General features: G+C 54.0%; 58 protein-coding genes and 4 pseudogenes (1 of these 62 running past the window's edge). 7 read left to right on the plus strand and 55 right to left on the minus strand.

Annotation, left to right across the window (positions count from 1 at the left end; genetic code table 11):
• Positions 1–217 (minus strand): annotated as a pseudogene (locus J1779_RS02335) (hypothetical protein); the annotation flags it as partial.
• Between the two features lie 781 nt (positions 218–998).
• Between J1779_RS02335 and J1779_RS02340 the strand changes: the two are divergent.
• The 5 genes and pseudogenes from J1779_RS02340 (at position 999) to J1779_RS02360 (ending at position 4,568) form a co-directional block, all read left to right on the plus strand.
• Positions 999–1,577, plus strand: coding sequence for a hypothetical protein (locus J1779_RS02340; protein WP_217202757.1), 579 nt, complete (start codon positions 999–1,001; stop codon positions 1,575–1,577).
• Positions 1,550–1,819: a hypothetical protein gene (locus J1779_RS02345; protein WP_217202758.1), complete on the plus strand. Its 270-nt coding sequence runs from the start codon at positions 1,550–1,552 to the stop codon at positions 1,817–1,819. The genes J1779_RS02340 and J1779_RS02345 overlap by 28 nt, the downstream gene beginning before the upstream one ends.
• Positions 1,816–2,235, plus strand: coding sequence for a hypothetical protein (locus tag J1779_RS02350; protein WP_217202759.1), 420 nt, complete (start codon positions 1,816–1,818; stop codon positions 2,233–2,235). Before J1779_RS02345 ends, J1779_RS02350 begins: the two co-directional genes overlap by 4 nt.
• Positions 2,236–2,327: 92 nt before the next feature.
• Positions 2,328–3,029: pseudogene (locus J1779_RS02355) on the plus strand (tyrosine-type recombinase/integrase); the annotation flags it as partial.
• Positions 3,030–3,245: 216 nt separating this feature from the next.
• A complete protein-coding gene (locus tag J1779_RS02360; protein ID WP_217202760.1) occupies positions 3,246–4,568 on the plus strand; it encodes a hypothetical protein in 1,323 nt (440 codons plus the stop codon).
• Positions 4,569–4,641: 73 nt separating this feature from the next.
• On the opposite strand, the pseudogene J1779_RS02365 reads toward J1779_RS02360, so the two are convergent.
• The 44 genes and pseudogenes from J1779_RS02365 to J1779_RS02580 all read right to left on the minus strand — a co-directional run.
• Positions 4,642–5,709: pseudogene (locus J1779_RS02365) on the minus strand (Tn3 family transposase); the annotation flags it as partial.
• Between the two features lie 509 nt (positions 5,710–6,218).
• A complete protein-coding gene (locus J1779_RS02370) occupies positions 6,219–7,958 on the minus strand; it encodes a DEAD/DEAH box helicase (protein ID WP_217202761.1) in 1,740 nt (579 codons plus the stop codon).
• Entirely contained in the window at positions 7,959–8,339 is a 381-nt protein-coding gene (locus J1779_RS02375) for a hypothetical protein (protein ID WP_217202762.1), read from the minus strand.
• Positions 8,323–9,561 carry a hypothetical protein gene (locus tag J1779_RS02380; protein ID WP_217202763.1) on the minus strand — a complete coding sequence of 413 codons (1,239 nt, stop codon included), beginning with the start codon at positions 9,559–9,561 and terminating at the stop codon, positions 8,323–8,325. The genes J1779_RS02375 and J1779_RS02380 overlap by 17 nt, the downstream gene beginning before the upstream one ends.
• A 13-nt stretch (positions 9,562–9,574) precedes the next feature.
• Complete coding sequence (locus J1779_RS02385) at positions 9,575–11,527, minus strand: UbiA prenyltransferase family protein (RefSeq protein ID WP_217202764.1); 1,953 nt, start codon at positions 11,525–11,527, stop codon at positions 9,575–9,577.
• Complete coding sequence (locus tag J1779_RS02390) at positions 11,524–12,351, minus strand: hypothetical protein (protein WP_217202765.1); 828 nt, start codon at positions 12,349–12,351, stop codon at positions 11,524–11,526. Before J1779_RS02390 ends, J1779_RS02385 begins: the two co-directional genes overlap by 4 nt.
• 248 nt (positions 12,352–12,599) lie before the next feature.
• Positions 12,600–13,568, minus strand: coding sequence for an IS3 family transposase (locus J1779_RS02395; protein WP_217202766.1), 969 nt, complete (start codon positions 13,566–13,568; stop codon positions 12,600–12,602).
• Between the two features lie 117 nt (positions 13,569–13,685).
• A complete protein-coding gene (locus tag J1779_RS02400; protein WP_217202767.1) occupies positions 13,686–14,015 on the minus strand; it encodes a hypothetical protein in 330 nt (109 codons plus the stop codon).
• Between the two features lie 922 nt (positions 14,016–14,937).
• Positions 14,938–16,002, minus strand: a complete 1,065-nt coding sequence (locus J1779_RS02405; protein ID WP_217202768.1) for a Replication protein — start codon at positions 16,000–16,002, stop codon at positions 14,938–14,940.
• A gap of 264 nt (positions 16,003–16,266) precedes the next feature.
• Positions 16,267–16,545: a replication regulatory protein RepA gene (gene repA, locus J1779_RS02410; protein ID WP_121019118.1), complete on the minus strand. Its 279-nt coding sequence runs from the start codon at positions 16,543–16,545 to the stop codon at positions 16,267–16,269.
• Positions 16,546–16,685: 140 nt separating this feature from the next.
• A complete protein-coding gene (locus tag J1779_RS02415; RefSeq protein ID WP_217202769.1) occupies positions 16,686–17,222 on the minus strand; it encodes a phospholipase D family nuclease in 537 nt (178 codons plus the stop codon).
• Positions 17,222–17,491 carry a hypothetical protein gene (locus J1779_RS02420; RefSeq protein WP_217202770.1) on the minus strand — a complete coding sequence of 90 codons (270 nt, stop codon included), beginning with the start codon at positions 17,489–17,491 and terminating at the stop codon, positions 17,222–17,224. Before J1779_RS02420 ends, J1779_RS02415 begins: the two co-directional genes overlap by 1 nt.
• Before the next feature lie 60 nt (positions 17,492–17,551).
• Positions 17,552–18,346, minus strand: a complete 795-nt coding sequence (locus J1779_RS02425) for a DsbA family protein (protein WP_217202771.1) — start codon at positions 18,344–18,346, stop codon at positions 17,552–17,554.
• 82 nt (positions 18,347–18,428) lie between these two features.
• Entirely contained in the window at positions 18,429–24,107 is a 5,679-nt protein-coding gene (traI, locus tag J1779_RS02430; RefSeq protein WP_217202772.1) for a conjugative transfer relaxase/helicase TraI, read from the minus strand.
• Positions 24,104–26,776, minus strand: a complete 2,673-nt coding sequence (gene traD, locus J1779_RS02435) for a type IV conjugative transfer system coupling protein TraD (RefSeq protein WP_217202773.1) — start codon at positions 26,774–26,776, stop codon at positions 24,104–24,106. Before traD ends, traI begins: the two co-directional genes overlap by 4 nt.
• A 103-nt stretch (positions 26,777–26,879) precedes the next feature.
• Entirely contained in the window at positions 26,880–27,227 is a 348-nt protein-coding gene (locus J1779_RS02440; protein ID WP_217202774.1) for a hypothetical protein, read from the minus strand.
• 224 nt (positions 27,228–27,451) lie between these two features.
• Positions 27,452–28,185: pseudogene (gene traT, locus J1779_RS02445) on the minus strand (complement resistance protein TraT).
• 127 nt (positions 28,186–28,312) lie between these two features.
• Positions 28,313–28,888 (minus strand): hypothetical protein, encoded by a 576-nt coding sequence (locus J1779_RS02450; RefSeq protein ID WP_217202775.1) that lies wholly within the window; start codon positions 28,886–28,888, stop codon positions 28,313–28,315.
• A gap of 21 nt (positions 28,889–28,909) precedes the next feature.
• Positions 28,910–32,182, minus strand: coding sequence for a conjugal transfer mating-pair stabilization protein TraG (traG, locus tag J1779_RS02455; protein WP_217202776.1), 3,273 nt, complete (start codon positions 32,180–32,182; stop codon positions 28,910–28,912).
• Positions 32,175–33,542 (minus strand): conjugal transfer pilus assembly protein TraH, encoded by a 1,368-nt coding sequence (traH, locus tag J1779_RS02460; protein WP_217202777.1) that lies wholly within the window; start codon positions 33,540–33,542, stop codon positions 32,175–32,177. Before traH ends, traG begins: the two co-directional genes overlap by 8 nt.
• A gap of 162 nt (positions 33,543–33,704) precedes the next feature.
• Positions 33,705–34,346 (minus strand): F-type conjugal transfer protein TrbB, encoded by a 642-nt coding sequence (gene trbB / locus J1779_RS02465; RefSeq protein ID WP_217202778.1) that lies wholly within the window; start codon positions 34,344–34,346, stop codon positions 33,705–33,707.
• The gene (locus tag J1779_RS02470) at positions 34,343–34,555 is read right to left on the minus strand and encodes a hypothetical protein (protein WP_134706914.1); all 213 of its coding nucleotides are present in this window, start codon (positions 34,553–34,555) and stop codon (positions 34,343–34,345) included. The genes trbB and J1779_RS02470 overlap by 4 nt, the downstream gene beginning before the upstream one ends.
• Positions 34,548–35,024 carry a hypothetical protein gene (locus J1779_RS02475; protein WP_217202779.1) on the minus strand — a complete coding sequence of 159 codons (477 nt, stop codon included), beginning with the start codon at positions 35,022–35,024 and terminating at the stop codon, positions 34,548–34,550. The genes J1779_RS02470 and J1779_RS02475 overlap by 8 nt, the downstream gene beginning before the upstream one ends.
• Positions 35,025–35,061: 37 nt before the next feature.
• Positions 35,062–35,322 (minus strand): hypothetical protein, encoded by a 261-nt coding sequence (locus J1779_RS02480; protein WP_217202780.1) that lies wholly within the window; start codon positions 35,320–35,322, stop codon positions 35,062–35,064.
• A gap of 13 nt (positions 35,323–35,335) precedes the next feature.
• Complete coding sequence (gene traF / locus J1779_RS02485) at positions 35,336–36,133, minus strand: type-F conjugative transfer system pilin assembly protein TraF (protein WP_217202827.1); 798 nt, start codon at positions 36,131–36,133, stop codon at positions 35,336–35,338.
• Complete coding sequence (gene traN / locus J1779_RS02490) at positions 36,133–37,971, minus strand: type-F conjugative transfer system mating-pair stabilization protein TraN (RefSeq protein WP_217202781.1); 1,839 nt, start codon at positions 37,969–37,971, stop codon at positions 36,133–36,135. Before traN ends, traF begins: the two co-directional genes overlap by 1 nt.
• Entirely contained in the window at positions 37,971–38,597 is a 627-nt protein-coding gene (trbC, locus tag J1779_RS02495; RefSeq protein ID WP_217202782.1) for a type-F conjugative transfer system pilin assembly protein TrbC, read from the minus strand. Before trbC ends, traN begins: the two co-directional genes overlap by 1 nt.
• 9 nt (positions 38,598–38,606) lie before the next feature.
• The gene (traU, locus tag J1779_RS02500) at positions 38,607–39,599 is read right to left on the minus strand and encodes a conjugal transfer pilus assembly protein TraU (protein WP_183850556.1); all 993 of its coding nucleotides are present in this window, start codon (positions 39,597–39,599) and stop codon (positions 38,607–38,609) included.
• Positions 39,569–40,132 carry a hypothetical protein gene (locus J1779_RS02505; protein WP_217202783.1) on the minus strand — a complete coding sequence of 188 codons (564 nt, stop codon included), beginning with the start codon at positions 40,130–40,132 and terminating at the stop codon, positions 39,569–39,571. Before J1779_RS02505 ends, traU begins: the two co-directional genes overlap by 31 nt.
• Positions 40,133–40,134: 2 nt before the next feature.
• Positions 40,135–40,530 (minus strand): hypothetical protein, encoded by a 396-nt coding sequence (locus J1779_RS02510; protein ID WP_321186563.1) that lies wholly within the window; start codon positions 40,528–40,530, stop codon positions 40,135–40,137.
• A 17-nt stretch (positions 40,531–40,547) separates the two neighbouring features.
• Positions 40,548–40,823: a hypothetical protein gene (locus J1779_RS02515; RefSeq protein ID WP_014695883.1), complete on the minus strand. Its 276-nt coding sequence runs from the start codon at positions 40,821–40,823 to the stop codon at positions 40,548–40,550.
• On the minus strand, positions 40,820–41,440 hold the full coding sequence (gene traW, locus J1779_RS02520) for a type-F conjugative transfer system protein TraW (RefSeq protein ID WP_217202784.1): 621 nt from the start codon (positions 41,438–41,440) through the stop codon (positions 40,820–40,822). The genes J1779_RS02515 and traW overlap by 4 nt, the downstream gene beginning before the upstream one ends.
• Positions 41,437–41,868 (minus strand): type-F conjugative transfer system protein TrbI, encoded by a 432-nt coding sequence (gene trbI / locus J1779_RS02525; protein ID WP_217202785.1) that lies wholly within the window; start codon positions 41,866–41,868, stop codon positions 41,437–41,439. Before trbI ends, traW begins: the two co-directional genes overlap by 4 nt.
• Positions 41,861–44,530, minus strand: coding sequence for a type IV secretion system protein TraC (gene traC / locus J1779_RS02530; protein WP_217202786.1), 2,670 nt, complete (start codon positions 44,528–44,530; stop codon positions 41,861–41,863). Before traC ends, trbI begins: the two co-directional genes overlap by 8 nt.
• A complete protein-coding gene (locus J1779_RS02535) occupies positions 44,527–44,838 on the minus strand; it encodes a hypothetical protein (protein ID WP_217202787.1) in 312 nt (103 codons plus the stop codon). The genes traC and J1779_RS02535 overlap by 4 nt, the downstream gene beginning before the upstream one ends.
• Before the next feature lie 5 nt (positions 44,839–44,843).
• On the minus strand, positions 44,844–45,413 hold the full coding sequence (gene traV, locus J1779_RS02540; RefSeq protein ID WP_217202788.1) for a type IV conjugative transfer system lipoprotein TraV: 570 nt from the start codon (positions 45,411–45,413) through the stop codon (positions 44,844–44,846).
• Between the two features lie 107 nt (positions 45,414–45,520).
• A complete protein-coding gene (locus J1779_RS02545) occupies positions 45,521–45,892 on the minus strand; it encodes a hypothetical protein (protein ID WP_217202789.1) in 372 nt (123 codons plus the stop codon).
• The gene (locus J1779_RS02550; protein ID WP_217202790.1) at positions 45,889–46,320 is read right to left on the minus strand and encodes a hypothetical protein; all 432 of its coding nucleotides are present in this window, start codon (positions 46,318–46,320) and stop codon (positions 45,889–45,891) included. Before J1779_RS02550 ends, J1779_RS02545 begins: the two co-directional genes overlap by 4 nt.
• 229 nt (positions 46,321–46,549) lie before the next feature.
• Entirely contained in the window at positions 46,550–47,074 is a 525-nt protein-coding gene (gene rfaH, locus J1779_RS02555) for a transcription/translation regulatory transformer protein RfaH (protein ID WP_217202791.1), read from the minus strand.
• A gap of 14 nt (positions 47,075–47,088) precedes the next feature.
• A complete protein-coding gene (traB, locus tag J1779_RS02560) occupies positions 47,089–48,432 on the minus strand; it encodes an F-type conjugal transfer pilus assembly protein TraB (RefSeq protein ID WP_217202792.1) in 1,344 nt (447 codons plus the stop codon).
• Complete coding sequence (gene traK / locus J1779_RS02565; RefSeq protein WP_217202793.1) at positions 48,429–49,160, minus strand: F-type conjugal transfer protein TraK; 732 nt, start codon at positions 49,158–49,160, stop codon at positions 48,429–48,431. The genes traB and traK overlap by 4 nt, the downstream gene beginning before the upstream one ends.
• A gap of 4 nt (positions 49,161–49,164) precedes the next feature.
• Complete coding sequence (locus J1779_RS02570) at positions 49,165–49,764, minus strand: type IV conjugative transfer system protein TraE (RefSeq protein WP_217202794.1); 600 nt, start codon at positions 49,762–49,764, stop codon at positions 49,165–49,167.
• A 51-nt stretch (positions 49,765–49,815) separates the two neighbouring features.
• Positions 49,816–50,118 carry a type IV conjugative transfer system protein TraL gene (gene traL, locus J1779_RS02575; protein ID WP_037035618.1) on the minus strand — a complete coding sequence of 101 codons (303 nt, stop codon included), beginning with the start codon at positions 50,116–50,118 and terminating at the stop codon, positions 49,816–49,818.
• 8 nt (positions 50,119–50,126) lie between these two features.
• Positions 50,127–50,552: a type IV conjugative transfer system pilin TraA gene (locus J1779_RS02580; RefSeq protein WP_217202795.1), complete on the minus strand. Its 426-nt coding sequence runs from the start codon at positions 50,550–50,552 to the stop codon at positions 50,127–50,129.
• Positions 50,553–50,751: 199 nt separating this feature from the next.
• On the opposite strand from J1779_RS02580, the gene J1779_RS02585 reads away from it, so the two are divergent.
• Complete coding sequence (locus tag J1779_RS02585) at positions 50,752–51,366, plus strand: Arc family DNA-binding protein (RefSeq protein WP_217202796.1); 615 nt, start codon at positions 50,752–50,754, stop codon at positions 51,364–51,366.
• A gap of 43 nt (positions 51,367–51,409) precedes the next feature.
• Here the strand turns inward: J1779_RS02585 and J1779_RS02590 are convergent, their stop codons facing one another.
• Entirely contained in the window at positions 51,410–51,799 is a 390-nt protein-coding gene (locus J1779_RS02590; RefSeq protein WP_217202797.1) for a relaxosome protein TraM, read from the minus strand.
• Between the two features lie 806 nt (positions 51,800–52,605).
• Between J1779_RS02590 and J1779_RS02595 the strand changes: the two genes are divergently transcribed.
• Complete coding sequence (locus J1779_RS02595; RefSeq protein ID WP_217202798.1) at positions 52,606–53,148, plus strand: lytic transglycosylase domain-containing protein; 543 nt, start codon at positions 52,606–52,608, stop codon at positions 53,146–53,148.
• Positions 53,149–53,399: 251 nt separating this feature from the next.
• On the opposite strand, the gene J1779_RS25815 is transcribed toward J1779_RS02595, so the two are convergent.
• From J1779_RS25815 to J1779_RS02640, 9 genes are all read right to left on the minus strand, one after another.
• A complete protein-coding gene (locus J1779_RS25815; RefSeq protein ID WP_217202799.1) occupies positions 53,400–53,567 on the minus strand; it encodes a DUF5983 family protein in 168 nt (55 codons plus the stop codon).
• Positions 53,568–53,624: 57 nt separating this feature from the next.
• Positions 53,625–54,449 carry a DUF932 domain-containing protein gene (locus tag J1779_RS02605; RefSeq protein ID WP_217202800.1) on the minus strand — a complete coding sequence of 275 codons (825 nt, stop codon included), beginning with the start codon at positions 54,447–54,449 and terminating at the stop codon, positions 53,625–53,627.
• Positions 54,450–54,542: 93 nt separating this feature from the next.
• Positions 54,543–54,914 (minus strand): hypothetical protein, encoded by a 372-nt coding sequence (locus J1779_RS02610; RefSeq protein ID WP_217202801.1) that lies wholly within the window; start codon positions 54,912–54,914, stop codon positions 54,543–54,545.
• Positions 54,915–55,592: 678 nt separating this feature from the next.
• Complete coding sequence (locus J1779_RS02615) at positions 55,593–55,958, minus strand: hypothetical protein (protein WP_217202802.1); 366 nt, start codon at positions 55,956–55,958, stop codon at positions 55,593–55,595.
• A complete protein-coding gene (locus J1779_RS02620) occupies positions 55,955–56,329 on the minus strand; it encodes a hypothetical protein (RefSeq protein ID WP_217202803.1) in 375 nt (124 codons plus the stop codon). Before J1779_RS02620 ends, J1779_RS02615 begins: the two co-directional genes overlap by 4 nt.
• 51 nt (positions 56,330–56,380) lie before the next feature.
• The gene (locus J1779_RS02625) at positions 56,381–56,626 is read right to left on the minus strand and encodes a hypothetical protein (RefSeq protein ID WP_217202804.1); all 246 of its coding nucleotides are present in this window, start codon (positions 56,624–56,626) and stop codon (positions 56,381–56,383) included.
• 87 nt (positions 56,627–56,713) lie between these two features.
• Complete coding sequence (locus J1779_RS02630) at positions 56,714–57,070, minus strand: hypothetical protein (protein ID WP_217202805.1); 357 nt, start codon at positions 57,068–57,070, stop codon at positions 56,714–56,716.
• Between the two features lie 47 nt (positions 57,071–57,117).
• Positions 57,118–57,492, minus strand: a complete 375-nt coding sequence (locus tag J1779_RS02635; RefSeq protein WP_217202806.1) for a hypothetical protein — start codon at positions 57,490–57,492, stop codon at positions 57,118–57,120.
• Positions 57,493–57,602: 110 nt separating this feature from the next.
• On the minus strand, positions 57,603–57,671 hold the final stretch of the coding sequence (locus J1779_RS02640) for a hypothetical protein (protein WP_217202807.1). The gene runs 231 nt beyond the window's last position; 69 of the gene's 300 nt are visible here — the last part of the coding sequence; the start codon falls outside the window, past its right edge — the gene reads right to left on this strand; its stop codon occupies positions 57,603–57,605.

Below are 57,671 nucleotides of genomic sequence, written 5' to 3' on the forward strand. Positions count from 1 at the left end.
TGGCCATATCAGTAAAGCGGTCGGGCAAATTCGGCAAGTCGGTCACCGTCTTACCCGCACGGCGAAGCGCGATAAAATCTTCGCAGGTATTTACCTCTTTCAAAGAATTATCACTTAATTTCAGCGATATAGGTTGACTATCTTCTTGTAAAGGTTCACTAAAAACACTACCGGAAACGCATGCAAGCAACACACCCACGATAATTTTATTAATCATAATCCCTCTTTAAACACGAAATGTAAGGTGCAAAGACACAATATACTTTACATCGAATTCTGATACCCGCTACCACCCGCTTACGTCCGGTGAGCTCACCCTTGACGCATTTTTTGAACATCGGCCACCTGCATGTGGCGACCAGCTCATCAGATGTCCGGTTTGTCGACGATCTGCTTGCGGGAAAACGCCTAAGACGTAACATTGCCGTGACCATACCGCACTGGCTGACTCTGCCCTTTGTGCTGGCCAGAACCGATCTGATTTCGGTGGTATCTGAGAAAATGGCAAGCCCCCACATTTTTCGGGCCTGGTGATCAAAGCGCTGCCCTTTGACGCGCCCCTTTTTAGCTGGAATCTTTACTGGCATAAGCGCGATTCCAGTAACGTAGCGCACCTCTGGTTACGTGAGCAGATCTTTCGCGTCTGCCACATGCTCTGAGCGTCACAGCCCGACAGAATCGAGCCAGACTGAAACAGATCGGGCTAATTGGCCGGGTTGGGGTCAGTTTGGAGATCGGGAATTATTGTACGTTTAGCGCAATATTTAACCACTCAGCCGTAATGGCTTGATTTTGCGCCCGTGGCTATCACTTTTAAATTATCGCGTATTCAGTATCGCATTTAGATTATCCTATTAGACAAAATCCACGGTAAACGGCGTATAGCAGTGGACTACACCCTACTGTCATAGGTACGTCTGTTCAAAAAACAGGCTTACCGTACAATAATATCCGATCTCCAAACTGACCCCAACCTGACCGATGACGTTTTCGAACGTATGGAGCAGTCCGCCGCCGTCAACGAACGCTCCCTCGAGGGCGAAGCGCGCTTTGCCCTGCGGCGGCACTACTTCCCCGACGCGGCACTCCCGGAAACGAGCATGCGCGATCGTTGGCGGCAGGAAACCGGTGCGCGACTGGCGTGGCTGTTTGACCGTCTGCGCGACGACGAGGTCCTGGGCTACCGTGAACCGGTGGACACGGCGCGCATCGCACGCCTGAGCGGGGAGGCGTCGCCGGCCACGCTGCTGGAGTGCCTGGACGGCCGCGACGATCTCAGCTTCGCGCTCGCGGACCGCCTCGCGGCCGCGTTTGATGCCGACGCGGGCTGGATGCTCTCCGGCCGGGGCACACCTTTTCCGGTGGAGAATATCGGGAATGCCTATCACGCGTTCTTTCAGCCGGAGGAGACGACGGGACGGTTTGAGGTGGAGCTGATGCGCATTGCCACCGGCCGCAGCGCTGGCACGCTGTTCTGCCTGCGACGCGAAGTTGAAACCGGGCCCAGCACAAAGGCGCCGTCACCGGAGCCTTTGTGCTGGGCCCGGGCATGGGCGGCGGCGGCCACGGAAATTTGAAAAATTTCCTGCTGTTTCTCAAAACCCGCTGCGGGGATATGCCGCTGCCCGCGTTTGACTGGACGCCGGCGGAGGACGAGGAGGATTTTTGGGGCACCTTCGGGCAGCATCACCCGCAGTATTTTAGGCAGATGACCCGCCGAGATCCGGCGCGCTGGCTGACTCAGCTGCTGCAGGGGGAGGATCCCGCGGGCTGGTTTAAGGGCTGGACATCAGACTTAGAGGAGATAGCAACCGCATGACAATATCCAATGTATTCTTCAAATCTTTCGGAAAAGCAGTGAAGTTCTTATACGGACGTCAACACGAGAAACTCTGGTACCAGGAATCGCCGGTGTTTAAAGACAGCATGATCCTGCGCCGCATTTACATAGCTGGTGGAAATGAGGTCGCATGCTGTGAAATCGCTGATGAAAGAACCCGAGATTGGCGGGTGTTTCCAGCGCCGATTATACGCGCAAACGCCTACTACCCTCACAACGCTCTTAAGGATGCCATCGTTATCGATGATGCCTTCATGCTTTTGGTGAAGAGGTCAGATCCGCGCGAGTTGTGGAAACCGGTTTACGAAGCGCACAAGGAAAGAAATGTGATACATGAAACGCTTTTAGGCTCATCAATGGTTCCTGAAAGCCCTAAAAAACGTCGGACACTTTAAGAGATCACCAATGACAACCCATTTTTCGCCGCCAGCACTGGCGGGCACCTTCAGGACGGTAATCGCCGCGCAGGCGGCGGCGTTTGACTACCCTGCGGCGCATGGCGAAGGATCACGGAGACATGCCGCTGTACCTGCTGGGCGTTGAGGTCACTGCGCTGCTGCACTATTTGCCAGACCTGTACCAACAGACGCTGGTAGCCACTCTGTGGAACACCGGCGCGAGGATCAACGAGGCGGTGGCACTCACCCGGGAAGACTTTCATCTGGACGACCACTATCCCTACGTCTCTCTGTCCACCCTGAAGCAGCGTCAGGAAAAAGCGGAACGCGGGTCGGGCGCTCCGGCTAAAAACGCCGTCACCCGCAGGCAGGTCACTCTGTCCGATGACCAGTTCCTTAGCCGCTTTAACAGCATGGTGGCCACGCTGCGTATTCCCAAGGAACGGCGCAATCCCGCCACGGACCGCATGGAGCCCGTACGCATATGGGGCGTGACCGACCGCACGGTGCGCACCTGGCTCAACGACGCGGTCGCACGCGCGGCAGCCGATGGCGTCACCTTTTCAATACCGGTGACGCCGCACACGCTGCGGCACAGCTACGCCATGCACATGCTGTACTCGGGCGTGCCGCTGAAGGTTCTCCAGGCGCTGATGGGCCACAAAAGCATGAAATCGACCGAGGTCTACACCAAAATATTTGCCCTCGACGTGGCCGCCCGCTATCGCGTTCAGTTTTCGATGCCGGAGGCCGACGCCCTAGCCATAATCAAACACGATCAGGGACGGTAAATATTTCAGGTAGACCGGCGACTCACTGAGGGTGCCATATATCAATCATCGACGGGCAAACGAATTTCACAGTGTCTTGTTTATCTTTTAAATTCCTTTGGTTATCTTTTAGGGGGAGCATCTCCAGACGCTTAGCCCTGTTGCCAGGAAGTACAGAATAAGACGTTTATCACACTCATACCCACTTACCCTCAGCAATCTAAAATCGGAGTTCTCATGAAAAGTAATGGCATCGAATTTGACCCTGATATTGAAAATGCCCTGGCATGGCTGTGCTCCTTAGTGCCCGGGAATAACGATTTTACTTCACGCCTCGTAAAATCGCAGAGAGATTACATCCTTGAATCACAGAAAAAAGAGAACTTTGGCAAAGATTTTCCTGTGGGCACTTATGGCTCTGATTTAGTCGCATGCTTTTTCTCGCAAGCTAAATCCTTACTTGATAATCGGAGAGCTTATGAAATTACAACCGCGTCTCATATCATCCCGTGGGTTAAACAACTGGGTTTAATAATCTCATTCCTGAATAATATCCCCGGAGCCAAAGACCGTGCAAAGAGGATGCTTGAGTCGCACACAGTGCATCCGGCTTCGGCGCTATTTGAATTAATCATCGCCGGTAATTATGCAACCCAGGGTTTTGATGTAGAGTTTATTCCTGAGGAAAAAGGACGGGCAAAAACGCCAGACTTTAAAATGCGTAAAGAGGGTAGAGAATTTTTTTATGTGGAATGTAAACGACTGAGCAAAGGCCAGTATGCCATCGCAGAACAAGATTCACACCGGCAGCACATTGATAAGGTGATTGAGGAAATATATATATCAAAGCTAAATTTTTGGATAAACATAATCTATAAAAATGAAATCAAAAATATACCTGAAGATTATCTGTTAAATCATTTAGAAAAATTCCGTGATAATTTATACGAATGGGATGATGAGCACGGAAGCGGGTTTATAAAACCAGTGAATATAAAAACCATTAAAGCAGATATATTAAATCATGGTTCACTTCTGTTCAACACAAAGCTCGCACGTCTTATCAAAGGTTCCCCTTTGTCAGATGAAAACTATAATATTTATGGGAAAGGTACTCCAGATGAACGAGATCCGCGTTTTGTAAAGAGAATTGAACACGCATCGCTTATAACTTGGAAATGCGTATCTGAAGAATCCTTTACAGCGCGTTCACGCCATGTGACTTCCGTTTTGAAAGATATCGACGATCAGCTTGAGAAATTTGGTAAAGGGGCAGCTCATATTGCGATCGATGTTGATGTTCAGGTTGATGTTGCCGATTTAAGAAGGGATAAAAACAACCAGGCAATTAATGAATTTAAATGCAAATCACAACTTATTCGTGTTAACACACACTACTTAGTGCCGCGCGTCGACGAAAATTCTTCGTGGATGATAGACGAAACAGTTGTTGAACTATTGCGCTATCATCCAAGGCACAACCTTATCCCTCTCGTACAGATCTTACCTAATGCAACGTTGTTTGATAACGGCCTTCCAGGTTGGAAGCAAAAGCAATAAACAGATAAGAAGAGGGGTCTGACGCTCAGTGGAACGAAAACTCACGTTAAGCAACGTTTTCTGCCTCTGACGCCACTTTTAATGGTCTCAGATGTCCTTTGGTCACCAGTTCTGCCAGCGTGAAAGAATAATGGCCGAGCATATTGATATGTCCGTGGCAAAGCGGGGAGAGGCGTGCGATATCTTCATCATTCAGTGTTTCACCCTGCGCCCGGAGATGATCCAGGGCTGCCTGCATATAAATAGTGTTCCATAACACGACGGCGTTAGTGACCAGCCCCAGTGCTCCCAACTGATCTTCCTGACCGTCGGTATATCGTTTTCTTATCTCACCTTTTTGACCATGACAGATGGCTCTGGCAACTGCATGGCGGCTTTCTCCCCGATTAAGCTGGGTCAGAATGCGCCGGCGGTAATCTTCATCATCAATATAATTAAGCAGGTACAGCGTTTTGTTGATGCGCCCCACTTCAATGATTGCCTGAGTCAGTCCGGAGGGGCGTTCACTTTTCAGCAATGAACGGACCAGCACTGAAGCCTGTACTTTGCCCAGCTTCAGGGAGCCTGCGGTCCGGATCATTTCGTCCCACTGAAGGACTATTTTTCGGGGATCTGATTGGCCTCTGGCAATATCATTCAGCACGCCATAGTCGGCATCATGGTCCATTCGCCAGAAAACCGAAGCACCGGCGTCAGCCAGGCGCGGAGAAAACTGGTATCCCAGCAGCCAGAAAAGGCCAAAGACAAGATCGCTGGCACCTGCTGTATCGGTCATAATTTCGGTTGGATTCAGCCCGGTCTCCTGTTCCAGAAGGCCTTCCAGCACAAAGATAGAGTCCCTCAGCGTCCCCGATATAACGATGCCATGAAAACCGGAATACTGATCGGACACAAAGTTGTACCAGGTGATCCCTCTGTTATTACCAAAATATTTGCGGTTCGGTCCGGCATTGATTGTTCTGACTGGTGTAACAAAGCGCATTCCATCTGCAGATGCCACTTCTCCTCCACCCCATATCTGTGCCAGCGGTAGTGTTGCCTGAAAATCAACCAGTCTGGCATTAGCGCTGGTGATAGTTTCAGCCCGCAGATAGTTCGCTTTTGTCCAGTTCAGCCGAAGTCGGGTCAGTGCAGGAAAATATTGCTTAACGTGAGTTTTCGTACCACTGAGCGTCAGACCCCGTATAGTAAAGAAGAGGCTCACCGAGAATGGCAGTGATAGCCGGCAAGAATAAATGTCAAAATAGTGATTTCATTTTTAAACAACAAGTTAAGTTCACACAATTCTACTTATGTTAAATTGCCCCATCAGATGCCGCTATGTAAAAGATATCTGCTTACTACCTCCTCATAGCCTGGCTTATGACGTAGCTCATTTGTCTCTTTTACACTGACTTCTAAACCAGTGGCTCAGGCTATGCTGAAAAGCGGTTCGGACTGGGCCTATGTTATGAAGATGACTGGTCTCACTGAACAAGACCGGCAATATATTAAGCACTGACCCCTCCTCTTTCCTTGCCTCACGATAGATAGATAAAGACATCCACTGCTCAGCCAGTAATGTCTTCATTATTGTCAAAAGAACACCCCCACCCCGATTCGGTTTAAACGTATCTTAGTTGCAGAGAGGGGCATTGATCAGCGGGTGCGCTACATATGAGTTCCCAGAACCGGCAAGCTACCCAGAGCATCAAGCACCGGAAGGCGTTTACTGCGGATATATTCAATATCGCCAACCAGATAAACGGCATCGCGTGCGCGTGAGATGGCGACATTTATGCGCCGGTCGTCAGCGTAGAACGTCGCAGGGCCTGTATTGCGCACGAACGAGAAAAACACAATATCAGCCTGTCGTCCCTGGAAGGCATCCACGGTATCGACTTCTACGGCGAGAAACTCGCTGAACGCCAAGGCGCTCAGGGTCTCACGCAAGGCTTTGCATTGCGCGCGATAGGGTGTGATCAGAGCAACACTGATTTTTTTCCTGCTGCCGGAGCGTTTGAGGGTTTCAAATATGTCGGTGAGCCGGCTCATAATGATGCTGATCTCCGCTTCATTAATAAGAATCTTCCTTTCTTTGCCCTGCTGGGCCGGGACACGAAGCCCGCGCGACTTATAGGTGTACCAGCCAAAGTCCTGAAACTCGTGGTCTGTAGTGGTGCGATAGTGCTGCAACTCACCCTTATAGAAGTGATGAGAGATGAACTGACCGATATGGGGAAGCATACGGAACTGCCTGTTGAGCATCCCTTTCATCTTCGGGGGCAGGTTTTCGAACAACCGTTCGAGCACACCATTGCGGATCAACTGCTCTTTATGTTCATCCATCTGAGTCAATACTTCGGATTCTTCGGCGCAGAACGTGGGGGGCAGCTGCTTATGATCGCCAACCAGAATGCACTTGCGGGCAACGCTCATCGCCATCAGCCATTCGGGCATCGTTGCTTTGGAACACTCATCGACGATAACGAGATCGAACATCTCAGTTTCATCATCGAATAAATGGTCAATCTGATTACAGGTCACACCGATGAGCTGATGCATTTCAGCCAGATTGCGCGCCTGCCAGCGCGGCAGGCTCATCCTGCCGTTCTCATCCATTGTCCCCTGCTTTAACGTTTCCCAAAGGTCCATGGTCAGCTGAGGGGCCGCACGGTACGCGTTATGCCACAGTGCATCGGCCCGATTCATCGCATCCGTTTGTCTTGTCTCGGGACACTCGAATTCGGTGATGGAATACCGTGGGTAGCGCAGTATTGAGTTCAGCAGCTCCGGTGCGCATTGCTGAGCGAGGCGGTCCAGGGCGTTATCTACAGCGACGTGGGTCTCGGAGCTAATCAGGATCCGTGCGCCGGGCTTGGCTTTAACCGTTTGCAAGATGATCTCCACAATAGCCGTCGTCTTGCCGGTGCCGGGCGGCCCCTGTATGCAGAAGAAATCTTCAGCGGCCAGTGCATTGCCGATTAAGGTAAAAGCAGGATCGCCAGCCTGATAGCTGGATTGAATGGGAGCCTGTGGCGTTATCGCCATGGTGCTTCCGCCTTCCCTGGTATGGAACTCCTCTAGGAAAGTCTGAACCTTGTCGCTGTTTTCTGCCCCGGCCCTCAGGTTCCCGGCGTTACATCGTTCCCCTGGCAGAGAGAGATCATCACCGTTAACCTTGGCCGGGTGAGTATAATAATACTGCAACAACCGGTTTTGGTTGATATTACAGTTAGCTCCATCCCGAAACCTGAGCAGATAGGTGATCTGACGTCGGAGCTTAGGCAGCGTGCGATCGTCTGCGGTCAGCGTCAGTTCAGACAGGTATTCCAGCCAGTGATCAATGTGACCGATAAAATCGTTAACCGCACCCGGCTCCGGAAACAGGTTCAGCGCGTGATCGTCCATTTATGCCTCTTCAATCTTCAGGTGAAGGAGCGATTCGACGCCCGCCGGATTGCTGCAACCGAGCCTGTTGATAATCATGCGACGCGTCGTGGCATCCATCTGTTGTGCCGGTACAGGCAATACGAATGTTGATGCAACCAGTTCAAAGACAATATTCATGTCCGGATGAATGGTTAACACACCAAAATTATTCTCAGCCATATCCGCGGTGATTAGTGCATCAATGGCTAACGCAATTCGGTAAAGCGAGAATTGAGGCAGGGATGAAACCAGCTTTTCTCTGGTATTGAAGCCCGCATTGACGGCCTTCGTGACGGCAATAAGGCTCTCCTTTTTCGAGGATCGCCGCCAGATAAATGACATTTCAAGTTGTGATTCCATTTTCTGCCTTCTTTTTCTCCCAATGGGAGCGTTTCTGTTTCTTCGTATTAAACCCGAAGGCAAAAAACGCATTAAAATCACGGTCTGCGCTGAGCATTTCACAAACGCTTTCGATCGCTGAATCAGGATGCAGCGGTTTAATTTTTTCAACAAAACCTTTAAGTTCTTCGCGACGGGCAAACAGAATGGCACGCGCAGTAATCAGTTCCTTTTTGTCCTTAAACGCTGCCGTCACCATGGGCGCCAGCCGCTTTTTTTCTGCCTTATCATTGGGGAATGACGCGGGATAGTTTTTAGTATCATGCGCAGCCTGCACCCGCCTTTTATAAGGCTGGTACTGCTCATTCAGGTTGCTCAATACTTCGCTGGCACAATTGATGATCTCTGTTGCTGTGCCGATGACTTTAATGATCTCAGGTAGTGAACCACCCTCGTTAAGCCCCCTAAGCCAGTGGTCCGCATAGGTGTTATGGGTTAATTCATAGGCGTAATAATTTTCAAACCGCTTGCTCAGGATATTCCATGACGCAATGCACAATGTATATTCTTCGGCTAACGCGCTCTTGTTTGCATCATGCAATGCTTCAACAGACCGCCTTTCCTCGTAAAGCGTATTTAGCTGCACCCGGAGTGAAGCCAGGCTTTTTGATAGTTCGGAGCGATGGCTTTTGAGGCGGTTTAACTCAAAATTAAAATCATCGTTGCTGATTTTGGCAGAGCGTTCTATGGAAGTGAGGGTTTTAGTGATGAAGTCGCCGGTGACAGTGAGCGGCCGCTGAGCCGTGAATTCTCTCCACGTCTGCCGACTTTGTCGCTGAGCCTGATTATTCAACTCCTCCCGCCAAGCATCCATTAATGAGATCGTGGAATGAATAGCCTTTATTTTATCATTGATAATGATGATATTTTGCTTACAAAGGTCAACGTTCATCCATGACTCAATGCATGGCATGATGAGATTCTGGAAGTTGTTAAGAATAGCAACATAGGCGCCTGCACTCTCCAACTGACTATTCAGGAACGCGAGATATTGCCCAAGCTCAGTGTTGCGCTTGTCCTGGTGAGCAATAAGCTGGCGGGCGTATTCTTCCTTTTTGGAATTGATACGCTGGCTCGCTTCCGCCTGCTCATTTTCCAGGCGTCGGACCAGGGCCTGCGTCACCGCAGTTTCCTCCTGCAGTTTTGACCCGGCCCACCATTTAGAAAATGCTTTCAATAGCATACGTTGTCAATCCTCAGTGCAGCTCAAGGAAATCACAGGCCTGATCCCAGCCCGTCTTGTCAGGAATAATCATGCTCATCCGGTCGAGGATGATATTTTGCATTTCCTTTTTGAGTGCGACGCCAGCAGGCGCGGTGATATCAATGGTGTTCAGTTTGTCCTGCAACAGGCACAGCTCAGTGGCAAAGGATTGCAGACGCGTGTTTTTTTCCTGCTGTTTTCGTTGTTCGGTATCCAGAAGCTCGGCGTGCGCTAAATAGTTCCTGCGCACCGGTGTGAACATCAGATACTGGCGTTGCAGATGGGTGTTCAGCTCGTCGCTAAACGCGTCAATTCGGGCGAACGCCTGGTCGGTGAGGCTTCTCCTCGCCGCTTCATACTGAGCATCAATATGATTGATTTCCTGGGCGTACGCGGCTGCCAGCTCCTGCATGAGCTGTCGTTCCTGCTCAGGTAATGCATCGATTTGCGCATAAATATCGCGCTGGACGGCTTTGAGATGATTTTTGCGGGTGCTGTATTCAGAGATGACCGAAATCACGCCGCTGAAAGGCAACAAATCTGTCCAGGAGAACGCCTGTTCAGACATGGTGCCTACTTTACCCGCATACTGAGAAAGGTCTATAGCACTGCCGTGGAGCTTCTCTAGCGCGGATTTGAGATCGTCATTGGCAATTTTCAGTCCTCGCGCGGAAAAGTAATTCACATACGCGCCTGCTGCCAGCGAAAAACCGATCGCAAATACGGCACCACTGGCCATAACGCCCAGCGCGCCCAGCGTGGTTCCGCCGATGGCATAACCGGAGATCGACGCGCTGACAAACGTCCCTAGATAGGTCCCCACGCCCGCACCCAGACTGAATGCCAGGCTTCCCCCGACAACCTGCACTGTCCCGCCAATCGTAGAAGAGGCAAACTCGATACTGTCAATTTCCCCCCGGGAAAATTTGAACAGGTCATGAGCAAGATTGACGGTGATCTGGGCGACGGCGGCAGCGACATTACCTTTGATAAGGTGTTTGCCTAACGTGCCTCCAAGGGTTTTTCCTGTCTGCGCGACGGTTGCGTCAAGCAATGACTGGCCTGCGTGTTGAATGCCCGTAATCAGCAGGGCATTACCCGCCCCTTTCGCGGAACTCAGTACCACGCGCTGGGCGGCTTCAAAACACATATCCATATCCAGCGGTTCGTCGCTGCGCATATATTCCAGCATAATGGACACCGACTCCGAAGCCGCGCCAGCAATCGCTCCCGCCCGTGCCGCATTGCGGTACTGCATACCATTGAATTCCTGCCTGACGCGCGCCTTTTCCTTATATTCAGGCCCGTTTTGGTTGTTTTTCGCCTCGCTGACTAACTCCTCTGCACTTCCCTCGCCTTTGCGATTTAACCCGGTGCTGGAAATAGCTCCGTCGGCGGAGGTGAGCTTGTCAGTCGCATTATTTGCGGTGTCCTGATTGCTTTGTGAAACATTCGGGCGCGTATCCTGGTTACGCTGCGCTTGCTTATGCGCCGCGGCCTTAACGAATTCCACCTGATCAGAGGGAACAATCTTCCCCACGCCATCGTATTTTTCGGGTGACAGCGCGTCAGCGGTACTTTTGCCGTCTTTGTAAAATTTAACCTGATGGCGGGTGGTGCCATCCGGCGTATTCACATGGATATCCGCAACCGGATCATTAACCTGCCCAACATCCAGCGTCGCCCGATGATTATTCTTTCCTTTGGCAGCCGCCTCAATATTGAAAGAACCGACGTGATGCGCTTCTGCGGCGAAGCCCTGCTGCACGTCGATTGACTGGCCATTAATGCCGTTGCCATTTTTCAGCGAAATAGATTTGCGAATGCCCTTGCCATAATCGCTAAGCGCTTTATTTAACGCATCACCCTGGACCTGATTCCATATTCCCTGGAACTGAAAGGTTCCCTGATCAAGCGCGTCTTTGATTTTTGTCGTTTTGCTCATGAAATAGCGGGCCCTGTATGCAGACCTTCGCGCTGAGATGAGGCATCAGTGGCTGATTCAATGTTCCCGATGGCGCGATTAATGAGATCTTCGAGCTTGCTGATTTGCTGTTGTGTGGCTTGCAGTTGTTTATTCAACTCGTAAGCCACATCAGCAGGACGGCCATTACCGTTGAACTGTTCGGCACAGGCCTCATGCACCTGGCGGCGTTGAACGGGATCATCACTGTAAAGAACCAGTTGTTGCGAGAATGACTGACAGGCGTTGAGTTCATGCAGATAGCTGGACTCCTGCTGGCGATATTGCGCCACGTCTTTCAGTAAGGGGCCGACAACCTGGATCAACCTCTCACGTTTTGCCGAGACGCGCTGGATGCTGCTTAGTAACATTTCTTCCCGGCATTCATAGGTTCTGAGCATGGCGCGCAGCTGGTATTCATCAAGCGAATAGTATTTTTCGATGCGTTCCTGACCGGCTTTGATGGTCAAATCCAGGCTGGATATCTCTGAGGACAATCTCGCCTTATTGCGCCTATGTTCATCTTCGACTTTTTCCTTCTGAATTTTGTAAGAACCAGCCAGATCAAAAATCCGATCAAAGAACCCCTGCGGCGGGAGATTGATGGGCTGGACTTGCAGGTAATTAAATGCCTCTTTCTTTTTTCTGAGCAACTCTGCGAAACCCATATTTTCTTTAAGCGCCACAGGCTCATCGAAATTTTCAAAGAAAACAATGTCGGCCCTGACGTGCTCAGCTTCGCGACGGTTTTTCTCAAGTTCGTTGTTAAGTTGAATAAGTTCAGCATCGAATCTGTTAACACCCACTCTCATCTACCCCCTAAGCTACGGCCAAACTTATTCAATTGACGCAGCATTCTTATAGCGAATGCGACCGCCCCCAGCGGCGAATGAACCTGCATGAGCTATGAATATGTTAAAGTGATAGCCTGACAAATTAAACCATCAATATTTCAAATAGATAGCATTTTAATGGTCAACTAAAACCGGACACGGATTTAGGCACATTGTTGTAATCGGCGTTCATATTCATTCGGCCATATATTGCCCAGCCGTTAATGCCGACGCTTCAGATTATAAAAACTGTCGATATAATCGATAACGTCCGCAATGCCCTGACTTCGGGTTTCATAGCGACGGTAGTTAACTCTCTCTGCTTTCAGGCTGCGGAAGAACCTCTCCGTAACGGCGTTATTTAGACAGTTACCCTTGCGGCTCATACTGCCCATCACACCCAGTTCCTGTTGGCAGGACTGGTACTGGGCGCTGGTATACTGAGCACCTTGATCGCTATGGAATACGACTGGGCCTGTTGGCCGTCGTTTATTAACCGCCAGTCGTAATGCCCGGATAGTCAGGGCGCTGTCCGGTTTGTCCGAGAAGGCCCAACTCACTATTTTTCTTGAACATAAGTCCATGACAATAGCCAGATATAACCAGCCCTGAGCGGTACGAAGATAGGCGGTATCACCTGACCACCAGTTATTTAATGTCTCTGGATTAAACTGTCGATTCAACAGATTAGCCGCCACTACAGCCGGTTTACCACCACGTGGATAGCGATGACGTCCGGGACGCTTCGCAACCAGCATCAGGGTCTTCATTATCTGACGGACACGGTATTGGCCAACATTAAAACCTTGTGCACGCAGCTCAATACACATGCGCCGACTACCATACGTTGCATCCATTTCAGCATGAAAATGCTTGGCCGCCGCATGAAGCATCAGAACGTCTGCTCTGAGAGCTGGCCGCCGGCTCCGGGCGTAAAATACACTGCGCGTGAGTGACAGGCATCGACATACTTGCTGGATGTTTGCCCCGGCCTTCTTCAGCTTCACCGCGACTTTTTGTCGTTGTTCATTTCTGTGGTGGTTCACCTGGCGCGCCCGCTGAGAAAAATAGTGATTCCAACGCTGCCAATCAGGCGTCGAACCAATAGGGGTTGCCCACTCATACCCGGTATCGGATATTCCCAGCTGTCGGGCAACAAACCACAGTACGCTGGTCGGGATCGCTGACAAGTCATAAGGCCATGTGCCTTTATCAACGGGAAGAGTAAAGAAAAACCTCTTTTCTTTACTCGCCCATTCTGCTCATAAAACACACTTAGCGTACAGTTGGGCTTCAGACCCCCAAAATTATTGTTCAGTAATTTCGCAATGCTCACTTGCAGACGGGATGTACGTCATATCCTTATCAGCTGAAACAAATCCGCGTTTGAAGCTGAGAATTGTGGTGTTGTTAGGCAGTGTCTGGAAGATGATATTTCGCGCGACTCGATACTCATTATTTCCATTATCTTTGCGAATATATAGTGTCTGCTTTTTATCAGTAAAGCAGATAATCTGGAAGTCTTTACTGTCTGAACCTTTCACTAATTGCCACTGATTTGTAGTCTGTTCAGCATTTGCAAATGTGCTGATAAGCAACATTGGAAACGCACATATAGCCATTTTCTTAATCATCATAAAATCTCCTTAAAAAAGATATATCGGCCATCTCTGGTTAGACTTTACCTTTTTATGCGCGTACGCGCATGAAGGCGACAACCAATATGTCATATGACCCTTCAGTCAATCGTCGCCGGTGACGCGGCGTAGCCGCCCAGGTTTGATAGATTCCACCGATGTCCATTCCTCGCCCTGCAAGAACCATCCCGCTTACAACAATAAGTTGCTTATGTACGCGGTCGGAGTTGTCCTGGCGAAGCCAGGGCGTATCTCCGCGTTAGCGCCTTTGGCGCTTACGGGCGTGTTCCCCAATCCCAACAGCCACACCTCTCAAAGCGACACTAATCTCAGTAGTTACAACATTCACTTCTAAAGCCAATCTGTTCCGGGCCTTTGGCCCGGGGCGGGGAGGCTTTTCAGGTGTGCGGAGGGGGTGCGTGCTGCCTCGGTGCTGGGGGTTGATGTGGTTAACGTCTAGTGAATGTTGTAACTAATATGAAGCATGTTATGCCCCGGCTTGTCCGAGGAGCTACTTCTTCTTTGCCTTTGCCGATGATGCTGTTGATCAGGTGTCGTTGCCCTGAGCATAGCGAAGGGACCTACTCCAATGCCATGCCGTAGGCTGGCTCAGGAGTACTCTTTCTTTAGAAAGCTTGTTTTGTTCAGAAGTAACGTTCGAAATTAATGATATCTAAGGAGGGGCTTTCGAAGTTAATGGGATGCCTCGACTGGGAGAATTATCTCTTCGAATTTAAACGATTATTTATTAATCACACGTTGGCTAGCGACGCGCGGAGATAACGCTTCGACCGTAGCCGGCGCGCATTTGGACTGGTAACAGACGTGGGGAAGCCTGCCAGGCATCCGGGACAGGAAAAAATGCCAGCATCAGGCCCGCGAGAATCGCAGGAAGGGGGAAGGTTTATTTAGATAGGTGTGGTTAAGACAGAGGAACGCCGGCGCGTTCAAGTAACATCTGATAGAACTTCTCGGCATTGGTGGCCAGCAGCGTCGGGAACTCGACTTTGAGAGCGCTTTCCAGTGAAATTTGCGCGACCATCGTCAGTTGGCCGGCGGCAGTATAGCGACGCCAGGCATTCTGGTAACGGCTTGTCTCTTTGGCCGGACGCAGCTGTCGCACTTTACGCGCCTGTTCGTCAAGAACGGCGCCAATATCCGCCTCAGTGCGCGCTTTTTCATCGCGCAGCTCCGGGCTGACAACCCAGCGTTTTATCCGTCTCAGCCGGTTTTTGAGTGAATGGTGGCGGTCAATACTGATGCCCAGCCGTGCCATTTTCAGCAGGTGACGCTGGTATTTCTGCTGCATCGACTCCGCCAGTCCGCTGGCTACCGCCCACCGGCGATATTTATGCAACCACTCCCGGATGCTTTCAACGGCGATGCCGCGTGAAGTAAAGCATTTGTCGGTGAGAAAAATACGCATGGGCTTGTTCTGGCCAGAATCGGCGTCGCGGTCACGGTGTATCACCACATAGTCCAGCTGCTCCATCACCCGCAGGGCATGGAGCAGAACGTCATAGGCTTTGCGACCGTTCTCATAAACGTGCAGCGCATTCATGCGGCGGGCAATCTCTTCCACCGGCAGCATCATTTCGAAAAGGTAATCGCCGTCCGGGCTGTAGTCACAATTTGCGGCAAGAACCAGGGACAGAGAAGTCAGCGCCTCATGGCTCTCAGAGCGTGGGGTAATACGTATGGGTTTAGGGATAAAGGAAGGGTCAGACGCCCGGGAGTAAGGCGTGTAACCAGTACGGCGAAGCGCGATCAAATCGGCATTTCGCCGCCAGTCATGCTGACGGAAGCAAGCCACCACTTTTGCAGCCATGCCGCGCGGCGTTTTGCCCGTGTAGGCCGGCTGGTTGTTGCGGTGCGTCTTCGACTGGCCTTTGCGCAGACGGTTAGCTTCACCCCGGCGCGAAGGACGATAAACACTGGCAGAAACACTGTTTGCTACCGGTGAGAATGGAAATATTTGCTCAGACACGGCTCCCAACGCTTATGTTGCGCAGGAGGAGTTGACCTTTAAAAGGCATAAATCTATACTCCCTGCATAGAGCAACAACTCTATACAGTTTTAGTAGGCCCCGATTATCTTCTCCTTAGTCGCCAAACCTAGGAAGATTTTCGGGGTTTTTGCTTTTATGGGCCTGTAAGTATCTCAATCAGCACCCATTCCCTGCCACCTTATGGCGTGGCCAGCCAGAAATCATCTACTCGATCAGTAATCTAGCACTCAACGTGCCAGCTATCAAGAATGTGAAGTCTTTACATCTAAAACACCACGTTCAAGCAATTCCCGCTCGAGCAAACCTTCAATAAACTGCGCCTGTGTAAGCCCTTCTTCTTCGCAGATTTCAATCATGCGATCTTTAAGGGGGTTTCTTACAAAGACCTTAACTTCTTTATGCGTTTCACGCTTACGTGCAATAGCGGCCAGCTGTCTTTGGCTGGCAGACATTGGTTTACCTTTTCGATATGCGCGTTTTGAATCCGATGAGGAAGTTTTTACATTGTCAGCTTCTGGCATCTCCGCCTCCTCATGTTTTATAAGAGAATATGCAGAGAATACTACAGACTTTTAAATCGGTGACCTAACTTTATGTCAGGCATGAGCAACGTTGGCGCGCTGCCCACATTATTGAAGTGATGGCTGAGTTTCGTTAAACGCTAATAAGCAGAATGCCAGTCGTTACCTAACTGCCAGCGGGACTGCCAGTGAGCAAGGTAGGTTTGTGCCAGGTCAGGCACATCATGCAGTACCAGTGCGTTCTCCGAATTCGAACGCGCGGCAGACAGGGTATAGTTATATGATCCGGTTTCGACCGTCTGGCCATCAACGATAATCACCTTGTCATGCATTATTTTAAACTGGCTGACGGTGCGCACCGGGATCCCCGCATTCACCAATAAATTCATCGCGGCCACACTGGCTTTCCCGCGATTGCCGCCCTCATCCAGTACCACCTGGACATCGACGCCCCGTTTCTTTGCTTCGACAAGGGCCCCGGCAATGTCGGGCGAGGTAAACGAGTACCCCATCAGGCGAATGCTTTGCCGGACATCATTCACCGTTTGCAGTACCAGCTGCTGCGCGCTGCCTTCCGGTGAGAATCCCACCTGTACCGACGGGGCCGCGCTGGCGGTGCAAACGCCCACATTCAATAATATGGCCAGTAAGGCCACCCGCAATCTGTTGTTCTTCATCAGTCTGTTTCCTCCTGGTAGGGCAATGCATAAATCCCTGATGACACACTGGCGGTCAGCAGGCAAAAGGAACCTTCGCCACAGGACGCGTCCCAGGTCAGGTTTTCCGGCACGCACTTAGTCAGACAGGTAATGGCCACCTTCAGTGCCTCGTGGTGCAATCCCGGATGGGTTCTGAAACACACCCGCTGATGCTCGATATCATCATCGCTGAACATAAAGCCATGCAGGTCAAAAAAGTGGATCGACAGTGCTTTTTCACCCTTCATCGTTTTTCTCCCAACACCGCGCAAAGCCACCTCAAACCCGGTGGCCTGCACGACCTCGCCTTATTTCATCGCATTATCGATGGCCTGCTGCATCACCTGAGCGGACACGACGCCCGGAATGACCGTCGTGTTGTCAGCGGTCGCGTTCTCTGCCGGCATCACGATGATCCCCGGCGTCCCGGTTAATCCCAATAGCTCGGCCAGCGCACTGTTACCCGCGATCAGGGCATCTGCCGTTGCGCGGTTCGCGACGTCTTCTTCTCCTGCGCCCGCTGCCGTGGCCACTTTTTCAATATCGTCTGACGTCAGTTTCCCTTCGTTATGGCCGGTGCCGTAAATCCCGTTGTGGTAGGCCATATAGGCATCAGCCCCCTTCTGTTTCCAGATGGCCAGACCCCGGCGTGACGCCTGCGTAGACTCGGGGTAATGCCCGGCAAAAATCGTCCAGTCACGAAAAGCAAACCGCACGCCTGGATTACTGGCCATGACCTGCTCCATTACCGGGGCCATCATGCTGCAGGCGATACATTCGTAATCAAAAAACTCCGTCATAATCACTTTCGAATTTTGCGGGCCTTTCACTGGCACGCCGTCGAGCTGCATCAGCAGCCGGTGTCCCTTCAGCACCGACTGTGCCATCAGCTGTGCCTTGATGGCTGCCTGCTGCGCCTGCAGCTTTTTGCTCACCTCGATGAGCACTTGCGGATGGGCCACTAGGTAATCGGCGGCAATCTCGCCGATGCGTGACTGCTGCGCCGGTGTGAAGTCTTCAGGCTCTGCGGCGCCGGCGTGGATTGAACCGAAAGTAAAACTCAGGGCGAGCGAAAGCGCCGCCGCGTTAAAACGGTTTGTCATGATGATGTCTCTCAAAGAAGGATCCCGGTGTCACCGGTGAATAAAAGGTTGTGCCGCTGCCAGCGGTATGTCGCGGTGTTGATTAACGTTCTTTCTGAATATGTCGGGCGGCTTCGTGGGTAATTTCTTCCCGCTCCGGTTCCCGGCCCCGGCTTTCGGGCGGTAACGTCAGTTGCCCCTGTTTTTCCAGTTCACGCGCCGCGCTGGCCAGCGCCCGCTCTGACAGGTCATTTTGTGGGTTTTTAGCGGTGCCGTGCGCTTTATCCTGCTCGGCCTGCACGTAGCGGAGTGCTTCTGCCGACACCAGGCTTCCCTGTGCGTTTTCAGCCGGCAATACTGCACTGGCAAACTGACCCGCCCCGGCAAGGGTGGCCAGCACGGCCCGAATGGCACCGTTGTTGTCCTGCAGGGCTTCGTTTTGGGCAATCAGGCCGGATGCCTGACGGATAAGCGCGGCGTAGTCCGGCAGTTTCTCACCCGGTAGCACCGGTATTTCCTGCCGCATGTTCTGAACGACACGCTCTACCAATTGTGCTGACAAAGCTGACACATCCTGCCCTTTAGTCTCGGGAAGCTGAATTTCAGACGGGGGATGCCGCGTCTCTTCAATAGCCCAGAGTGCCTGGCGAAGCAGGGCAGACTCATCCGCCGGCCGTTCTTCTGCCGGCAGATACCGCAGGATCTCCTGCAACTCAGACTGGACCAGCCTGAGCAACGTGGCATCCGGCCTGACTGTCCGGTCAGTCCCCCCGCCCGCCACTTTCAGCAGCTGCGCGGACGGCATCTGCCGACCGGTGAGCAGCAATACGCCTGCCGCCGGGTTGCCTCGCGCCGCCGCCAGCGCCTGCGTCATATCGCTGACTACAATCGTGTCACCGTTACGGCTTTTTTGTACCACCGCCGCCTGGGCGCCCTCGGTCGTCAGCTGGCGTACCGGCCCGGTCTGTATCTGGCCGGTGTCTGACTGAAGAGGAAACATCGTCAGACCCGCCGTTTTGCCGTTGCCGTCATAAACCGGTAACGCCAGATGCGGCATCGGATATTTCCTGGTCGGCGGAATAATCCGCGCCGTTACGGGGTTCTCTTTTAACCCCTGTTCCCGCAGGTAGGTTCGCCCAATTGCCGTTTTGCCCACCGGCTGCCCCATTGCCCAGATACTCCGGGCCTGTGTCCGCTCGGACTCGGGTGTCAGGGCGTCATGTGCAGTCGTCGGGCCGTTATCCTTTTGCCGCAGCGTATCCATCCAGTCACGCAGGCCGTCAGTGTAAATCTGCACATGGTCGCGGGCGCGGGAGGCGTTGATGTAAAAGGCCCGCATGCCGCTCATTCTCTTACGCGCACCGTCCGTCCCCTCCAGGGCAATCACATAGTCCGTACTGGCCCCTTGTGCGCCGTAGCCCGTCACCGCCCAGGCATAATCAATGTGCTGGTCTGCCAGCGTCCTGCCCGGCGTAATGACCTTTTCACCCCCGGCATTTTTGAGCACCACCTCGCCGTTGTCCCGCAGCGTTTCAATCCGGTACTGTTCATGAGCATCATGCCCCGCCTGCTTCTGCGTTTTGCTCATGCGCACGCTGTCACCTCCCCGCAGCTCAATCTCACGCCGTTCAAACACCTCAATCTCGGTCACATTCAGCTCCGCCGGGGAGTAATAGTGCATACGGTCATTCTCATCGCGCAAAAACACCCGATCCGTGCCCTTGTCCACGCCCGTCACGCTCAGATAACGCTCGTTGGCCAGCACCACCTGCCCCGCCTTCCAGTCATTGATTCGGTTAAAATCGTGGCGCCCCCCGGTAATGCGATCCAGTATCGGGACGGTTATCGCCTTATCCCCCAACACTTTCTCATCCACCATTGCCTGATGAATGCCGGTGTTGATCCCCTGCCGGTCTTCATGCAGCTGTACCACAATCATGGTGCGCTCACGGGCGTCCGGCGTCCGGCTCATGTAGTCCCGGATAATGGCGGACACCGGCGAATCCGTTTCAATAACCGAGCCGGCAGGGGAGACGGTGTTACCCATACGCGGCACCGTCGTCGGTGACACCTGCTCAATTTTCTCGAGGGCTGCACCGGCTTTGTTCTCAATAACGCTGTAAACGGCAGATTTCAGGTCATGATTACGCTGGCGAACGATTTCGTTCATGACGGCAACGTCGATGGCACTGCGCTCCTGCATCAGCGTGAACGGTGCCCCGCTTTCCGGTGACTGCAACTGACCGGTATCGCCCACCGGCACGGCACGCCCTTCCCCGCGCGATATCGCCTGATAGGCGGCAGCGGTGTCCTGATTCCCCAGCATCGAGGACTCATCAATCAGAAAAATCGTCTTGGTATAACGCACGTCTTCACCTGCCGCCGTGCGCTGTTGCCAGTCCACCACGAAGGATTTAAGGGTCTGCGCCTCGATGCCAACATCACGCATTTCCTTCACCGCACGGTGCGTCGGTGCCAGACCAATCACGAGCGGTCGTTCACTTTCCGGCAGGGTGTCAATCGCGGCTTTCACCGCACGAAACTGGGTGGTTTTCCCGACACCGGCATAGCCCTGTACGGCGGTAAAACGATCGGGACTTTGCAGGATAAGCGTCGTGGCTGCCTTCTGCCCGGCGGTCAGCCCATTAAGCAAGACCGGGTCAATCGTGGCCATCAGCGGCGTCTGGGTATTTTTACCCGTTTCAATTTCCCGGATAATGGTCTTTTCCATCTCCCAGGTTGCCCGCCCCACAAATCCGCCTCCGCCGCCGCCGCCGACTTTCACCGGGATAAGATCACCCTCTTTAACCTGCCGTGCCACTTCGGCCCGTAATGCCCCCAGATGATTGAAGAACGTGCCCGCCTGCTCCAGCAGCTTCACCTCGGAAAATGCCACCTCCTTCATCTGAGCAACCGCCCGCGACACGGCTTTTTGCGCATCCGTGAGTAATCCTGCGTTTAACGCTGCCAGCGCTTCCCCGGCGTCTTCCTTGCCACTGGCCTGGCGGACTAACGCCAGCGGTGAGCGGGTGGTGCGCATACGGCCGAGTTTCTCTTCCGCCTTGTTTTGTGCTTCCCCGGTAAAGATTTCAGCCTCATGGCCCGACTGGGCCAGGGCGTTCATGATGTTGCCCGACAGGTCACGGGCGTTGAGGCTGGCCAGCACGATACCGTGCTCATTGTCCCGGCTCCCCGGTGCACTGACGTAACCATGCGTCAGATACAGCGGACGGTCGGTCGCGACCTGCAGCGGTTTTTTCTGTCCATCGCGTTGCACCGTTAATGTTCCCTCACTCACGGCAGTGACCGTCAGCCGGTCGCGGGCTTTCAGCCCATTGGCTTTGTCAGCGGCCAGGGCAAACAGCTGCTCTCCCTGAGCAACGTGCAACTGTTCACGGGTAAACAGCCGCCAGTCGCCGGTCAGGTCGCTCAGTTTTACGCGGCTCAGAACGCCGTCGCTGTCGATAAGTGACAACATGCGCGTCTCCTCATGCACCCGGTCAAGGGTGTAGTGGCGGGTCTCATTTTTGTCTGACCGGTCTTCCAGCACCATCCCCGCCCGGTACGTGGCCGGGAGCAGCCGCTCCTTCACGCTGGCATAGACCGGCGTGCGGGCTTCGACGGTCACGCCGTCCCGTTCAAGCTTGCCGGCGTTTTGCAGGGCGTCACGGATAATGCCGGTCAGATGCTGCTGTTCGCGTGCGCCGGTGACCACAGCGGTGACGGTGGCGTCCGGTGAACTCAGGTCAGCATAGCGCTCAGCCAGTGCCCGGTAACGGTCACGCTTATCGCCGATACTGATCACCCGCGCTTCCAGCCCCGCCACCGGTTCGGTCAGACCGTGACGAGGCACGCCGGCGGATGACAGCACCGACAGGGCGTTGGCGTTGGACTGCCGCCCGGCGCTGTCCAGGAAAATAAGCTGGGCGTCTTTTTCCTTCGCTTCGCCGCTCAGGACCAGCATCTCCTTGAGTCCAAGGCGCTCCGCACTTTCCACGATGAGCGTGCTGTGCGGTGAGAGACTGAACCCTTTATCTAAAACGCGGCTGCGGTAGAGGATGTCGTCTTTGAGCAGCGGTGATTTGCCAAAGCTCAGGCCCCGTTCGGCAGAACTGGCCAATATTTTCACCTCGCGGCCATGCTCACGTGACATTGTCACCAGTTCTTCCGTCACCTCCCGCAGACGGCCTATCGACGCCGGCGCGTTCAGGATCGCCACCGGCGCAAATTCCACCGCTTTGAGCCGCTCAGGCGTTTCGATGTCTGTCTGCCGGAAACTGACCACTTTCCCTTCCTTCACGATATCGCCCGCCAGGGCCTGCACCGACAGTTCATCCAGCAGATGAATATGCGAGGTAAATACCCCTTTGTCCCCGTCCAGCGGGGCCAGCAGGTTTTCAACGATGGCCCGGTCGATTGCCTTGCGCAGATTAGGGATCGACTGTTGCCCTTCCCCCGCCTCATGCGCCGTCATCAGCAGGTCACCGTAGGTAAAGCGGGTGCGGGTGTCACTGAGCACCGAAATCGCAGTACGCACCGCCTGCATGACGCTTGGCGGCATCGGGCGTTCTTCCTCCTGTTCAGGCGTCACGGCCCGTGTTTGCGCGGCATCCATCACGTCTTGTATGTTGAAATTCAAACCGGCCATCTGCTGATCCCACCGTGCCTGCAGGCGGTTTCGGCCAGCCTGCGTCTCTGGTTTGGCGATTGGCGGTTCCGCCGGTGCGTCCTTCGCATCCGTACTTTTTTCCGGCGTTACCTGTCCGGGTTCGGTCAGACTGACCGTCTCAGCGGTCGTGCGGACAAGGGCGTTCCCCTCTCCGCCCACCTCGATTGCAGGTTCTGAGGGGAAATCCACGCTCGCAGGGGATGATGATGGCACGCTGGCCGTGTCAGTTGGCGTCAGTGACGGGCCAGCTGGCGTGCGTGCGCCCTGCGCATCGGCTTCATCGAGTCCGTAACGGCTGATATCGACCTTTTTCTGCCGGGTGTCTAACGCCGCGACGTCGCGGCTTTTAAGAGACGCTTCATCCCCAACCTGGGCGGCGATTTCGCGGTGGCGGGACGAAAACTCCTCCAGCACCGCCTCCGGAAACCCTTTGATTTCCCACAGTTCATGCTTGCCGCCGGTGAGTTCTGTCTCATACCCCATCGCCTCGGTTTTCGCCTTCAGGCTGTTGCGGTAGATTTTGCCGAAGCTGACCTGATGGCGGTACATCGTCTCAATAAACCCGGCACCGTAAATGGCATCGGTGGCCAGCGCCTTCCACTTCCCGTCCAACTCGGTCACGTTGGCAACCACCGCATGGGTGTGAATAGCCGGATCGAGATTGCGAGACGTATCGTGGGTAAAGAGCGCCGCCACCATCTTGCCGGTGGGGACGATAGAGGTGATGCCTTCCTTCGTGTCACGGGCTGAAATCGTCTGCTCCATGATGGCCAGCGTTTCTTTGACCGACTCAATATGGGCCTGCAGCAGGCGCTTATCGCCGCCGGCCAGGATAAGCATTGAGATACTTTTCGGTGCAGAAAAGGTGAAGTCGTGTCCGGGCCGGTGTACATGATTACCTGACACCTCCTTCCCCAGCTCCACGCCATTCGGCAACCGCCCGTGCAGGACATTGGTGAACGCCTCAAGGTCAACGTTCCCTTCCAGACCCAGCTCACGGGCGCCTTCCCCCAGCCACTGGCTTTGCAGATCATCGAGAAAATAGTAGTTATCTTTGCTGCTGTAATAGCCCGCCGCGCCTGCAGCAGACGCAACGGAGGCAACGGTCATCATCGTTCAAAACCTCCGGGTTCGTGGTGTTCATCCATATGCTGGTACGCGTCATAATCATCGTGGTGTCGCAGAATGTTCTGTTCCTCCTCGGCCATCGCGCGGTTTGCCGTGCCGTACTCCTTCGCCTGGGCCTCCTCAAGGCTTTCCGGTGCCGCTTTCCGGGCACCCAACGTGCGCAGAACAAGCTCGCCCTTTTCATCCACTTCCACGTCCATTTGCAGATCCGGTGCTTCCCCCTGTACGTCGGCGGCGCCCTCGCTCTGTGCCCCGTCGGCCTGTGAAGCAGGTTTAAGGCGTTTTAGCGCGAGCAGCTCCAGGGCGCTGAGTCCGGCCAACGGTTTCATGTTGTTGGCAGCAACAGACAAAAATGGTGGGTTTTTCAGCGCGGCAGAGGTGCATGCTTGAGGGGGTGTGTAGGGTTGCGGTACTACAGGTTCAGGTTCAGGTTTAGTCTGTGTGTTGGCCTCTATCTCGGGTGCCACGCTCTTTCTCACCGTTTCCGCCGGCGGAGGATCCTGTCGGATACGCGGGGTGAACGGGCGAACATTCGCCGGCAGTATCGGCACATCAGAGGGTTCGGGTGCTTCTGAACCCACGCCGTCAAGTGCGGTTTCGGTTTTTTCAGGGTGGCGTTGTGCCGGTTTTGCCACAACCCTGGCAGGCAAGGTGGTGTTCTGACTGACGGCGGACGTGGGTGGTTTATCGGCCTGTTTTTCGCTTTGAGCGTTAATTTGCCGACCGGCTTGCGGTGTCACCGACGGGCTGGGTGGTTGACCGGCGCGCTGCGGTTCCGGTTTCGCCGCCGCTTTCTGTCCTTCCAGAATTTCGTCGCCGGTCGGGAAGATAAGGCCCACCGTCTTCGCCACCTGTTCATTCTGGCTGATGATGCGTTCCAGCTGGGGACTGAGCACATCCTTAAAATCGCGTTCAATCAGCGCCTTGTGATACTTCTTCTGCGGACGGTACTTCAGATCCAGTTTTACCACCGGGTATTCCCCCGGCAGACGGGCATAGAAACGCAGGTTTGGCATCGACATGATCTGGTCATAATCGACCACTGGCTCGTTGACCTTGTCACGGCTGATGGAGATACCGTCACGGATTTGGTCAAGACCGTAGCTGTTCTGCTCCCGCGCCTCACGGCGGCGCTGATGCCCCAGCTCTTCCTCAACGATTTTCGCCACCTCGGCGCTCGGCGACCGGCCATAAAAACGGGTGTTGAGCAGGTCGAAAATAGACTTGGCTACCTCACGTCCGTACACGTTGATAAGCTGTGGCATGTTCTGGATGCCAATAACAAAACAACCGCCAAATTTGCGCCCTTCAGCCAGCGTCTCGGAAAACTCTGGGATTTTTTGCAAACCGGTTTTTTCATCGATGACAAACCACACTCGCCGGTCAGGATCTTCCCCCATGCTTTGCAGATAGATCGTGGTCATCGACAGCCACATCGACATCAGCGGACGAACCGACTTGCGATGACGGGCCGTGGTGGAGATAAACAGCCAGCTTTTGTCGTATTTCGCGTCGGTCATCCACTCCCGGATGCTGAAATCGGGTTTACCTTCCTGATCGAGCCCCTGCAGGTAGCGCAGGGCTTTGGCGTAGTTGGTGACCACCGAGCGGATCGAGATGGCCGTCTTCTCAATTTTTTCCTCCACCAGGTTGGCGGAAGGCGTGTTTTTGAGAAATTCGCGCAGGGTTTTCAGATCGATAGACAGAAGTGCTGTGAGAAACTTCTCAATACTGCGATCGCTATGTGAGGCAAACTGCATCGCCGTATCGCTGAAAATGGTGCGCGATGAGGACACCCAGAACGGGTCGGACTCGCCCTCCACCGGAATAAGCGAGGCCGTCAGGTTCTCGTAGTCCACCACCTCCCGCGCTTCCCGCCACAGCACCCAGTTCTCACAGCGCTTGTCGTGTGCGTTGAGGATTTTGTCGATACGTTCGTCATAGTGCGTTTCAATAAAGGTGCCGCCGGAGTCATAGACAATCGCCCGGTCCCCACGTTTACGTATAAAGTCGAGCAACCAGCGGATAAGGGTGGATTTACCGACGCCGATGGTGCCGTGGATCAGATAATTCATCACCTCGGCATGCCTGACCATATGCAGGCCACCAATCTGCAGATCAGACATCTGTCCGGCCTTTTTCAACTGACGGTTCACACTGACCAGGTCATCCGTCAGCGTCATGCCGGAGAGATAGGTATCTTCACTCTCTTTTTTGCCAATGCGCCCCACGTACCAAGCAATCACGCTGAACAACAGCAAACACACCGTGCCGCAGCCTGCGGCACTCAGTTTTAAGTTGTTCACCAGCTGGCCGCCCATCGACTGCATCCAGGGGTCAGCCAGCAGCTGTCCCAGCGTCAGTTTGGTGGTGCACAACTGTACGCCGCTATTGCAGTGCCAGCTGATATCCCAAGTCGCCGGGCTTTTCGGGTTCATCAGCGGCACAAAACTGGAAAACAGCCTGCCGGTCCAGTACCAGAAACCGTTATTCAGCACATCGGCGGAGGTGACCGCCCAAAATACGCCGCCGGTGGATAACAAAAACAAGAGGAACAGCCAGTTAAAGATCCACTGGTTGACCTGGGCAAACATACGCAGCCGGTAGGCCGTCATCTGGCCCCCCTGCGTGAGGTATTTCGGTGTAAAACTCATGGTTCAGCTCCGGCGAACGCACAGGATTAAACCGCCCTGATAGGCAGTTCGGGATGGTCAATGAAAAAACGGGGATGAAAGGGACGAAAAAGCAGTAAAGAACTTAATGGAATGACGATGTATTGCGGCGTGCGTGAGTTTGACTGAACTGCGCCTGGATCAGTGCACCGGCAGTTCTGAACAGGAAAGCCACCGCGTTTATCATGGCAACCGTGACAGACGACAAAAATGCACCAACCGCCAACACCAACATCATCAGCAGTACGACCGGCAACGCATCAGGCAGCATATCGCTGCGGGTCTGGCGTAAGGCCAGCGAGAAGGCGTATAAGTTACTGTCATGCATGATGAGTTGCAGCAGGGCGACGCCGTGATACCAGAGAACAAACGCACTCCAGATGAAAAACAGGGTAAACCAGGCCATCAGGCCACGGGCACTTTTGTATTGCATGAGCAATTCCTTCAGTTAGGGCGTTTAACGGCAACGCTCGCCGCAGCCCGGACGCGGGGATTTGCGTCTGGACGAGGAAGCGGAATATCACAGGTGGAAAAGCAGGCACTGTCACTGGGGAGTTAACAGGCAGAGCGCTGAATTATTACGTCATTGGAGTGGGCGAACATGGCACACGGGCGTGTGCCATCAAGACAATAAATAACAGAGATAAAACTTTCAGGTCAGTTCATGATCCCGGCGACGGATTTTGCCAGCTGGGCTTCCAGAACCGGTTTTGCCTCTTCCAACTTGAGGTTCACCTTGTTGGCGTTAGAAACCACGCGCGTCTGGTATTTCATGCGGTTGCCTTCTTCACTGCTGGTCTGCACCTTCACACCGGAGTAACCCTGACGTAATGCGGCGATGTTATCTGTTGTCACGGTCGCTTTGCTGCGTTCAGAGATCTGCAGATCGGTCACCATCGTGTAATTGACGTCTTCGACCATTGCATCAGCCGCCATACTGGCAAGACCTGCAGCCAGTCCTACACCCAGAATTGCCCCACCGGATGTACTATTGTATGCGGTGATACCCGCGCCCAGAGCCGCGCCTGCGGCAGCACCTTCATAGCCCGTTGAGAGCAGCCCCTGCGCCTGACGCAGGTCCATTTTCTCGGCCTTCAGGACGTTGGCCTGGATCCAGTAATAGGCAGAGTCCGGTGACGACGTGACGTTATAGCTTTAGCACGCAAATCCTGTGCTAACAGCGTTTGCAGGTCGCTCATGTCTTTGTCAGAGGTGTTTCGGATCTGGATATAGACCGTTTTTTCGCTGGATGGCTCCAGCCACACGGTCTGGCTCATCTGTGTTTTTACATCAAGGTTACGTTTTTTGATGGCGGTGCCCATCGCGCTACAGCCGGAAAGTACCAGACATGAGACGACCACAGCCGCCACAAGAGAATTGCGGTTTTTCATTTACTGTTTCCTTGTCAAAAAAGCGGGGCAGGCTCGCCCCGAAACATTGGCTATTTGGATATAAATCTGGAGGGTGAAACCCTTCCGTTAGAATTACAGAAGGGTTATGGGCAGTAGGGGATATTGCTTAAATCTTTTTGATCAAGTTACTGATTTTTTCGAGGGCCAGACCCGCACCCAAGCGATTGATTTCAGAACCAACAACCAAACTTATGGCAAACAACAAAGCGAAAAGAAGTGCTGGGATTGCAAAAGCGAGCCAGGGAATTAGGCCAGACAGCAATGCTGAAGAAACCATCAAAATTAAAAACAATGCCACTGTTCGTTTCACTAACTTCCTAAGGTGACTGAGAATAACTGATTTGCGACGGATATCCTCGGGCACGGCCATATACATTATTAGATTGTTAAAGGTCATAAAAGCGAACAACACACCAACAATTAGTGTAGGAACGAGTACAACCCAGCCCTCTGATGTTAGAAAATTGATATACCCATCGGAATAGGCATATTTATATTTTATTGAGCTAACAAAGTAGAATACCAATGTGCTGACACAACTAAGAAAAAACGCTATGAGTGGTATAAAAAGACTTTTTTTAAATAAGTCTGAATTAGAGGGGATAATCCTAATTCCTGATGAAAACTTGTCCGTGAGCATAGCAATATCGGCGTCAACTTCTGCTCTTGTGAAATTACTCATATTCCCTCTCTAATTAAATGCTTATGAGGCCTTTTTCTGCTGTTCTCTAAGCTTTTGAAGCTTAGCTTTAAAGTTATCCGTTTCGGTGCCATCAACAATAGGTTTAGTCTGCCTAATGTCCTCTTCAGTGCGGCCAATCTGCTGACTTTTCACCGCACCCTGATGCTCATTTCTGAGTATATCACTGGATGCCTGAACAGGGGTTTCGTTTTGATCGATTTTCCCGCCATTTTCTCTGATGACATTAGAATTCGCAGATCTTTGTGCTGCAACCTGCCCCGCCACGTTATTAGGGATACCTGCCCCCTCCGCGTGCGCCCTCACTTTCTCCGCAGCCGAGTTATAATTTTCAGTCATTGACCCTGAAGGCGGACCACCCTGCACGTTAAGATCCCTCTCCCGATTAGGCAGGTTTACATCTTCCGCCTGAACAGGTTTGGCTCCCGTAATCCGGTTGTGTTGTCCGTGGTGCATTTCATCCTGTGTTGATTGATGATTTTCGGACACCGGCGCTGACTGCTGGCCACTTTGAACGTTGCGATCACCGTTGTGCAAATTGACTTCATCAGAAGTCACAGACGCCGCTCCTGTACCCCGGCCTTGAGAAGTGTTGTGGCTATCCGGCGCACTTACAAACGGGGCAGTCCGTTGTGGGGCCGTTTCAATGACGCCTGCAGATGTCGTCCCATCGACGTTTTCCGGGCTGCCTTCTGCCGCACTGGCTCCATAAGGTATCGGGATTGGATCGCCAGACGCGGTATGTTGCGCAGTGACTGCACCATATTCTAACGAGTTTGAGGGTGTTAAAGGTTGTGTGTTTGTCTGGTCCGTTCGTGCGCCGTAGTTTTGCATGATTTCCGGCTCCAGACGCTCTTTCATAAACTCCGTGGCCGTTTCACGCGCGGAATTAACGTTGGTCAGAATACCCTGGGCATTATTACCAAATTTAGCGGTCGTCCAGTCCACGAATTCCTGATTGTAGTTGGCATCCAGGCTGGCACTTTCGTTCTGAGCCAATGTGGCCATCCGGCTGAACTCCTGACTTTTGGTGCTGCTGTCGGTGTACTGATGATACTGACTTTTCGCATCGTTCAGCGTCGCGGCATACTGCTCAACCTGAGAGTTAGACTGGTTATCCGCCCTGTTGCCAGACTCACTTACGCGTGCTGACGTCACCATATCCATACCCTGGCGGAAGTCCTTGACCGTCTGGCTGTTCTCATCGTGGCGGAAATCCTTACTCTCAGCATTACTGTTCTGCGTACCGTGCGCGCTGCCAGAGGTGTGCTGCCACTCTGTATTGATATGAGCCTCACCACCCGCACTGAGTCCCGTCGCCCATTTGCCCATCTTCCCGGCGATCTGATCGCCAGTATCAAACTTCACGTTCGTTGATGCGCCGGCGCCCCCAGAGCCTCGGTTGGTGATGTCCATCAGCTGGTTATAGGCCTCCTGTGTAGAGATGTTATGCGCTTTACCATAGCTTTCGGCGGCCGACATCATCTTACTGGCCCCCACTGTCGCATTGGTCGCCTGGGTATTTTCACTGCCCTGCGTCATGGAGGCGCTGTTACCGCTTTGGCTGGTTAACTGGTTCAGTTGCTGGAAGCCGCTGGTGACACTGTGGTTATACCCATCGAGCGCCGTTTGTGCCTCCTGCTGCGCCTGCCGCGACTGCTCCTGGAAACCGCTGCTCGCCAGTGAACTGAGTCGCATGTTAACCGGCAGGTTAGAGATGGCCTGAGACGTGTCATAGACGTTATGACCGTCAGCCGTCAGGGTGCGCATCCCGCCATTTTCCATCTGGTGGCTTTGCTGACCCATACGTTGCGACAGGTTGGTGTCAAACTTGTTGGCGTTAACGTTGTCCATCGACATGTTGTTAAACGACCAGTTGCCGTCAGCGGTGGTTGATGCCTGCCCGCCCGCCGAGAACGCCGCTGAACTCATCACGCCGCCCACCACCTGCGACGCCACCGAGGCCGCCCCTTTCGTCAGGAAAAAGGACAGTACCGGTATCGACATACTGAGATAGCCCGCGATATTGGCCACGTCAGAATGCTGCAGGGCAATGCGATCCTGATTCGCCAGCACCAACGCCGTTGAACCGGTTTTTGACTGGAGGTAGAAGTTGGCCAGGGAATTCAAAATCGCAAACATCACCGGCCACATCTGGAAATACAAGAACCCGCCGGCGTACAGCTTGAGGGTATTCAGCCCGAAGATGGTGTGGTTGACCAGGGCCAGCGCAATCACCAGCGGGAAAAGGCCAATCAGAATCAGCATCATCAGGGACTGGAACATCGGTAAGGTTTGTGAGGCAATTGCCCCGCCCGCCGCCCAGCTCAGACGCTGTTTGGTCAGGGTCGATTCGGTGGCCAGATTCACCAGGTTTGCCGTATCTGAGGAACGGGCGGCAAACCCTTTCCAGCCGTCGCGGATGGCAGCATTGGTCACGTTGTTACGCATAATCTGTGAGGCACTCAGTCCGCCCGCATAGAAAAACCCGTAGCTGTCGTTCATAGCATTGCTCAGCAACGCATCCGCATTCACTTTACTGCCAAACACGCGGGTCGCCATATCGTGCCAACTGACGCCGCCCACCGAGATATCACTCCCCATCAGCGTTCTGATGGTTCCGGCGGCCTGCTGGCAGGTCACAAACTGCCTTACCCCGCTCACCGTCTGATAGATCCCCCGCAACGGACTCGGGTTATTGGTGATCAGCGTCAGCGGGTCGGTGCTGTTCAGCAGCTGATTGATGGTGTATTTGTTGTTAAGCAAAATGTCGCCAATCACGCAGTTTTCGACATAATCCGTCAGCATCTGTGCCAGCTGCGGGTTTTGCGTCCGAAAATTGGAGGTCTGCGCCACGATTTGAGAACCAAACAGCATGCCGCTCTTGGTATAGGTCAGCGAGTCCGGGCGCGATAAGGTGTAATCGTACAACTGCGCTACCCCAAATCCCGCACTGGTGGTCAGCCCCGCGATCATGGCCAGCCCCAACGGGACATTGTCCACCTCGTACACAGCGGCCGGGTCGGTGATATCGAGGATTTGTACCGACCGTTTTGGCACCAGTAACACAGACGTAATAAACATAAATACGGCCAGCCAGTGCATAAACACGCGTGGATCACGGGTTTTGATAAAGGACACCATCACCCCCAGCACGCCGAACGTGCTGACGATACGGAGCAAGGTATCAAACGTATCGGCGCCCAGAATGGTCACGACACCGTTTAACACCTGCCGCCACATGTCCCCGCCGTATATCGTATACATTTCAGTCATTGCTGGTCCCCCAACGGTAGTTACCCTGATATGACGTTGAAATAATGGTCGAGACCTGCTGCTGTAGGTACTGCATGTTGCGGTCAATACCGTCCAGCGCGTTCTGATCGGCCGCCGACTGCAGCTTCATGTTGGCCAGCAACTGCTGAGCCTGGGCCACGTTCTGCCGCAGCTCCCCCGCCGCCTGTTCCGGGAAGTTTTTCCCGGCCAGCGACTGACTGGCCTGCTTCACCAGCTCCTGCAGGTACTGGATCATTAAATCCTGCGCGATGTAATCCGCCACCTGGATGAGGTAGGTCGGGCTTTGCCCCATACTCTGCGAGTTGGTCAGGTATTTCAGGACGGGGACAGAGGTGGTGTTGAGAAACCCTTTTTCCTGATCGGATAAGCCGGTGTCATCCGTCAGCTTCTGGTTCATGGACAACATGATGTTTTGGACCAGCGTGACCAGTGCGTTATTGCTGCTGATGGTGACGCTGGCCACCGTCGGCCCGAGGCAAAGGTCGGGTTTATCACAGCCGTAAATCTTGGCGGTCCCGCCGCGCATCAGTACGGTGATCACATCCCGGTTATCCACCATCGGCGTCAGGATAGTCACCTGCCCGGCGCTGTTGAAAATGATGGATCCGACGATACTCATCACCAGCTCTTTCAGCTGGCGGTTCCCGTCGAAAAGATGATTGCGCCCGAGCGCATCCCAGATGAGATTTTTGTTCTTCAGCACCTGGTCTTTTTCATTGGCGTTGGCCCGACTCGTGACGCTGTCACCCTGCCCGCCTACCGTGCACCCCTGCCGGGATGAGGCCCAGTCGGAGAAAATATTGTCGTCACCGGCAATGTCCTGGCAGATTTTCTGGTTGGAAAGCTGAGACACGGGCCAGAGGCCCCCGATGATCCCCTGCGCCGCCTGGCATGAACTCATGTTGGCGGAATTCACGTCGGAGGCGATTTTTTGCAGAAAGTCTTTGGCCTGTTTCAGTTCAGGCACCATCGTCTGCAACGCCAGGTCGAACGCGTAGCCCGCCGCATTACTCATGATTTGCTTGGCAAAGCGCTGAATTTCCTCACCACTGATAAATGAGAAGGCGCCCAGATAGGCATCAATGCCCCCGCAGCCGGAATTCAGGGAAGGCACCTGCATCGAGATAAGTTGTACCTGTTTTACCGGATTTCGCAGATACACCGAACCACCGGTGATGTAGCCTGCGGCCTGCCCCTGCCAGGCCTGTGCTTTGGAGACGTTGCCGTCATAGCCCAGACTGCCGAAAAAACCGTTCAGGTCGCCCTGTACATCGGCCAGCGCCGGCGCACTGAAGCACAGGGCAGCCAGCGTGCACATTACTATTTTCCGTAGCTTCATGAGGAGAGGCTCCCGTCGGTCAACTTACTGAGTGTCATGAGGTTAACTCCGTTAAATCTTTAAAATATTTCCGACTAAAACGGTTAAACACAGAAACATCCCGCGCAGCTAACGGCGTCAGAAAATTTACTGCGGGAAAATTGTCGGAAAGATGGGCAGTGTTTACTGTGCCGTGACGGCCTGACTGGAAGGCACCGGCCCCAGCGTATTGGAGGGCAGATTGTCGATATCCGCCTCAATCATCAGCGCGACGCGCTGGCTCAGGGTGCCCATGTCGGTATCCCCCTGATAAAGCGGAAAGGCCGCAATGGTATCGTCCGGGCGCGGCGTGGCAACGTTAACTAAAAACGTGGTCGGCGTGGCGATGGGCAAGCCATTGCCAAAAAACGTCATAATTTCCCCCGCCAGCGGTTCATTGGCGCCGCGTTTACGGGGAATAAGGGCCACCGGAAAGGACGTATCGCCATAGCCGTCAAGCGTATAGGGATAAACCTTGATTCCGACCTCATCTGACCACTGCTTTAACTTCGGGTCGAATTTCGCACTGTACGGACACCCCCGTTGCATAAACACCACGATGGCGTAGTTGTTCAGGTTCACCTCGCGTCCGTCGGTGAGCGTCATCATGTGCGGCGCACGGTCTGAGGGGGAGCGCGCCTGCGGTAATCCCAGGTCAGGCAGCGCCGGTGACCAGTTGGTTTGTGTCTTGGACTTTTCCAGCGCCGCTATCTGGTCGGCCACGGTTGCGTGCGCGGCCAGCGGAGCCATCAGGCAAAAGAAAGGCAACAGAAAGGTGAGTTTCACGATTTTGCCTCCCGGTTCTTCCTGCGCGCCTTACGGTGTGCGAGGACTTCTGACGCGATAAGCACAACCAGCGACAGGATAAGACAGGTGAAGGTTGAAAAAACCAACACCTGTCGCGTCAGCGTCGCCGAGTAGGCCAGCAACTCACTCAGGCAGTTAGCGATGATGCCAAGCAGAAATAACACGGCCACAACGGGCAAATTATTCATGTTTTTTCTCCTGTTTCCCGCCCTGAACAGCAATCCCAAAAGCCACAACGGGCGTCCGGCCTTTACGTCCCACCATCAGCCAGCGTGCGGCAAAATAGACACACGCGTAAAGCGTGGTGAGAAGCCCGTAGAGAGTCAACAGGTTGTGATTAAACCCCGTGATATAGGTTTCACGGCGCACCTGTTCGGGGACACATTGGTAAGGTGACGGCGTTACTGGTTGCGGTATAGCCCGTTCATTGACTGTCATGCCCGCCGGGAGAGCAGCACATCCCCATACGTTACCCGGCGCGGCCCCCTCCACCAGCCCTTCGGCCTGACGGATGACAAATGCTCCCGACGAAGGCCAGGCATTAACCACGATAAAGAGAAAGAAAATAAACACCGGCCCGATAACCATGATATCGAGCGCGAGCCTGACCGCAGCCCAGCCGGCTGCGGCGCCCGTTTTGAGCGCTGAAAGTTGCATGAGAAATCCTTGGTTCTGAAGAAGGGGTAAACGGGGGTTAGTCGGTGATGTCTGCCGCGTAAGGCACGATACGTTCACCGACACTCAGGAAGGAGCAGAGCAAGATGAAATCGCCTGTCCCCTGCTGTGGGCAATAGTCAAAGTTCAGCATGTCGTCCCTGAAGTGCGCCTGTATCGCACTTTCCAGCGCATGACCGTCCAATCCGGGGCGCGTTGAAAATGTCACAACGTCATACTCAATGCCGGTGAACGTTTCACCTTCCCTGATGCTTTCAATATTAAGGACAATGCTTTGCATAATGGGCCGCCCTTTAGAAGTTAGGTTTGAAACCCGTTGCCACGTTCAGAAAACGCCTGGCCAGGTCATCCTGTGTCATAAAGCCATAGGCCAGCGGACGAAAGTCGCGGGAGGCCGGGTTAACCAGGAATAAGGCGGGGAAATGACTGATGCCCATCCGAGCACTTTGCCCTTCGTCCTGGCGGCTGTCCGGCACCTGCGGGGAGATTTGGCCGTCCACGCTCACCGGAATTAACGAGATATGCCGCGTGCGGGCAAAGTCAGCCACCACCCCGGCCATCTGCGCATCAATCGGGTCACTGCCGCGATAGAAGTAAAACATCCCGTACTGGGCAGACAGTTCGCTGATGGCCTGTGCCTGTTTGGCCTGGTCGCTGGCCTGCTGCAGCGGTGCCGTACTGTTGTAGTGCGGGTGTTCGAGGTTGTAATCCAGATCGGGATGATCCAGCTGAGCCACCGCAAACGACTGGCTGAACATCGATGCCCTGTCCGTCCAGAACTTCTGCCAGCGCAGGAAGGTGGCGGTATTTTCGCTCGACGGGTTAAGAATGGCCCGGTCCAGCGCCTCCTTCGTGTAACGCTTGAGCACTGCCGCCTGCTCTGACGGTGACAGCTTGCTAAAATCCGGCACTTGCGGGTATGGAGCCGGTTTGGGTGCCGGCGTGTCCGCCGGCTTCTTCGGTTCGTTGTACCAGTGCCAGCCGGTGAACGGATCCGCCGGTGTTACCACCGCATCAGCCGGTGTATCTGTACCGTCCGCCCACGCCGGGAGCGCGAGACTGAGCAGGCAGGCAAACCACAGTGTTTTCATCATTTCCCTCCGCCCTGCGCGTTAACCTGCGCCGCAATCCGGTCTTTCACCTGCTGAACCATCACCGACGAGTTCGGGATTTTCTGGTTGGTCATCAGGTCGCTGTAGAAATCGGCAAAGTTAATCAGGTCGAAGTTGATGGCCTGCAGCTCAGGGACAGTGATCCCCCGGCAGTTCGGTGAATCACCGCTGCCAAAACTCACACCCAGCTGATCGCGCCGCCCCTGTTCCTGAATAATGCGGGCCAGCTTGCCCCCGAACACGCAGTACACCTGTTTTTTCTGAATACAGACGCCCAGCACGGCGCGGTTGCAGGCTTCACCGACGCTGACCACCACCTTTTTCGCCTTGGCCTTGCCGATAGCCATTTCATCACTGTTGCAGTTCGCCAGCCCGGCGTTGTTCCCCCAGCCGGAGTCCACGCAGCAGTTGGAGAATCCCGCCATTGCCTTGCGACAGGACATGGCCTGCCCGGTAAAGGCTTTGATGTTGATCTGGTCGTTGACCACGTCGTCACCGGCTGAAGCCAGTCCCGCGAGTTTGGCCACCGCCGTGTCAAAACCGCTGTCGCCGGCGCCGTTGGTATCGTCACAGTCCCCTGACATGCACAGGTAATTGCCCCCGCAGAGTTTGCCGGTTGAGGTATAGGTCTGCTGACACTGATACGTGACCTGTTGGTGTGAACATTGTCCGGCCGTTTGTTCGGTACAACTGCTCCCTGCGACGGTACAACTGGCATCAGACATTAAAGAGGCACAGTTACCGTTGCTGGCCGGCGTTGTGAGATAGGTATCGGTATACTGCCAGCAGTCGCTGTAAACGGTGTAAGTCTGCCCGTCCACAACGGTCGTTCTGTTGCCACCACCCACGGTGCACTGTGTGCTGATTAACTGGCCGCCAACACTCTGGTCATCACAGGCCTGCTGAACGTTTGTCTGAGGTTGATACGTTTGTACGGTAGTCACAGCCGTCATGCTGAGCGTCATCGAGTCGTCGCCAATGTTGAATTCATTGATAATACCGTCAAGAAATGTCGTTGCTCTGGAGGCATTACCGATGCTTATTACAACTGTGATCGTTTCTCCCTGATTGATGTGATAACCGGAGACTGAAAGATTTTGTGTCGTGGATCCCGACGTCCGGTTAGGCACCGTGACGCTATTGCCTAGAACGCTTACCGTGGCTTTTCTTGCCACATAACCCGTCCAGTTAAAAGAAGCCTGCTGTATATCCCCGGTAAACGGCGCAGTGAACGTGGCGTGAACCTCAAGATTAACGCGGGAATATGAAAAATCATGAGTATTGATCACCGCCGTCTGATTGGTCTGCGTCGTCACATACGTCCCGCCTATCGTGACGGCGCGGTTACAACTTTGGGTCACCGCCACATCTTTGTCGCAGGTGTAATTCTGGAAGGTGCTTTTACTGACGACTTTGTCCGTACACTGGTCATAGGTACCGTTGACGACCGTGCCGGCAGTGCTCTCAGCATCCTTGCCGGTGGTAATGAACGGTGCCTTGGGGTCAATGGTCACCGCCGGATTGGTCGTGCCGGAACTGATAATGGCCTGCCCGGCATTGTTCTGGCCGAGTTCGGTCTGTCCTTTGTCACTGATACCGCCGTCCCCACCCTGCACGCCCCCGTAATACCCGCTCTGTGACGGACTGGCGGTGTACCCCGGAATGACGGTCGAGGGTGAGGTGTTTTTCATCCCCGAGGTGCCCTGACTGCTGTTAGATTTTCCATAGCTGGAACCGGCATTAAAAGCATCGCTGACGGCATCGGCCTGTGCCCCCTGGGCACACAGCAACAACAGTGACAAAACCAATCGCTTCATTATTTCCCCTCCGCCGTTTTCAGCAGCTGTGTCGCCATCGCCGCACAGTCTCCCCGGCGCACGACTTCTTCGAGTGCCTGCTTAACCGGCAGGCTGCCGTAAAGCACGTCAAATTTGCCCTGACAGGTGACCACCAGCGCGGGCACAGCCTTGATGCCGTATTGCTGATACAGCGTCGGGTCAATTTGCACTCCCGCCTCTTTGTCCTTCTTGGACAGCTCAAACATCACCGAGGCCGTTTTGCGAAAATCGTTATCCAGCAGGCCGCGCAGCGTCGCCGGTATACCAAAGCGGCGGGCATCGGCGAGCATGGGCAGTAACCCTTCTTCCGGAATGCCCAGACTCACAAAATAGAGCGCCTGCGGCGTGGGCCGGTCGGCGCTGTTCTGGTCAGCCTGGGACGCGGCGATTTCGTTTTGCAGCTGAGACACCTTATTTTGCTGTGCCGGTTGCAGGGTAATGTTCATGCCCTTCAGCTGCGCCTGAAACTGCTCAAGCTCAGTTTGCTTTTGCTTCATGTACGCCATATCGCCGGCGGACACGGTGGGTTGCTCGGCTGCCTGCACGGATTGCGCGCAGAACAGCGCGGCGCTGAGCGTCAGCGCCGTCATCAGGGGTCTGTTCATGGAAGGTCCTTACAGATAAGCGCAGTTACGCTTTCGCCACAGAAGGTAGCCGAAGTTCTTTTTGGATGTCGGAGCGTTATGTATCGAGCCCCACAGCTGGGTGGTCGTGCCAAAGGGGTGGCAGTCGCTGGCTTCGGGGTACATGTTGACCATCTGATATCGCCAGCGAGATTTCGGGATAATCGGGGACGGATACTCGTAGCACACCGCCACGTCCGCCCCGACCGTCTCCATCACGAGTCCCTCCCTGTGCAGTTTGAACGCCATCCGTTCGCTGACCAGAACCGATGCCTCAAGCGGCGAAAACTCGTTGCTGGTGTAGCCCGTGAAGGGGTACATCGACCCCTGCGCACCGGCGCACCAGAACAGCGGATCCAGCGGTACACCGGCTGTGGAGGCAATCGAGTCGGCGGCGCAGGCCCCCTGTGCCAGCAGGTTAGAGAACAGGCTCACTTCGGGGTTGATGATCATCGACAGCGTGCTGTCATTCCACAGTGGATCAACCTCGGAAAGGTAAGCAATATCCATGTCGCCGGTCTGCATGCAGCCGGTGCTGGTGATGATATTCAGCCAGTAAATCAGCGGATATTTGTACCAGTGCACATGGTAGAACGCGCCGGGTGAAGGCTTGTCGCTCTGCCCACCAGTGCCGGTGCCTGTCCGTCCAAGGTCAATTTTAAACCCACCCATATTGACCATCACGCCAGGTTCGCGCGTCACGTCCGTCAGGGCAACGGGTTCCCAGAAACCGATGGCCAGCCCCAAGCGGTAAAAAATGCCGTAAGGGCACAGCTGTATAGGTGATGCCGGATTGGGGGTATCAGGGTGTGAACCGGAAGCAAGCTGAATGCTGCCGAGCGTCATGGGAAACAGGCATTTCCAGCAGACATCGCTGATAGGGTTCACCCAGCGGCCGTCTCCGGCGTTCGTACTGGCCGCCTGTACAGGCGCGCACAGAAAGGCCGTCCAGATTAAGGTAAGGCAGAGAATGAGTTTGCGCATTCTTCCTCCGGTGCCCGGATAGCCGGAACAATCTTCCAGCCCAGCCGTTCACAGCTGTCGACAAGCTGGATCAAAAACTTCGGCGACCGCCCGGACTGCATCTGATAGGCGATATCGTATTCAATGTCCGTGCCCAGCACGGTCAGAAACTCTTGTCGCGCCCTTTCGACTTCTTTGGCCAACGCGTCGAGGGTGCCGCCCGGCAACAGCGGAGCCGGTGCTACTTCACGGTCAGACAACGTGTAGCCAGCCCGTAGCAGTCCCCGAACAAAACCGGAGAAAATGGCGTCAAAATACGCCTCATTCATCTGCAAATGTAAGGCTTTACCTGTGATGACGGCCGGATATCTGAACACCATCGAGGTGTTGCCCTCAGCGTCCGGCGCCTCCAGCGGGTGTTCTTCGGTTTCCGCTTTATCACGCAACCTGAAGTAGATTTTGATGACTACTGCGAGGAGAATAAAAATGAAGACTTCCAGTAAAAATAACTTTTGATAAGTGGTCAGTGATGCGAAAAGATCAAGAATGCTCATGCTTATTCAACCTTCTGATAAGGTGTGAAAGAGGCCACGTATAATCCGCGCTGACGCAATCGCCTGAGCATCCGGTGCACCTTCTGTGCACTTTCACCGGCAGCGATCTCCCTCCGGATTTGGGCTATTTTCTCTTCGGGTTTGATGTGGGCTGGCAGTGTGCCAACCCAGGTGTCAAGCAGCAGGTTAGCCAGCTGTGTGAGTACGATTTCAGGCACAGAAACTTCGTATAAAGGATTGGTACTCAGAAAAAGCCCGTGGTCTTTAAGCAGGTGCTCCAAATCGAGGGCCACCGCCAGGTAAAGCGCCTCTTCCTGCCCGCCGATATCCGCCCTACCCTCATGCCGACCGATAACGCACGTCAGCAACGGCTTTAGCCATGATTTAATCGGGTTCACAGTGTTGGACTTTCCATTCACACACTCCTTTCTTTAGACAGCGGTCCGTGACGCTGAAGTACCGTGCGAATATCGTGCTCATTCAGTGACGCCAGGATGAGCGAGGTGCGAAGCTCGGCGCTCAGGGCCAGCAGCGTCTGCAGTGCCGCGCGGATAACCACCGATTCGGTGTAAAGCGGGTGTTCTTCTGTCATGGCCCGCAGGCCGTTTTTATCGGTGTCGCCCAGCCGCACGGTGGTGGCAAAGCGTTTGATGTTATCCGCGTCGTGATTGTCTTTAACGCAGTGATTCATTTCAGTGCCACCTCCTCGACCTTGAGCGTCCTGTCGTCGCGGCTGATACGTACCGGCGTATGCTCGAAGCCAAATTTTGTTGTCAGTATGCCGTACTGGTCGAAGTACACCGGTTCATCCAGCGCATTGCTGCTGTCCCGGATATTGCCGTTCACCAGAATGACTTTGAAATTAACCTGCCCGGCCAGCTGCTGTTTCACCCACTTCATCTGCGCGGGGTTGTCGCCGTCAATGAAGTACAGGGTTTCGCTAAACGGCACTTTATCCAGCGGATTGATCTGGTCACCGGCACGGGCGATCACGTTACCGCGCATATCGCGGATAGTTTCACGCACGGTAAACGTCGGATCATAGTGCAGCGTGCGGTCGGCTTTCGCCGGGGTCAGGCCCGCCACCGGATCGGGGCGAACGGCGTGGGCTTTCACCCTGGCTTCGGCTTCGCGCTGGATCCTGTCCATCTCACCGCTGTCTTTCATGCCCTGCAGGCGCTGGCCGATAAAATCCAGCAGATCAGGCTCGGCTATCGGAAACAAATGACCAATAGCGCCCAGATCCTTTGCCCCTGCTGACAGGCTGAATAAGCTTGCCAGCAGGCAGATAACCCAGCGTGATGTCATGGTACCTCCTGCATGCGGTGGGCAATGTCCGCCTGGATCTGAGGCGTGATGTCCAGTACGGGCATCACCACCGCTGGCGGCACCAGGATCAGGTCACCGTGCGCCTGCTGCCAGTCATTCAGGCTGGCTTTAAGCGCCTGATCAAACCGGGTGGTCAGCACCCGTGCGCTGTTCTCATCCAGCTGCTTTTTAGCCGACTGCTGCATAAACAGAGCGATAGTGCCCTTCATGTCAAAGACCACCGTCCGGCGCTGAAATTGTTGAGCGACCAGTGCACTGATACCGGCACACACCGTGACCAGCAGTGCCAGCAACAGTGCCACCGCCACAGGCCGCACGAATTTCTTGTTAAAAAAACCGGCCTTACTGGCCGGTGTGATGCTGATGCCCTGCCTGATGTTTTGCGCATCGATATCGGTTTCATTCACGGTTGATTTCCTCGGTTTCTTTCACACTCAACCCTGCCCAAATTTCCAGCTCGCGGATCTCGTCCTGATACATGTAGGGTTCACAGGCCAGCAGGTAGGCCGCCTCTTCACTCGTTGCCCCCGCATCCTGCGCCTCGCTCATGTACTGGAAATCCTGCCCGCGCGTACTGAACATCGCCCGCGTGACCGGATCGACGAAAACGCGATGGAAGGAACTGTTTTCCCCGGTCGAAATCATCACCGAACTGAAGCCCGTTTCTTTCGCTGGCTGGAAGCCGCGAATGACCTGCGTTTCCAGCTCGGTAAATTGGTCAGGGTTGGCATTGAGGTAGGTTTTAAAGGCTTTGGCATCCTGCAACAGCGTCACCTTCGTCCCGCTACAATCCCAGGCTGCGGCCGCCGCCGGCGGTGCGGCCTGGTCTTTGGTACCGGTGAAGTCCTTAATCCCCTGCGTGATGGTGATGAAGGCCCCACGGTGACGACGCACCGTCCGGTAGCCGGTTTCGATAAAGCGTGCGGCATGCGGGTTAGAGCCGCTGAACAGACGCCAGGCTTCGTCGATAATGGCCACTTTTTTCAGGTCACGCGGCGAGTGGTACATTTTTTCCTGTATGGCCAGAATGAGCGAATACAGGATGGCGGACAGCAGGTGTGGCTGATTTTCCAGGCTCAGCAGCTCCAGCACGGCAAAGCGTGTTTCGCCATCGAGCGTCGGATTGTCGGAGTTGAAGTATTCGCCGTTCGCCCCCCAGGTACACCAGCGGTCGAGCAGCAGAACCAGCTCGTTAATACGGTCACGGATGGTCGGCTGGGATTCGTAAGTGGTCGTGACTTCTTGCGAAATCATGTACGCCACCACGTCATCAATACGGGCTTTGTTGGCTTTCTCTTCCCAGGCCGCGACCACGCCTTTGAGCAGAATGGTTTCGCTGACCTTATCCAGCGGCTCGTTAGGGCTGGCCAGTACGGTCAGCAGGCCGGTGATGCCTTCTGCCGACTCTTTAATGTCCACCACGTTCGCAAAGGGATTAAAGCGTAGGGTGGCACCGTCCAGGTATTTCCCGCCGGCTTGTTTACAGAAGTTTTTGTAGCTCGCCCCCATGTCGATCACCCAGGCGAAGCCGTGGGAGTTCAGCACCTGCCGCAGGATTTCCTGAATAAAGAAGCTTTTGCCCGCGCCGGTGGTCCCCGTCACCGCAATGTTGTAGTTGGTGCTGCCACTGGTTTCGCTGAACATATCGAAAAATGCCAGCTGGTTGCGGTAGGTCGGCAACGGGCTGCCTATCGGTGACATTTGCCGCTCAGCCACAACCGGCATCAGGTTGACGGCGTTAAAGCTTTTACAGCGCAGTGTCGAACCCATCACCACCATGTCTTCCCACAACCCCTCCTGCATCATGAAGGGGAAGGAGCTGATCCAGTTTCGCAACTGCTGAAAGCGCGGGGCGGAGATTTCCAGGTCATTTTTGCGAAAGACGTTAATGGCCGCCAGTTCACACGACTGTTGTTCGCTGGCGTCATCCGGCGTGAACAGGGTCAGATTCAGCGAGAAATTGCACATGGCAATTTCGTTACTGGCCAGCCCCTGCCGCAGGTCACGCCACTCTTCATACGCCCGCTGGGTGCCGGGGAACAGCTTGGCGTAGGATGTGCCGGCTTTCTTACCCAGATCCTGCTCTTTACGAAACGCGTCGTTCTGGCTTTTTACCTGATCTTCCACGGATACCGTCCAACTGAGGATGAACGGACAGGGAATGCCCAGGTCAGGAAAGCGCATGTTCTGCAGGTTATCTGACGCCTGCCAGAGCGCAAACCGCGCCGGGGCTTTAGTCAGCTGCATATTCACAATACGGGTGCTAGCGACGACGGTATCGCGGCTGTCCCCGAGGATACGGTCCTCCGGCTGACGCGCGGTAGTAAGCCGCAGATAGCCCGGATGCACTTCCATTTCGGTACTGTGGTCGACGCACTGGCGGTGCAGTTCCTGGTCGGTGTTCCAGTGATCGGGACTGCGGGTCACCTGTCCCGGCCGGTAGTTAAGCTGTTCCCGCATGACCGACAGGAATTCAGGAGCACCGACGCGGCGGGTTTCCATATGGGCTGCCATCAATGAGACTCGCAGCGTCTCCCGCAGTTGCACAACGGCGTCCATCGCCCGGATCCCCCCTCGCCCTGAACGGGCATACACCAGAAACGCGCGGTAGTTACGCAGATAAAGCGGGTATTCCCGGTCGTTACTGAGTCCCTTCAGGGCCGCCCGCTCCCAGTAGGCTTTGGTGATGGCGTTAAGCGGTTTCGCCATGCTGCCTTTCCACATGTCCTTACTCAGGCCATTGTCGAGCATCTCACCCACGCACTTACTGGCCACCATCAGCACGGTAATTGGCGTTTTTCGGGGCATTTTTTTGCGCAACAGGTCATCGAGGGCCTGTACAACTTGCTGATTGGCCCCGGCCAGCGGAGCCACTTCCATGATGAAACCGATGGAGCGGCTGTTGATAAACAGTTCGGTTTTTTCATCATACATTCGGTAGGGCAACAGGCTGGTGATGGACGGATAGCTCAGGCTTTGCTGCAACATGTCGGCCGCCGTCTTTGCCCCGCCCTCATCTTTACTGCCGGCAAAAATGTTGGCCAGCTGGTCTAACCAGGAATCGCTCATGACATCCAGCCTTTTTCTATGTGTTGCAGAGAATAAAAACAATACGGGACCGCGTTGCAGAATATTCCCCCGGCGTCGTTGGGGATATCGCTTCGGCGCGGTTCTGCCTGCGTAATACGGTTCAGCGCGGACGGCATGTCGAATGTCTTACCGCTTCCCGTCGTCCCAGCACCCATAACGCACCAGGAACAGGCATCACGAGACTGATAAAACAGGTCTATGCCTGCCAGTCGATACTGCAGGCAGCGCAGGGATGACGCCGGCACCGGCTGCGCGTTAATAAATTCGGTCGTTAATTTTCGTTTCATTGGCCTCATTCCCCTTCACTGATCACGCGAAAATCGGCATCCCAGCGGGATTTATTCTTCACGAACTCGACCACGGCAGGCTGATGAAAGCTGTCTTGTTCATCCACCCAGGGGGCGATCCACAGGCGCTGCGTGGCATCGGGAATACGACGGGCGTCCACCTGCCCCGGACCGGCATAGTCTGCCGGGGTGACGGGGCGTATTGCCGATAGCCCGCTTGAGCTACTGCCGGTCACAGGGATCGTTGACGCCCGCAGCATGGCGTCGTTATTCGATACTGGCGTGCCAGCTATAGGGCGCGGTGCCAGACCCGCGACGCTGATGGGACGGTCAGGCGACACGTTGGGTTTGATGTTTGCCGTGGTTGCCAGTGACTCAGCGGCAGGCTTTGGGGCGGTCTGCGCCGCCGCCGTCAAGTCATCAAGGCTTTTGCCTTTAGCCGCCAGGTGACTGGCGTCAGACATGGACAGACACTGGTCGGTGGCCGTCTTGTTGCAGTCAAAATCTGAGTTCATACCGGCGCAGCCGGTGAGCGCGGCGCACAGCAAAGCCGCACCTAAAAGTTTACAAGGCATAGAAACTCCGGAATAAAGTGAGGTAACGGTGTAAATAAGGGAAACGCGAGGGTAAACGTCAGGCTAAGGGATTTTTTTCACTGATGTCTTATCGGCAAGATCCGTCGTTAAAGTTCAGCAAAGAAGCATCCTAAGACCACCGCGACCATCTCCCCCAGCAAAACATATGAAAAATTGATGTCCGGATAACCGGGGACACGCCACATGATGAAAAGGAAACCAGCCCACCACAACAACCCAGCCACCCAGGAAACGAAAATCGTCCCGAGGACAGTCCAGATGGAAAATGTCTCATTCCTGGCAACCTGACTGATAATAAACAGGAAAACTACGACAACAAGCAGACCAAGACGCCAGTAGGTCCACTGCTGAACGATGACCCCCTCTCGTAGCAGGTAAGCCCAATACAACAAATACCCCACCACCAATAGGGTGAGCAGGACCAGCGGCACACGGTTGTTTTTGCTAATAAACGTCATTCCCAATACCTCGTAAAAATTGAAGACTCGAAGATAAGGGGAATGGCGGCCAGAAAATAAGACGCGCCCCCCAGATAATAAAACGCATCCGGGTTCACAAACGCTACCCAGGGATGCCAGAGTGCAATACTGCCCAGTCCGAATACAACGCCATACAAAACCCAGGGAACCACTATTAAGATGTTCGCGACGATGAGATTTTCCGAGCAATCAATAGGAATAAACCACGCCAGCCCTAAAAATAAGCAGGCGATCATGGCAAAAATTCGCCACGCCATCCATTCTGCCGGCATGAACGCGACGTCCATCAGTTTTGCCCAGCCACCCAGCAGGGTAATCAACAACAGCACGAAGAGAAAAAACGACGGCCGGTACAACGCCTTAACCGCTCTCATTACACTTTCCTCAGTTGATGGTGTCGCCCACATGCAGCGCCCTGGCCTGACGCAGAGCGTCGTCCTGGTTCACGTTGCCCCCTACCGGGTGGCGTCGCGTTCCCTATTTGGTCACTGGTTTGGGTACACTCTAGCCTTTCAATGTCGCTGAGCAGCGCCGCCAGTTCGCAGGAGGACGCTTTACATTTCCAGGCCTGGCGGTAACGCACTTTTAATGCGCCGAGCCTGATACTTTGCTCCCGATTTTTCACCACGCCCCCTTTTATGCCGCCGCCGCCCGCCCCAACACCCGGACACGCAGCGCGTCAGGTGCTCTGCGCCCCATAATTTCAAGCTTCATTTCACGGTTCATCACCGTGAGCAGTAGCATGGCGCGCTTCGTTCCGTTGGGCTCATGCCACACCCCCTCCAGACCTTCAAACACACCGTTTAACACCTCAACCCGGTCGCCATGTGCAGGCCCCGTAGGGGCAGGCGAAAGACAGTCATGATTTTTTAACTTCTCTATATCTTCATCAGGGATGACGGAAGGCAGGCCACCAAAGCTTATTAACGACGCAATGCCGCGTGTGCTTTTTATGGTGGTGGTGTGGATCACCTCCGGATCAAAGCGAACGAAGATATAACCGGGGAAAAGCGCCTGCGGCGCCGCAGCCCTGGTGTGGCTGGATTTCACAATTTGCTCGGTGTACAGCGGCAGGAAACACGTCACACCCTGATTACCCAAATGCTGCTGGGCACGTTTTTCCTGTGCATACTGCGTCTGTGCAACGTACCAGTATTCCATATCCCTTCCCCCTGTCAGTTAATGGTATCGCCCAGCTTCAGCTGGCTCGCCTGACGCAACACTTCATCAGGATTGAGGACGGCGGCACGGGTGACGTTATTCACCTGCGTGGAGGCATTACCGGCCACCTGCTGCACGTTGTTCTGTGCATCACCTTTTTTGTCTTTATCAGCTTCAATGTCTTCAATGGTTTCCAGCCGGAAACCCTGCTGGAAGACCACGGTCACGCTGTTGCCCGCGCCGATATCAATCACCGGGTGATACTGCTCAGCCCGTTTTATCCAGTACTGGCTGAGCGTGTCAGCCGCCTTGCTGGCACCGCCGCCAATCCCCTGCTTAAACACATCGCCGGCACCTACTGATGCCGTGGCACCCAGTCCGACTGACGGCGTTGCGGCTGACTTGATGCCCTCCCCGAAGCCAGAGAGCAGCCCTGCCATACCGGCGTAGCCGATAATCTGACCGTTACGCATCACCGGCTTGCCGCGAATACCCTGCTTGCCCTGATAGGCCACGTGGCCGTCAAACGGCATGTCGATATGCTTGCCGTTTTTCAGGATACAACTGATGTTTTTGGTTCTGACCTCACCGCGTTCGCTGGAGATGTCGCCCCAGATTTCGCCGGTGACGCGACACTGGTCCATGTTGTAGGTTTTGCCGTTGGGCATGGAGACATCCCCAATCAGGGTGATGACCACGGGAGAGGTGTTCTGCTGACCGGTCACGCTGGCGTTGGCATCGGCCCCTTCAATCATTACCGCTTCCGAGAAGGAGCCGGACGGTATCCACGGCAGTTTGGTTTTCCTGGCCTGCAGTGAGGTATAGCTGAAGGTTTTACTGGTCATGCCCCCCAGATGGCCCGAGCCGGTGCCGGGGTAAAAACCGGTACCCTGTCCCTGACCTTGCCCCGGATAAAACTGACTGCCCTGCCCGCCCCCCGGCCCACGGCTGGGGTCGGTAACGTTCCACTGCACTGGCCCGGATGGCGGTGCGCTGGGCACGGGCGCAGAAGGCGGCTGACTTTGCAGCTTACTCATGGCGTCCATGATTTTAGAAAGCTGTTGCTTGAGGGCTTCGTTTTGCTGCTGCTGGTCGGTTTTGAGCTGGTTCACGCTGCTTTCCAGCGCCGAGGTTTTATTTTGCTGCTGGGCCAGCGCCGCCGTGGCCAGGTTGTCGGTAAAGGAGCTGGTGACCACGCTGCCGGTCATGTCCACCACTTTTGGCTTGGTCGCGTTCTTCAGCGACGCCTGATGGTGGGTGTAGGCCCATATCCCGCCCCCGACGCCGAGTGCCACCGCGACGCACACGCCGGTCATCACCCACTGTTTGCGGCGGGTGGCGGTGTTGATGTTGCTCATACCCCGCCCTCCGTCGCCGTGGAGAAGATAACCCACACGTACCCTTCGCCGCTGGCGTAGAGGTTATGGGTGGACAACATCACGGCCCGGACGCCCTTCTGCCAGAACTGTTTCTCTGAAAGCGATCGCGTAATGTAGCCGGTGTTCTTCATGCGGTAACGCATGACCAGCAGGTGCGAGCCGACCAGTTGGCGTTCCGGGGTCAGCAGGACACCCGGCATCGGATTGTAGGCGGGTCCGCGTGCCGCTTTGGCTTCGATATAGCTGTCAGGTACGCCGCCGTTCACCACCGTGCGGGCCACGCTCACCAGCGTTTTCTCCCACGGCTGGCTTTCCTCCCAGGCTTTCGCATCCGGGTTGGCCTTCAGCGGCACCGACGCGGGGATAAGGTGCAGCGTATGTCCGCTGCCCGGTTTTGGCGTCACGTCCAGAGAAGCGCCGATACCGTTGGCCGTTTCCAGAAAGAGCGTGAAGTTCTGACCGGTCAGCGGCGTGATAAGCAATGCCCCGTCTTCGGTGTTTTCCTGGGTAAAGGCACCGTCGGGGCCGGTTACGCGGGTGATAAGTTCACCCTCGATGACAATTTTGTTCGGGCTGGTGTTGCTCAACTGCGCTTTCAGGTGCGCATCATTTTCAAATACGGTGCCGGCCGGACCACTGACGTCGGCCATCGCCGCAGGTGCGAGGCAAAGGCCGGCGACGAACGCGGCAAGAAATCGTGCTTTCATGCGGTTATCCCTGATGCTGTTTTGACACGGGTTGAGGGGGCTGCACTTCGGGGAAGGCGGTCAGACGGATGATGCCGTCCACATATTTCACGTTGAGCCGGTAGGCTTTATGCACATCGGGGATGTCTAGCTTCAGGCTGCCGTTAGAGGTGCTGGCAGAGAGCGTACCGCTGACGATGATGTCTCCGGTCGCCGAGTCGAACGCCTCATCCTCGATGCGAAACACCGTGGAAATGCCGTTCTTCTTGATGTAATCCGCCTCGACGGCCAGCGCTTTTTTCAGCTCAGAACGGGCTTCGGGCGGTACCCAGCGCAACAGGGCGGCGTGCTGGCTGTCAACGGTGTCAGGCGTCACGCTCAGACGTAAGTTAACAAACGAGCGCACCAGCATGTTGTTCAGGTTGGCATCCCCCTGCGACGCGTCGGAGGTGAATGACCGGTCAAATAACATCGGAGTGGTGATGGTTTTTTGCGTGGACGCAAAATGCCAGGCCATTGCACCGGTGATGCAGGTGCCCACCAGGCTCAGAGCAAGGAGCGAACCGAGTGACGCCAGAGCCAGCATCGTCACCCGGTTTCGCGTTTCTTTCACTTGGTACTTCATCGTTTCTTCCTTCGGGCAGGGAAAGGGCGCCACCCGAAAGTGGCGCATACGCTACTGCATCCAGTGACGGTTGCCTGAATCAGGCACCCGCCTGAACTGCACCCGGAAAAGTACCGTTGGCAGATACCAGTAAAGAAGGTTTAAGAGCCACCATGAGCCCTGACCTTTTTTAAGATGTCGGATAAGCAGCCAAAGGACGGCACCCACGCACAGCATCACGATAAAAATGTCGCAGAAGAACCCCGTCACCCCGCAGGCTAAAAGCACAAAGGCTTCCTCGGGTGGCAGTCCGGCAACGCGTTTTTGCTGATTGAGAGTTTCCGGGAATCGATACTTCAACGAGTCCTGGTCCATAGAAGGAATTAAGCGATGAGGGCGAAGAAAGCGCGGGTGATAAGAATAAGCATAATAAGACCGGCAAATACCATCGGGTTACGGGTTTTAATAAAACCGGTCACCGACACGATAATTTCCGCAACATATAACACCCACTCCACCGTCGAGCCGTGACCAAAAGTATCATTGGCATCCGCTTTTTGCGTAGCCATTAAATCCACAGCGTGAGCCAGGTGGGGAGAAATAACCACCGCGAGGGCCAGTGCAAAGAAAATAAGATTTCGCCGGGCGGCGGGAGACTGCGAAATAACAGGTTTAATACGGTGAGAATAAAAAGCACTAAAGTAAAACTGGAGGTTGCCGATAAGCCCCTTCTGAAGATTTTGTTCCCCATCAGGCAAAGCTACCGCTACCCCCTCCGTCATTCCGGAATTGGTTATCACTGATTTCATTATGAAAAACCTCGATTTGAGTAATAAACATGTCAGCGTGCGTAAACAGACGTAACGCCCGCCTATCTTACATTGAGTCAAAAAAAAAAAAACTGTGACACATATCACAGTTTTTTCACTTTCTAAGATTTTTCTTACCCTTCACCGGTAGTAGGCTCACACTCTCATTTCCTGTGTTATTTCAATCAGGCACAAAAATATGAAAGTGAAAGAGAAGATATACGAACGGCGCGGCCGTCCGAGAAAATATACGATGGGCGAAGTGCGTTACCGCGTACTCTGGGCGCCTGAAAATTTATTGCTGGAGTTGCGCATTGCCGCCCGCGTTCGCGGGGTAAGCATGAACGATGAGGTGGTGGGCCGGCTGATTCAGTCGTTGGATTTCACCCCAAAAAAACCCATTATTAAAACGGAGGAGGGAGAACGATTATTGGCCCTGGCCCGCTTGTTTGATGGGTTTATTCAGGCGCACCTGGATATGCTGAGGGAAAAATATGCCCAGGAAGCAACGGTGGTGGATGACAAGCGGCAGTTTGTGGCCGGTAAAATGCGAAGATTCAGCAGCAGTTTTCCGGTGAATTTAAAAAAGGACATGGAAATCAGCGCGCGGTTTAATCAGCGCAGTATGAATCAGGAAATCGTTCAGCGCCTGTTGGGGTCACTCAATTACTTCACTGAGCAGCAGTTGCCAGAAAATGAGGAAATAAAACGACTGCGTTCGCTGGCGATGCTGTTCGATGAATTCATTGTGTCGAAGGTGGCGGTGGCTGAGAACCCGTTAACGGATAGGGAAAATAACGTATTGGGATCTTAGTTATCCTGAAAAGATATGCCGGGTAGTCAGCCCGGCATAAACTTCACTCTTCTGCGATAAAATGTTTTGATTCTGACCTGTCTTCTGTGGCACTCATGCCGGAGAGGTTTCGGTCGAGCAGTTCCTCCAGTTTTTCATTCACGCTCTCGCCGCGCAGCTGCAAATACATTTCTGACATCATGGCCATCATAATGCTGATACCTTCACGGCTGCCGGAAACTTTTCGTATTAAGTCGCGGTTAAATCCTTCCATGTCAAAGCTATTTCCTTCGCCCTGGTGTTTTTTTACCATCAGCCCGATGTTAACCAGTTCATTGACCACGGAGGAGAAGTTCACCTCGCCGTGCGTGGCCCCGTTTTGCAACTCAATCTGCACCAACTCCAGCACATCCCTTTCGGTCTTTTCTTTGAAATAAATATTGCGTCTGGCCATTTATTTTTCCTGTGTGTCCGGCAGGGGTTTATTGCCGGTGATGTTCGCGTTATTTCCCGACGTATTAGGCAATCGCACGGGTGAGATAAAGCGAAAGGTGTTATTCTGTTGGTGGCGATTATTCTGCCGAAACTTAGTGTGTGTCAATACGGCAATGCAAATTAACATCTTCCGTTTTGGTTTGGGTGTGTCAATCAGGCACTGTGGAAGAATTTCATGTGTGTCAATCAGGCACTGTATGCCAATTTTCGGTATGTTAATCCAACACTACACAGTATTTTGATGTGTGTTAATCAGGCATCATGCCGTAAATAATGGTGTGTTGATTAAGCACCATACCCCATTTTTAGCTATTTAATTTATTGATTTAAAACAAAACACATCATTACCACACCATACAGTGCTGGTTAGAGTGCCGAATTAACACACTATCAGGCACTGCAAGCACACACAATACGGCACCCTAATAACACACCTTTCAGCACTGCAAAGTGTGCTAATTAGCACACACTTTTCGGGATGCTTGCAAATTTACATCAAAAATCACGGTTAAACGTATGAATTAAAACAACAAAACCGCAAGATGGAATCTTGCGTGGGGTGTGATGTAAGTAGTAAGTAAAAGCGGCCTGGTGAAATATCCCTATTCTGTTTATTTATTTAATTACGTGGTGAAGTTAGAAGGCGTTCGCAGAGCGCCATGTGCGCGTCTGTAACTAATTATCTTGCATCAGGTAAGGTGAAAGCGTATTTTCGCCAGAAATCACGCCGCGCTTATCCGGCGCATTCCTGGGGGATATAAAATAATGAAATGGTTTACTCTGCTCACGCTGGCGGCGGTGTTTTCTGCCCAGGCCAGCCCGGAAATGTGTTTTAACAAAGCGGGCCGCGATTACGGTATTGATCCCCTTTTGCTGACCGCTATTTCAATAAAAGAGTCGCGACTGAGAATGGACGCCATCAATGACCGTAACCGGAATAAAACAGAAGATGTCTGCGGCATGCAGGTTAACAGTTCACATTATGCGGCGCTGCGAAAATTTGATATTACCCGTGAACGGTTACTGAAAGAACCCTGTACCTGTATTTACACCGGCGCCTGGGTGCTCGCGCACAATTTCCGGGCTTACGGTAAAAACTGGGACAGCGTCGGAATGTATAACACCGGTCCGTCACCGAAGCTCATCGTGCAGCGACGCGCCTACGCAACCGCTATTAAAAATATATATCGCATCCTGCTGGCCACACAAATGATTCAAAATAAACAAACCGCCCTGCGTGACGAAAAACCGCTTCTGGCCAGGTCAACGGCATCAGCCAATACAGACGCAAAAAGAAACGTTCAATAATGAAAGTGTGAGGCGTGCGTATACGTTTTCTGATTTGAAGGCGCGGGAAGGGAAAATAAGAAGGAAGGATTATCGGGTAATGATGTCAAATATCCGGCGCTTTTCGATAACGCCGGACAGATAAACCGCTACCATTCAAAAACATCGTACCCGTCAAGAGTATCAGCGTCCGGGTCAAAACAGATCATCCCGATTTGATGTTGTTTCCGCATACAAAACACTAACTTCCTGACGGGCTTTGAAATCCCGATTTATTTTAATTTCAATACTGGATATCGGTATTCACGCAGCATTAAAAGATAGCCATAGCCTGTATCAAATACCCAGGGGAATTTTTCCCAAACGTATTGCGATAAAATTTCTCCATCGCCCGGCGTTATATGTGCCGTGCTGCATGTCATGCCGTGAATCTTTTCCATGCTGTTGACCTTATACACAGGGAGAGCGAACACTCCCCCTCATTTAAATGCAAAATGTTACGCCTTCATTTTTTTAAACTGCTCGGCAATCATCCACAGCGCCCGGTTTAATTTCACGTCGCCGTCAATACCGTTAATCGCGCGCGTCGTGGTGCGCTTTCCTTTTTCGTTGCGACCGATTAATCCCCCCCGGATCATATTTTCCTGCACCCGCTGAAAAGTCACCCACAAATCATTTTGGCGGTCTTCGGTGCGGCGCGGCATTAATACACTCGCCGGGGTAACGGGGATTTTTTTATCCTCTTCCCCGTAGCGATACATGAGCGCCGCCTGGGCAAACAGGTCTTGTTCATCCCGGTTGAGGGGGATGTCTTTCATGATATTCATGTGCTCATCGACCTTGTCAAAGATGCCGAGCACCTCATACGCCCCCTCAATAACCTGCCCGGTCACATCGCCTTTGTGGGGGACACGCACCTCGCCAAAGTCCTCACCGCACACCATGCCGTTCGAACAAACAAAGCGGAAAATTCCCGGCAGCATCTGATAACTGCTGCTGCCGTCGTGTGAATTGAGCAGGATTATTTCCGGCACTTCGCTGCCGGTAATTTGGCGCTCGCGGCGCAGCCGCAGCATGTGTTTGGTATGGCCTTTACGGGCTTCATCCCGCACGCGGGTCTGACAGGCAAAGAACGGCTGGAAGCCTTCTTTGCGCAGGCTGTCGAGCAGCTGAATGGTCGGAATATAGGTATAACGGTCACTGCGGGAGCCGTGTTTTTCTTCAGAAAACACGCTCGGGACGACGCTGGCCAGCTCGTCATTGGTCAACGGACGGTCGCGGCGGATCTGATTTTTGGAACCAAAACGGGAAGCTAAACGCATAATGATATCCTCGATGTTTGTGATGATGCTAAGTCAGTGATGGCGTGATACAGGAAACACCGGGCGGTAAGTTTCGCCGCCCGATGACAATGGCTAGTCCTCTTCAAACAGTTCATTTCGCAGGTCGCAGTAGGCGTTTGCACTGCGTACCAGCGCCGCGTCCGTCAGCGTCAGCCCCTGTTTTTCCGCCGCCTGTACAAAGGCCGGATGGTCTTTTTCCGGCAGACGTTTGAGGTACGCCATTGCGCTGACAATCAGGTTGTATTCATAGATTTCGGCGTGCAGGCCGCAGCCCTGATGGGCTTTTTCACTCAGGCGGGAAATGACCGCATCGGCGCGGATCACATCGAAGGGATGCGTTGACGAAATATCAGTGAAATAGCCGTCCATGCGCAGCGTCGTGGTTTTCGCCCCCCATCTTTCGGAAGATTCAGGAGCGGCGGTCTTGACGTTTTGTGTGTGCATTCTTCAGGTCCCCTTCAGGTTAAATGTCATCTCTCGGTGAGTTCTTTCGCGGCAAAGGGCGAAGTAGCGACGACGCACGGGGGAACGCAAGGGCGCCGCAGGCGTGCATTTCACCCTTGCGTTAACCTGGGCGGCGGTGCTACACCCAGCCCTCCGCGTAAGGGCTTGCCGCGAGATGGATAACCGCACCCGGCAGAATGCACACACCCGACGGCGAGGAACGAGGCGGCGACCTTAGCGGCCGGTTTACCGGCCAGTGTCCGTGCGGCGGCGCAGCCGCCTGCGGGGGTTGACCCTTGCCGTTGCCATCGGACCGTAGCCGATAGGCCGGAAACCCGCAGGGGTTCCGCGAAGCTTACCGGCTTGCCGGTTAGCGAAGTCGGGCAGACGATTGACCAGCCTGCTGGTCATGAGCCGAAGGGGGCCATGTTCTGGCCGTGGTGATTTGTTGTGAAAAAGAAAGCCCGGCCATCGATGACCAGGAAGAGAAAGAAGAGTAAAAGCCCGGAGAGAAAGAGAAGGACTGGAAAGCAGAAGACACTCCCCCGGAACAGAACGGAGAGAAAGGGCGGCGCAGCCGCCCCGTCACTCTGCATTGGGCGGGCGACGCCCGCCGGGGCATTTGACAGGGCGGAACAAAAATCCAGGGGCAGAGCGTGATCCGCCCCGCCCCTCTCATCAGCACACCCTGATTTCGGGGTTATAAATGACTTTGTAATCGGTGTGTCTGTCGCCTTTATGGAAGACGTCCAGCCGGACAACATTGTTCGCCGCGTGGTTCATGACCATCACCTGTTCAACGGCAACATGCAGCACCTGCCCCTCAGTCAGCGGAAACCAAAGATTGGCATCAGCACCCGACAGCGTCGGATGTGAGACAAAATGAAAGCCGGTGCCGGTGTCAAGCTCGGCTACGATCAGCATAACGTGGGGACGCACGGACGTCCTACACTCGATATCGCAGAAGCTGTCAGTCATGGCGTGCCCCTTCATGGCTTGATGCGTGTCGCCATACTCGCGCGCACAAACAGTATGTTTACTCATGATGTTTTACCCGTTTCACACACCGCCGCCATCAGGGAAAATTCACCGCCATCAATGCTCACCGCCAGATCGGCGACACGGGTAGTCAGCAGTTCCAGCATCTCAGGTTCAACGTTCAGAACTTCCAACATTGCCCCCTCAATGCCTGTCGCTTCATCCATTGCGACAAATAGCTCCCCGATATCATCCCAATGCTCGAGATCAAACCCTTCGGCATAGGCAATAGTGCGTTTTGCCCCCACGTAAGACGGTTTTTCAGCGGTCAGAAAAATGCCTTCCTCGCCGACCAACAACAACGCGCCGCCGTTCGTTTTCAGATCCATCATGACCGGCTTCAGCGTTTCCGCTCTTAACATCAGTTGCTTACTCATCCTATCCCCCAAAAAACCATTGAATTGCCGCCCCGCAGGGCGGCAAGGTCATCAGGCATAAGCCCGTTTCAGTTCCAGTGTGCGCAGCACTTGCCCGAGTTCACTGGCACGCATTGCGGGCACCCTGACGGACTGGCGTTTGCGCTGACATTTTGCGATGTGACGCCCCAGGGCCTTAAACGGCACGGTGATGTCCTGACTTTTCAGCGGTTCGCGCACAAGGCGCGGGTGTTTTTTTGCCGTCTCAGACTTTACAAACGGCACTGACGATGCAATTATCTGTGCTTCAGTATTCATGGCATGAACTCCAATCGAGTATTGATAGCCGGTCTGGCTTTCCAAGGGACAAATCGGCATGACAAGGCAGACGAAAGTCTGCTTTTTTCATTTCTGCACTACGGTTTCTTTGCTTAACACCTCCTTAATACGTCCCACAATGTCGGCATGGCTCAGGGTGCATTCATCGCATAGCTGGAAATAGCGGCCTTCAACTTTCGCGTAAATGTCCGTCACGCTGCCGCACATCATTTCGGCAAACTTGAATGATTCGCTGTCCCGCCCGCCCTGCCAGTCCATCGGCGGTAACGTCCCCAGCACGTCCATATATCTGTGCAGGTCGATTTCCACCGGCGGGGTCACATAGGATTTTGCGCGCGCCTCCCAGTAGGCGGCCTCCGCGCCTGCGTTCCATTCGAACCGGTTTTTACTCGCTTCGCCGGTGGTAATATCAGGTGTGTACATGTTGTCTCTCCTCGGTGTTGACGGCGGGACAATCCCGCCGCCGTCTGTTATTCCTGCTCTGCCGCAATCTCTGCCATCACTTCACGGTAAGCCCTCTGTATACGCTCCACTTCTGCCCACGTAAACGTGATGCCTCTGAGCCCTATCGCGCCGATAAAGACATCACGATCTCTCAACGGCAGTTGAGAGAGATGTTCCAATAAACTGCGGATTAGGAGGGATTCGAAAATTTCCCAATGCAGCCCACAACCCGCCTGTGCTTTCCTTTCGAGCGAAGAAATCACCACGTCGGCGCGGATCACATCGAAGGGATGCGCTGACGAAATATCAGTGAAAAAGCCGTCCATGCGCAGCGTCGTGGTTTTCGCCCCCCATCTTTCGGAAGATTCAGGAGCGGCGGTCTTGACGTTTTGTGTGTGCATTCTTCAGGTCCCCTTCAGGTTAAATGTCATCTCTCGGTGAGTTCTTTCGCGGCAAAGGGCGAAGTAGCGACGACGCACGGGGGAACGCAAGGGCGCCGCAGGCGTGCATTTCACCCTTGCGTTAACCTGGGCGGCGGTGCTACACCCAGCCCTCCGCGTAAGGGCTTTCCGCGAGAGGG

The sequence above is a fragment of the Rahnella rivi genome, assembly GCF_019049655.1.
GTDB classification, from domain to species: domain Bacteria; phylum Pseudomonadota; class Gammaproteobacteria; order Enterobacterales; family Enterobacteriaceae; genus Rahnella; species Rahnella rivi.

Coding starts and splice junctions, on each gene's coding strand:
- J1779_RS02340 (WP_217202757.1), top strand. CDS start 999: ATGGAGCAGTCCGCCGCCGTCAACGAACGCTCCCTCGAGGGCGAAGCG.
- J1779_RS02345 (WP_217202758.1), top strand. CDS start 1,550: ATGGGCGGCGGCGGCCACGGAAATTTGAAAAATTTCCTGCTGTTTCTC.
- J1779_RS02350 (WP_217202759.1), top strand. CDS start 1,816: ATGACAATATCCAATGTATTCTTCAAATCTTTCGGAAAAGCAGTGAAG.
- J1779_RS02360 (WP_217202760.1), top strand. CDS start 3,246: ATGAAAAGTAATGGCATCGAATTTGACCCTGATATTGAAAATGCCCTG.
- J1779_RS02370 (WP_217202761.1), bottom strand. CDS start 7,958: ATGGACGATCACGCGCTGAACCTGTTTCCGGAGCCGGGTGCGGTTAAC.
- J1779_RS02375 (WP_217202762.1), bottom strand. CDS start 8,339: ATGGAATCACAACTTGAAATGTCATTTATCTGGCGGCGATCCTCGAAA.
- J1779_RS02380 (WP_217202763.1), bottom strand. CDS start 9,561: ATGCTATTGAAAGCATTTTCTAAATGGTGGGCCGGGTCAAAACTGCAG.
- J1779_RS02385 (WP_217202764.1), bottom strand. CDS start 11,527: ATGAGCAAAACGACAAAAATCAAAGACGCGCTTGATCAGGGAACCTTT.
- J1779_RS02400 (WP_217202767.1), bottom strand. CDS start 14,015: ATGATGATTAAGAAAATGGCTATATGTGCGTTTCCAATGTTGCTTATC.
- repA (WP_121019118.1), bottom strand. CDS start 16,545: ATGCCAGAAGCTGACAATGTAAAAACTTCCTCATCGGATTCAAAACGC.
- J1779_RS02415 (WP_217202769.1), bottom strand. CDS start 17,222: ATGAAGAACAACAGATTGCGGGTGGCCTTACTGGCCATATTATTGAAT.
- J1779_RS02420 (WP_217202770.1), bottom strand. CDS start 17,491: ATGAAGGGTGAAAAAGCACTGTCGATCCACTTTTTTGACCTGCATGGC.
- J1779_RS02425 (WP_217202771.1), bottom strand. CDS start 18,346: ATGACAAACCGTTTTAACGCGGCGGCGCTTTCGCTCGCCCTGAGTTTT.
- traI (WP_217202772.1), bottom strand. CDS start 24,107: ATGATGACCGTTGCCTCCGTTGCGTCTGCTGCAGGCGCGGCGGGCTAT.
- traD (WP_217202773.1), bottom strand. CDS start 26,776: ATGAGTTTTACACCGAAATACCTCACGCAGGGGGGCCAGATGACGGCC.
- J1779_RS02440 (WP_217202774.1), bottom strand. CDS start 27,227: ATGCAATACAAAAGTGCCCGTGGCCTGATGGCCTGGTTTACCCTGTTT.
- J1779_RS02450 (WP_217202775.1), bottom strand. CDS start 28,888: ATGAGTAATTTCACAAGAGCAGAAGTTGACGCCGATATTGCTATGCTC.
- traG (WP_217202776.1), bottom strand. CDS start 32,182: ATGACTGAAATGTATACGATATACGGCGGGGACATGTGGCGGCAGGTG.
- traH (WP_217202777.1), bottom strand. CDS start 33,542: ATGAAGCTACGGAAAATAGTAATGTGCACGCTGGCTGCCCTGTGCTTC.
- J1779_RS02470 (WP_134706914.1), bottom strand. CDS start 34,555: ATGAATAATTTGCCCGTTGTGGCCGTGTTATTTCTGCTTGGCATCATC.
- J1779_RS02475 (WP_217202779.1), bottom strand. CDS start 35,024: ATGCAACTTTCAGCGCTCAAAACGGGCGCCGCAGCCGGCTGGGCTGCG.
- J1779_RS02480 (WP_217202780.1), bottom strand. CDS start 35,322: ATGCAAAGCATTGTCCTTAATATTGAAAGCATCAGGGAAGGTGAAACG.
- traF (WP_217202827.1), bottom strand. CDS start 36,133: ATGAAAACACTGTGGTTTGCCTGCCTGCTCAGTCTCGCGCTCCCGGCG.
- traN (WP_217202781.1), bottom strand. CDS start 37,971: ATGAAGCGATTGGTTTTGTCACTGTTGTTGCTGTGTGCCCAGGGGGCA.
- trbC (WP_217202782.1), bottom strand. CDS start 38,597: ATGAACAGACCCCTGATGACGGCGCTGACGCTCAGCGCCGCGCTGTTC.
- traU (WP_183850556.1), bottom strand. CDS start 39,599: ATGCGCAAACTCATTCTCTGCCTTACCTTAATCTGGACGGCCTTTCTG.
- J1779_RS02505 (WP_217202783.1), bottom strand. CDS start 40,132: ATGAGCATTCTTGATCTTTTCGCATCACTGACCACTTATCAAAAGTTA.
- J1779_RS02515 (WP_014695883.1), bottom strand. CDS start 40,823: ATGAATCACTGCGTTAAAGACAATCACGACGCGGATAACATCAAACGC.
- traW (WP_217202784.1), bottom strand. CDS start 41,440: ATGACATCACGCTGGGTTATCTGCCTGCTGGCAAGCTTATTCAGCCTG.
- traC (WP_217202786.1), bottom strand. CDS start 44,530: ATGAGCGATTCCTGGTTAGACCAGCTGGCCAACATTTTTGCCGGCAGT.
- J1779_RS02535 (WP_217202787.1), bottom strand. CDS start 44,838: ATGAAACGAAAATTAACGACCGAATTTATTAACGCGCAGCCGGTGCCG.
- traV (WP_217202788.1), bottom strand. CDS start 45,413: ATGCCTTGTAAACTTTTAGGTGCGGCTTTGCTGTGCGCCGCGCTCACC.
- J1779_RS02545 (WP_217202789.1), bottom strand. CDS start 45,892: ATGACGTTTATTAGCAAAAACAACCGTGTGCCGCTGGTCCTGCTCACC.
- J1779_RS02550 (WP_217202790.1), bottom strand. CDS start 46,320: ATGTGGGCGACACCATCAACTGAGGAAAGTGTAATGAGAGCGGTTAAG.
- rfaH (WP_217202791.1), bottom strand. CDS start 47,074: ATGGAATACTGGTACGTTGCACAGACGCAGTATGCACAGGAAAAACGT.
- traB (WP_217202792.1), bottom strand. CDS start 48,432: ATGAGCAACATCAACACCGCCACCCGCCGCAAACAGTGGGTGATGACC.
- traK (WP_217202793.1), bottom strand. CDS start 49,160: ATGAAAGCACGATTTCTTGCCGCGTTCGTCGCCGGCCTTTGCCTCGCA.
- J1779_RS02570 (WP_217202794.1), bottom strand. CDS start 49,764: ATGAAGTACCAAGTGAAAGAAACGCGAAACCGGGTGACGATGCTGGCT.
- traL (WP_037035618.1), bottom strand. CDS start 50,118: ATGGACCAGGACTCGTTGAAGTATCGATTCCCGGAAACTCTCAATCAG.
- J1779_RS02580 (WP_217202795.1), bottom strand. CDS start 50,552: ATGAAATCAGTGATAACCAATTCCGGAATGACGGAGGGGGTAGCGGTA.
- J1779_RS02585 (WP_217202796.1), top strand. CDS start 50,752: ATGAAAGTGAAAGAGAAGATATACGAACGGCGCGGCCGTCCGAGAAAA.
- J1779_RS02590 (WP_217202797.1), bottom strand. CDS start 51,799: ATGGCCAGACGCAATATTTATTTCAAAGAAAAGACCGAAAGGGATGTG.
- J1779_RS02595 (WP_217202798.1), top strand. CDS start 52,606: ATGAAATGGTTTACTCTGCTCACGCTGGCGGCGGTGTTTTCTGCCCAG.
- J1779_RS25815 (WP_217202799.1), bottom strand. CDS start 53,567: ATGGAAAAGATTCACGGCATGACATGCAGCACGGCACATATAACGCCG.
- J1779_RS02605 (WP_217202800.1), bottom strand. CDS start 54,449: ATGCGTTTAGCTTCCCGTTTTGGTTCCAAAAATCAGATCCGCCGCGAC.
- J1779_RS02610 (WP_217202801.1), bottom strand. CDS start 54,914: ATGCACACACAAAACGTCAAGACCGCCGCTCCTGAATCTTCCGAAAGA.
- J1779_RS02615 (WP_217202802.1), bottom strand. CDS start 55,958: ATGAGTAAACATACTGTTTGTGCGCGCGAGTATGGCGACACGCATCAA.
- J1779_RS02620 (WP_217202803.1), bottom strand. CDS start 56,329: ATGAGTAAGCAACTGATGTTAAGAGCGGAAACGCTGAAGCCGGTCATG.
- J1779_RS02625 (WP_217202804.1), bottom strand. CDS start 56,626: ATGAATACTGAAGCACAGATAATTGCATCGTCAGTGCCGTTTGTAAAG.
- J1779_RS02630 (WP_217202805.1), bottom strand. CDS start 57,070: ATGTACACACCTGATATTACCACCGGCGAAGCGAGTAAAAACCGGTTC.
- J1779_RS02635 (WP_217202806.1), bottom strand. CDS start 57,492: ATGCACACACAAAACGTCAAGACCGCCGCTCCTGAATCTTCCGAAAGA.